The following is a 56291-nucleotide window of genomic DNA, read 5'->3' on the forward strand; positions in this document are numbered from 1 at the left end:
ATATACAACTTATTAAGATGATTTTAAGCTGCTTGAATTATTTATATATTTTTCTTTAAAATCGTTTGCCAAGAAGGGATCTCGTATGTAGTATACGCCCCACGTTGATGCGGGGTGGAGCAGCCTGGTAGCTCGTCGGGCTCATAACCCGAAGGTCGTCAGTTCAAATCTGGCCCCCGCTACCAACGTATAAAATCAGACTAGCCGTAAGGTTGGTCTTTTTTTTGCGCAAAATAAAGTGGTTAAAAAAGCAGAAAGACGTCGGGCTCAGCTGTTTATAAACGCTCGGGAAGGTCGTCAGTTCAAATCTGGCCCCCGCTACCAACGTAATAATCAGAGGTGTGTCGAAAGATGCGCCTTTTTTTGTGCCTGAGATAAAGCAAAGTCCCTTGGTGAAATAGAGCGAGAAAGCGTCGGGCTCGGCTCTTTATAAGGGCAGGAAGGTCGTCAGTTCAAATCTGGCCCCCGCTACCAACGTAATAATCAGAGGTGTGCCGAAAGATGCGCCTTTTTTTGCGCAAAATAAAGTGGTTTAAAAAGCAGAAAGACGTCGGGCTCGGCTGTTCATAAACGCTCGGGAAGGTCGTCAGTTCAAATCTGGCTCCCGCTACCAACGTAATAATTAAAGGTGTGTCGTAATGACATGTCTTTTGTTTTGCCTGTAGTTTGAGGTCTGTTTGAAGATCGGGTGCCGGGCTCAGCTGTTAATATGGGTGGGAAGGCTCGCTATTTTCAGGTGTAAGAAAAATCCAATAGATCAATCGGTTATGAGTTTTTCATCTTGGTGTGGATAATCGACAAGATTATTTGTTGTAATAACTATTGCAAATTAGTTAATATGTTAACAAAATGAAGATATAAAATTGATCGCTGTCAGTGGGCCGCTACACTTATTTTGGCTTGCCGGGTAGGGATTAATCTATACTGATTTGTCAGCCTGATATGCTTAGCAGCAGTCTGCATATAATAGAAATAAGAGGAAACTGAAATGGGTAAACTGGCACTGGTTGCGAAAATTACGCACGTTCCAAGCATGTATCTATCTGAGCTTGACGGTCCGCAAAAAGGTTCACGCCAGTCAGCTATCGATGGGCATATTGAAATTGGAAAGCGTTGCAGGGAGCTGGGTGTCGATACCATTGTTGTCTTTGATACGCACTGGTTGGTGAATGCTAACTACCACATTAATTGCGCGCCCCACTTCAAAGGCAACTACACCAGTGGAGAGTTGCCACACTTCATCTCTAATATGGAGTTTGAATATGATGGTAATCCTGAGCTGGGTAAAATTCTTGCTGATGAGTGCACCCAGCAAGGCGTAGAAACGCTTGCCCATGATAAGACTTCGCTGGGGCCGGAATACGGCACTATTGTTCCTATGCGCTATATGAATGAAGACCGCCACTTCAAGGTTATCTCTGTTTCTGCTTTGTGTACGGTTCATTATCTGAATGATTCCGCTCGTCTGGGTTGGGCAATGCGTGAAGCCATTGAAAAACATTACGATGGTACGGTAGCGTTTTTGGCCAGCGGTTCTTTGTCTCATCGTTTTGCCCAGAATGGTCAGGCACCTGAGTTTGCTAACAAAGTTTGGAGCCCGTTCCTGGAGACGCTGGATCATGAAGTGGTTGAGATGTGGAAGCGTGGAGACTGGAATACTTTCTGTGAGATGTTGCCTGAATATGCGGCTAAAGGTCACGGTGAAGGCTTTATGCATGATACAGCGATGATGCTGGGTGCTCTGGGGTGGTCAGATTATGAAGGTAAGTCTGAAGTCCTGACACCATATTTCGGTAGCTCTGGTACGGGTCAGATTAACTGTGTCTTCCCGGTTACTGAGCAGGATGGGTCTGCCGTTCCAGGGCCACAGGCATCGAAAACTTCGAGCTTTGAACCAGGTTCAAGTCGCTTATAAATAGTTTAATTAGAGGCCTGTTGGGTTTCTCGTGAATGTAAAAAGGCTCGCTGTTGCGAGCCTTTTTTGTGGTTTTTTATAGAGAGTATTTAAAAGGTTTTTTAACGGGGTTTGGAGAAGAATCTCTCTAGAAGGGAGTCTATTCTTAAGTTGATAATCTATTCTGAATCAGCGGTTCCTGGCTGAAAGTAGAATGAATCCGCTAGTTTGTTTCTACTTTTGCATGTCGGCATAACAGTTTTCTGACATGCAGGTGTATTGATTCTATAGTTCTTGCCATTTTGCCACTCTGATGGTGCTGAAACTTAATTTAGTTAATTTTCCATCATCGGTATAAACAATGCTCTTTGGTTGAAAGGCATTGTGTTTAGGGGGGGCTTAAGTGTTTTTTAGCATCATGTTTACTGCGGTATCGACCATCTCATCTAAGTGGCTTTGCTCAGTATAGATTCCATCATTGAACAGCCGGCAGAGCCCGTGAAGCGTAGCCCAGCATACCTGTGCTGTTCGTAGTGTTGAGTCGCCAACGTGAAGAACCTTCTCATCGCATAGATGCTCTATCCATTTGAGCCAGCTTTTGAAGTGTTGACGAGATCTGTTATGAAGCGATTCAGTCGGTGTGCCGTTGCGCCAGATTTCGCGGCCAAACATTAGGTCATATTGTTCTCGGTGCTTATAGGCGAGTTCAATATAAGTATGCACATACTGAGTGAAAATCATCGCCAGAGATTCTGATTCTTCCTTGATTCGTACCTCATGAAGTAGCTTTTCGACCCGTTCAAACCCCTGTTCTGCTATTGCACAGAGTAGCGCATTTTTATCTTTGAAGTGGTGGTAGGGAGCGGTCCGGGATACGCCTACACGGTCAGCAAGTTTGCGCATTGAAAGGCTTTCGGTGCCTCCTTCTGCAATCATCTCTGTGGCCGTAAACAGCAGTGATTGGTAGAGATCGCCGTGATGGTAATTGCGGGATACTGATGCGGAGTCTGTCTGTTTCATTCGGGCAATTTAACAATCAATCTTGACAGTGTCAAAATATCGTTTTATCTTGACGCTGTCTAGTTTGCTTTTTTGTCAGTTTGATAAGAGAGTAAGCAGCTAAAATAACAGCATAAAAAGAGTGAGGAATCTGAAATGAGCGGTCCTTCAACCGGTTATCCCCATCTGCTTGCCCCCCTTGATCTGGGTTTTACTACGCTAAAAAATAGGGTGTTGATGGGTTCTATGCATCTAGGCCTGGAAGAAGCACCGAACGGTTTTGAACGCATGGCCGCTTTCTATGCTGAGCGGGTCAGAGGTGGGGTTGGCCTGATTGTGACCGGTGGTATTGCGCCGAATCAAGAAGGTGGGGTGTTTATTGGTGCCGCTCAGATGGCTACTGAGAAGGATGTCGAAAATCATCGGATAGTTACTGACAGGGTACATGCAGATGGCGGTAAGATCTGCATGCAGATTCTCCATACCGGGCGCTACGCCTATAATCCAAAACTCATTGCTCCCTCTGCGGTACAGGCGCCGATCAATCCCTTTCCACCCCATGAAGTAACAGTTGAAGAGATTGAACAGCAGATAGAGGATTTTGTGCAGTGCGCCGGTCTTGCCCAGCAGGCTGGTTATGATGGCGTTGAGGTGATGGGGTCAGAGGGCTACTTTATTAATCAGTTTATAGCCCTTCGTACTAATCAACGAGATGATGACTGGGGTGGCGACTATGATAATCGTATCCGTTTTGCTGTTGAGGTGGTGAAGCGAGTACGGCAGAGGGTCGGAACAGATTTCATTATCATTTTCAGACTGTCGATGCTTGATCTGATAGAAGATGGTAGTAGTTACGAAGAGGTAGTCACCTTAGGAAAAGCGATTGAGCAGGCAGGGGTTACCATCATCAATACCGGTATCGGTTGGCATGAAGCACGTATCCCGACCATCGCGACTAAAGTGCCCCGGGCAGCATTCACCTGGGCCACCGCTAAGGTACGTCAGGCGCTCACTGTTCCAGTGATTACGTCTAATCGGATCAATATGCCGGAGGTAGCTGAGGAGGTGCTGGCACGTGGGGATGCGGACATGGTGTCGATGGCCCGGCCGTTTTTAGCAGACCCCGAGTTTGTCCTCAAGTCAGCAGAGGGACGTAGCGACGAGATCAATACTTGTATCGGATGTAATCAGGCCTGTCTGGATCACATCTTTGCCGGTAAGCAGGCCAGCTGCCTGGTTAATCCCCGCGCCTGTCATGAAACTGAGTTGCAGATTATCACAACAGATAATCCAAAAAAACTGGCGGTTATCGGAGCAGGCCCTGCGGGTCTTGCCTTTGCTACCAGTGCGGCTCAGCGAGGTCATGAGGTGACTCTGTTCGATTCAGCTGCTGAGATTGGTGGGCAGTTTAATATAGCTAAGCAGATTCCGGGTAAGGAGGAATTTAGCGAAACCCTGCGCTATTTCAGTCGTCGAATAGAGCTGGATGGTGTGACGCTCAAGCTGGGGCAACGGGTAACAATGGATGAGTTACAGCAGAGTGATTTCGATGAGATCGTCATCGCCACCGGTATTACTCCACGAGTTCCCAATATTGAAGGTAGCAACCATCCTAAAGTTTTAAATTACCTGGATGTGATTAGGGGGGCTGCTGTAGGGGATTCGGTCGCTGTAATTGGTGCCGGAGGAATTGGTTTCGATATCAGCGAATATCTGACCCATCAGGGCGTATCAACCAGTCAGGATATTCCTGCGTTTATGCGCGAATGGGGTGTGGATATGAGTCTGCAAGCCCGGGGAGGCGTAAAGGGTGTTCAGCCCGCTCCAGAGCCTGCAGCTCGACAGGTTTATCTGTTGCAGCGTAAAGCCTCTAAGGTGGGTAATGGGTTGGGGAAAACCACTGGCTGGGCGCACCGGCTGGGTTTGAAAAAACGTCAGGTCGAGATGTTATCCGGTTGCGAATATCACCGAATTGATGAAGCAGGCTTACACCTGACAGTGAATGGTGAGGCTAGGCTGCTGGAGGTGGATAACGTTATTCTCTGTGCTGGACAGGAATCGTTGCGGGAGTTGACAGTGGGACTGGAAAAGCCGTTTCACCTGATTGGTGGAGCAGACCTGGCCACTGAGTTGGATGCCAAGCGAGCAATAGATCAGGGCACCCGACTGGCTGCAGAAATCTGAGTTATCTATTGTTGCTGGCCTGGATAACGGGGATCTTTTAGTAGATCAGGAGCAGCTTGGTCCTATCTTGCCGATCATTAAGTTCAGCGATGTTGAGCAGGGGATTGCGCTTGCAAATGATAACCCAAATGGTTTGGGTGGTTCGATCTGGTCAGCCAAGATCAAGACGGCGGCAGAACTGGCAAAGCGTTTCGAGTGCGGTACCTCCTGGGTGAACTCCCACGGTGATATACAGCCAGATGCGCCTTTTGGTGGCATAAAGCAATCGGGTATCGGTGTTGAATTTGGCCGTTATGGCTTGGAAGAATGTACTTCACTTCATACCCTGAAAATTACCAGGTAAGAGTATAGCCTGAAGGAAAGAAGCGACTATGTTGCTTCTTTCCACCGAGTATTAGACTAAGATTTTTCAGATTGAACAGCCACCGGGGCCATTTTTGGCGTGGTATTGCTGATGGTACTCTTCTGCGCGCCAGAACTGGGGGGCAGGGGTAATCTCGGTAATGATGGGGTTACCAAAAATACCACTTTTATCCAGTACAACTAAGCTTTGTTCCGCCATGATACGTTGGTGATCGTCGTGGTAGTAAATAGCGGATCTGTATTGATCACCAATATCGGGCCCTTGACGGTTCAGAGTGGTGGGGTCATGCATCTGCCAGAAGATATCTAACAAAGTATCGTAACTAACTTGTTGATCGTCAAACTCCAGCTGTACCACTTCTGCATGTCCAGTCGTTCTATTGCAGACATCCTGGTAAGTAGGGTCTGTTTTATGTCCGCCCATATAGCCGACAGCGGTTGATGTAACTCCGGCTGTGCTGGCAAAGCGAGACTCAACTCCCCAAAAGCATCCTGCGGCAAATGTTGCGGTTGGCATGCGACTGCTCCTGTTCATGTCTTAACATATCCCTATTAAGACAAAAGTTCCTAATAAATAGTTCTGTTAGCTTAATCTAAATTTTAGACGGAATATTACCTTTTTGGATACTTATAGTGTAAAAAAAACCGGTCTGGCTTCTTATAGCCAGACCGGTTTTGTTTTCTTAGTTGGGTCTTTAGTTAGCTAACGCATCCAGTTTCTGCTTTAGCAGCCCCTGTACCTGTCCCGGGTTTGCTTTACCCTGGGAGGCCTGCATTACCTTACCCATGAAGAAGCCGATCATCTTGCCGCGTTTTTCTGGTTCAGCGTTGACGTATTGATCTACCTGAGTTTGGTTTGCGGCGATAACATCATCTACCAGCGACTCGATAGCACCAGTATCCGTTACCTGCTTCAGGCCTTTGGCTTCAATAACTTCATCAGCGTTACCATCACCAGCCCACATCGCTTCAAATACTTGTTTGGCAATTTTACCAGTGATGGTGTTGTCTTTGATGCGCAGTAGCAATCCACCCAGCATCTCAGCGGTGACGGGAGATACGGTGATATCAGTATCGTTCTGATTCAGATGCTTTGACAGTTCTCCCATTACCCAGTTGGCTGCCAGTTTTGCATCGCCTGCGGTATTAGCCACGGTTTCAAAATAACCGCCCAGCTCTCGGTAGGCAGATAGTACCATTGCGTCGTAGTCGCTCAGTTTGAACTGCTCAAGGAAGCGAGCTTTACGGGCATCCGGTAGCTCCGGCAAGCAGCTGCGAATTTGCTCTACATATTCATCATCGATGACGATCGGCAGTAGGTCAGGGCAGGGGAAGTACCGGTAATCGTTGGCTTCTTCCTTGCTTCGCATAGAACGGGTTTCATCTTTGTTGGCGTCGTACAGGCGGGTTTCCTGAGTGATGGTGTGGCCATCTTCAATCAGATCGATCTGACGGACAATCTCGCCTTTAATCGCTTTTTCAATAAAGCGGAAGGAGTTGATGTTTTTAGACTCGGTACGGTTACCCAGCTTTTCTTCACCTTTGGGTCGTACGGAGACGTTACAGTCACAACGGAAGGAGCCTTCAGCCATGTTGCCGTCACAGATGCCTAGATTCGTTACGATAGCGTGAATCTTTTTAACGTAAGCGACGGCTTCCTCAGCGCTGCGCATATCCGGCTCGGATACGATTTCCAGCAGAGGTGTTCCGGCCCGGTTAAGGTCGATACCGGTCATGCTCGGGAATTCTTCATGGAGGGATTTGCCTGCATCCTCCTCAAGATGTGCCCGGGTAACGCCGATCCGCTTAGTGGTGCCATCCTCCAGCTCGATATCGATATGGCCAATGCCGACGATAGGATGGAATAACTGGCTGGTTTGATAGCCTTTTGGCAGATCCGGATAGAAGTAATTCTTACGGTCAAATACCGAGATGTGGCCAATTTCAGCGTCAATAGCGACACCGAACATGACTGCCATTCGCAGAGCCTCAGCATTAAATACCGGCAGGGTACCTGGCAGAGCCAGATCAACGGCGCATGCCTGTGTATTTGGTTCGGCACCAAAGGCGGTGCTGGCTCCGGAGAATATTTTGGACTTAGTCGCCAGTTGGGCGTGAATCTCAAGCCCGATGACTGCTTCCCATTCCATCTTGTAAACCTCTTCTTGCAGCCATTTGTACGTACTCGAACAAATGATACTGCGTTAAATTCTGTTACAACCCGCTCTACATATGAGAGCTGTGTCTGAGCGTTTAGCTTGCAGGTGTCTGCTTATGCCAGTCGGTTGCCTGTTGGAACTGGTGCGCTGCGTTTAGCAGACGCTCTTCAGCAAAGTAGTTTCCGATCAACTGCAGACCTACGGGAAGCCCGTTAGTAAAGCCACATGGGATCGACATCCCCGGCATACCAGCAAGGTTCAGGGAGATGGTGAAAATATCTTCCATATACATTGCAATCGGATCGGAGGATTTTTCTCCCAGTTTAAAGGCCGGGTGCGGCGTGGTTGGCCCCATAATGATATCAACTTCAGCAAGAGCGTTAACGTAATCCTGCTGAATCAGGCGACGAATCTGCAGTGCTTTCTTGTAGTAAGCATCGTAAAAACCTTCAGAAAGTGCGTAGGTACCCACCATAATGCGGCGTTTAACTTCTTCTCCAAAGCCTTCGCCACGGCTGCGTTTGTACATATCTTCCAGGTTAGCTGGATCTTCACAACGGTGACCATAGCGAACGCCGTCAAATCGGGAGAGGTTTGAGGAGGCTTCAGCCGGTGCAATGATGTAGTAAGCAGGAATCGCCAGATGAGTATTTGGCAGGCTGATCTCTTTGACTGTCGCCCCAAGTGCTTCGAACTCGCGAATGGCGCTCTGAACCTGTGCAGTGATCTGAGGATCAATCTCTCCGGAGAAAAACTCTTTAGGTAGGCCTATTTTTAGCCCTTTAAGGGAGTTGTTTAGCGTCAGAGTATAATCCGGCACCGCTTTATCGATACTGGTTGAGTCTTTGGGGTCGAAGCCCGCCATGACATTAAGCATCATTGCGTTATCTTCAGCGGTGCGGGCCATAGGGCCGCCCTGATCCAGTGATGAGGCGTAAGCGATCATGCCATAGCGAGAAACCCGGCCGTAGGTCGGTTTCAGTCCGGTGATACCGCAAAGTGCTGCTGGCTGTCGGATCGAACCACCGGTGTCAGTACCTGTAGCGGCAGGGGCGAGACGCCCGGCTACGGCCGCTGCTGACCCACCGGATGATCCACCGGGTACACAGTCGTTATTCCATGGGTTACGGGCAGGGCCATAGAAACTGGACTCGTTAGAAGAGCCCATAGCGAACTCATCCATATTGGTCTTGCCGAGGCTTACAGCGCCGGCAGTATTAAAGTTGTCTATGACAGTGGCGTTGTAGGGAGAGATAAAGTTATCCAGCATCCGGGAACCGCAGCTGGTGCGTACTCCCTGGGTGCAGAAGATATCTTTATGGGCGATAGGCAGGCCAGTAAAGGCGTGTGCATCTCCTGCGGCGCGGCGCTGATCGGCTGCTTCAGCCTGTGCCAGTGCCTGTGTCTCGGTAACAGTGATGAAACTGTTTAGTGCGCCATCTTCGGCCTTGATACGGTCAAGGTAGCTGCGGGTCAGCTCAACACTGCTGAATTCACCGCTTGCTAACCCCTGCGCCAGCTCGGCGAGTGTTTTCTCAAACATAATGTTAATCGTTCCTTAAAACAGGTGTTTGGTTCGGGGTTATTCGATTACTTTAGGAACCTGAAAGAGCCCGGCTTCAACGGCGGGAGCTACAGTCTGCAGCTGGTCGCGCTGATTGCCCTCCGTTACTTCGTCGATGCGTAAACGCTGAATAGCATCCATAGGATGGGCCATCGGTTTGATATCCGTTGTATCTACGGCTTGCATCTGGTCGACAAGATCAAGAATGTCGGTCAGGTTTTCAGCGTATTCCTGAATATCCTGTTCGGCGATGTCTAATCGCGCCAGATGAGCGATCTTTTCGACGTCAGTGCGGTCTAAAGACATGATTGAATTCTCATTGCTGTGGTATTTGGTCAGATAACTAAATAAAGGGGTACGTTAACACATTTGCAGCTTGCCCAAAATCCCCGCCGTTGCTACAGTGGGCCTGTTTTTTAGATCAAGTGAATGTGCGGGTGCACAATCTAAGGCGGACAACCAATGTTTAAGAAAATTCGTGGGCTTTTTTCCAGTGACCTCTCTATCGATTTAGGCACTGCAAATACCCTGATTTATGTTCGCGATAAGGACATTGTTCTGAACGAGCCCTCCGTAGTTGCCATCCGGCTAAGTCAAAATGGCGCACAGAAAACCGTTGCTGCTGTTGGCACTGATGCAAAACGGATGCTGGGTCGTACTCCAGGAAATATTACGGCTATTCGGCCGATGAAAGATGGCGTTATCGCAGATTTCCATGTGACTGAAAAGATGCTTCAGCACTTTATTAGTAAAGTACATGATAATAGTTGGCTAACACCAAGCCCGCGGGTTCTGGTATGCGTTCCCTGTCAGTCGACACAGGTTGAACGTCGCGCGATTAAAGAGTCAGCAATGGGCGCAGGAGCCCGTGAGGTTTATCTGATTGAAGAGCCGATGGCGGCAGCGATCGGCGCAGGACTGCCAGTTGATGAAGCAAACGGTTCGATGGTTGTGGATATTGGCGGTGGAACTACTGAAATCGCAATTATTTCACTTAACGGTATTGTTTACGCTGAATCAGTTCGCGTAGGTGGTGATCGTTTTGATGAAGGTATTGTTACCTATATCCGTCGTAACTACGGTAGCTTGATCGGTGATGCGACGGCTGAGCGGATTAAACAGGAAATAGGCACCGCATATCCTACCTCTGAAACTTTTGAGATTGATGTGCGTGGACGTAACCTTGCAGAAGGTATTCCCCGTAGTTTTACTCTCAATAGTAATGAGATCATGGAAGCACTACAGGAACCTCTGTCTGCGATTGTACAGTCGGTAAAAAGTGCGCTGGAACAGTGTCCACCTGAGCTGGCTTCTGATATTGCTGAGCGCGGTATTGTACTGACCGGTGGTGGTGCATTGCTGCGTAACCTGGATAAGCTGATTAGTGAAGAGACCGGCTTACCGGTAATCGTTGCTGAAGATCCGCTGACCTGTGTTGCCCGTGGCGGCGGTCGAGCTCTCGAATTGCTTGATAAGCACGCATTTGAGTTACTGACCTTTGAATAAGTCTGAATAAATTGAATGGTTGATCTTTCAAGAGTAAAGGAACAGCTTCGACTGGAGGTGTTCCATCGCTAGCATCTTCATTAGCGGGTCCCTACGGACCCGCTTTATCGTTTTGTTGGTTCTATCTATCATACTGATCGTGCTGGATCTTAATTGGTCCAAAATGAATCAGACTCGCTCCTACCTATCTTTGTTGATTACTCCTGTGCAATGGATTGTAGATGCTCCAGCGCAAGTAGCAGATGAGCTCAGTGATGTTTTGGTGACCCGTAGTCAGTTAACGGATGAAAATCGTCGTTTGCGACAGGAAGCATTGTTGCTGAAACAGCGCGTGCAGCAAATGGCCTCTCTCACTGCAGCGAATGTCCGTTTGCGAGAGTTGCTTGATGGTCGACAACGGCTTGATCAGGATGTCTTTTTAACGGAGTTGATCGGGGTAAACCCTGATCCGTTTCAGCATCAGATTGTTCTAAACCGAGGATCGGAAGACCATGCTTATGTAGGGCAGGCTGTTCTCGATTCCGGTGGCATTATGGGGCAGATTGTTGAAGTGAGCCATTATACCAGTCGAGCGATGCTGATTACCGATTCCCGTCATGCTATTCCTGTTGAAGTAAATCGAAACGGTTTTCGTTCAATCGCATTAGGTAATGGCTCTATAAATCAATTAGAGTTAGTACATGTGCCTGATACCGCCGATATTCGTGAAGGTGATCTGCTGGTTTCTTCTGGATTAGGGGGGCGCTTTCCCCAGGGGTATCCGGTAGCTCGAGTTTCCAGTGTTCAGCGAGATCCAGGACAGCCTTTTTCTATTGTTAAAGCTCAACCAGCAGCGATGTTGAATAAGAGCCGTCACATTTTGTTGGTAGATATCCCCCAGGTAACTGAATTACCGGCAGATCTTGAACAGGCAATCCCTGAGAAAGTCACGCCAGAACAGGTGGGCATCGAAACATCGGAGAGTAACGGTGAGCAGTAAGCGTGGAGGAGGGTCTATTATTCTGGCGACTTTCTTACTGGGGTATATGCTCAGCCAGATACCTCTGCCTCAATTTGCGGAATGGTTTAGGCCGGAATGGGTGGCTATGATTCTGATCTACTGGGTAATGGCATTGCCGGAGCGAGTTGGGCTGGGGACTGCGGCGTTGGTTGGGCTTGGGCTAGATCTGATTAAAGGCAGTCCGATGGGCTTAAACGTAATTTCTCTGCTGATTATTGCCTATCTGACCCTGTTGCTATACAAGCGCTTGCGGATGTTTCCATTGGTACAGCAGGCGATTATGGTGATGATGCTTGTAGGCATCAATCAATTGATTTTCAACTGGGTACACAACCTGATGGGCACCCGCAGTGATACCTTAATTTTCCTGCTACCCGCGTTGATAAGTGCAATCCTATGGCCCTGGTTGTTTGTCATCCTTAGAGGGTTGCGCAGAACATTCAGGGTTGCCTAATTTTGAGTGGGTGGTCTGCCAATGATCGATTCTAATAATTCCAGTTTTGAACTACCTGAAGTTGAACAAAAGCAGCCTGTATTAATTCTCGCTTCTGCGTCTCCCCGTCGTCTGGAGCTTCTGCAGCAGATTGGTGTGCCTTGCATCGTAAATCCGGTGGATATTCCTGAAGTCCCTGGGTCTAATGAAGTTCCCAGTCAGTTTGTTGAGCGGTTAGCGCGGGAGAAAGCTCAAGCTGGGTTTCAGAAAGCGGGCGCTGACTCAGTGGTAATGGGGGCTGATACTGTAGTGGTTTCTAATGGCCGGATCATGGGTAAGCCTACCGGTAAAGACGATGCAATAGGTATGTTAACGCAGCTATCCGGTAATAAGCATCAGGTGATGACGGCTGTTGCAGTAGTGGATAGGGAACGAATCCTCAGTCAGGTAGTCACTACAGAAGTTAGTTTTCGTAACTTGAGTCGGTTGCAGTGCGAACAGTACTGGGATAGCGGAGAGCCAAAAGATAAGGCCGGTGCTTATGGAATTCAGGGACTTGGAGCAGTGTTTGTTGTTAATATAAAAGGTAGTTACTCTGCGGTTGTCGGTTTGCCGTTGGCAGAAACTGCAGTGCTTCTTGAATCTTTTGGCATCGGTGTATGGCGGGATTTGAGTTTATAATTCGCGTGACTGTAGTTTTTTAAGTTTTGTACAGATTTGGCTTTTGACCCGGTCAGCTATTCCAGCAGACTGCGGCGTATACAGATTACTGACGGGGCCCACAATCAGGTCACCTGGGAATGGAATATGAGTGAAGAGATTCTTATTAACTTTACCCCGATTGAGACACGGGTAGCGGTTATTGAAAATGGTATGCCGCAGGAAATCTATGTCGAGCGGGCTGAGCGGCGAGGGATTGTTGGTAATATTTATAAAGGAAAGGTGGTCAGGGTTCTTCCGGGGATGCAAGCTGCATTCGTTGATATAGGGCTTGAGCGAGCTGCATTTATTCATGTCGATGAACTGCAGCATCCTGAAGGAGATGAAAGTTCCGGTAATGGAAAGAGTAGCCTGACAATCAACCGTTTGTTGCGTGAAGGCCAGTCTTTGGTTGTTCAGGTCACTAAAGATCCGCTGGGGACTAAGGGCGCGCGTCTTACGACTAATATTTCTATTCCATCCCGTTATCTGGTGTATATGCCAGGTAATGAGCATATTGGTATATCTCAGAGAATCGAAGATAACGATGAACGTGATCGCCTGCGGGCTATGGTTGAGGAAGTAGTTGCCAGCCTGGAAGATCTGAATACCAAAGTGGGTGGCTTTATACTCCGAACTGTCTCTGAAGGGGTGTGTGAAGCTGAGCTGAAGCAGGATATTTTGTTTCTTTGTCGGTTGTGGGATTCAATCAATCGAAAAATTGGTGAGTTCGGTGCTCCCTCCTGTATCTATGAAGACTTGCCTCTGAACATGCGAGCGTTGAGGGATATGGCCCACGCAGGGGTTGAACGTATCCGGGTCGATTCTAAAGAGACCTATCAGCGCTCACAACAGTTTGCTGAAGCGTTAGTGCCAGAGATTAGTAATATTCTGGAATATTATCCTGGTGAACGACCGATATTTGACCTCTATAACATTGAGGAAGAGATTCAAAAAGCGCTGGGTCGTAAAGTTGAATTGAAGTCTGGTGGTTATTTAATATTCGATCAGACCGAAGCGATGACCACGGTGGATATCAATACAGGTGGTTATGTTGGTCACCGAAATCTTGAAGAAACTATCTTTAAAACCAACCTCGAAGCGGCAACGGCGATCGGTCGGCAACTGAGGCTGCGCAACCTGGGCGGTATTATTATTATTGATTTCATCGATATGCTCGATGAAGATCATCAGCGGCAGGTGTTGCGTACACTTGAACGAGTGTTAGAAAAGGACCATGTGAAATGCAAGGTGACGGGTGTTTCTGAGTTAGGTTTAGTTGAAATGACTCGTAAGCGTACCCGTGAAAGCCTGGAACATATTCTATGTGAACCTTGCAGTCACTGTCAGGGACGCGGTTCAGTTAAAACTCCTGAAACCGTATGCTACGAGATCTTTCGGGAAATTCTGCGGCAACACCGGGCTTATGATACGGATTCCTATTTGGTACTTGCTTCTGATCAGGTTGTGGCGATGTTACTTGATGAAGTCTCTGATCATGTTGCAGAGTTGGAAGCCTTTATCGCTAAGACGGTTCGTTTCCAAGTGGAGCCGATGTATGGCCCTGAGCAATATGACGTGGTGCTGAAGTAATTGTGTCCTCCATTGGAACGCTTTTAAGAGTACTGAACCGCTGGATTGGCTGGTTTCTGGTCTTTGCTATTCTATTGGTAGCGTTGCTAACGGTGGTTGTGCGACAGTTTTTGCCTGCTGTCTGGGATTACCGTGAAGATATTGAGCAGTACCTCAGTGGTCGCTTGCGAACTGAAGTTAGTATTGGTGATATTAACGCTAGCTGGGAAGGGCGTTTTCCAACGCTGTTGATTCAGGATGTGGTTATAGCTGACCACCGGTCGCAGAATATCGGTCGGGTTGAAGTGGGTCAGTTGGTACTGGGGCTGAATCCTGTATCGAGTCTTTTGAAGTGGCAGCCAATACTGAGTAAAGTTGAGCTCTGGTCTCTCCATACTGAAGCGAAGCTAGTCAGCTGGCCTAAGCCGCAAGGGCAAGATTCAACAGCAGCTTCTGAAAAAAAGCCACAGACATCAACAGCTGATCCGCTGGGTGCTTTGTGGTTACAGCCACATATCTTTTTCTACGATACGCAGATTGATCTGACACTGCCTTCTGGAAAGCAGCTGCTGTTACAGAGCGACAGTATCAATCTTGAGAACAGTCAGCGGCAGCATCATTTTTCTGGTGAGCTGTTGATCACTCATGAGCAGCGCAAAGTTGCTGCGATAATGAAAATTGAGTCTGACAGTTATCAGTTCGATCCTAAAACAACTAACTTTGATTTTTACCTTAAGCTGGCTGGCGTTGATACATCGTTGCTTGATGCCGCGCGGGAGCTATTCCCTGTGCCGACAGGGCTTGAACAGCTAGAGCTGGGTGCTGAGGTTTGGGGGAATTGGTCAAAGGGGCGTTTGACGCGCATGTTTGGCAGCCTGGATACGGATAATCTGAAACTGGTCACCGGAAATGATCTTTTGCCTTCCCTTGAGGTACAGGACCTGTCTACTGAATTTATCCTGTTGCAGCCGGCGCGAAGAGAGTTTCAGTTACAGGTCAATGAGTTTTCTGCGCTAATAAACCAACAGCCGTTATCGGTACCGCAGTTAGTGGTAAATCGAAACCAAGGGCAGATTGCTTCTATCGCATTGACTGAGTTTGATCTTAAATCGATAACCGAATTTATAGGGCCTCAAGGTTGGGTGCCCGAAGCGTTAAAAAATGTGATAAATCAGGTGGCCCCAGTAGGGAAAGTGCGGAATTTTGCGCTGGAATGGCCGGATGTTTCGGGTGATGCAATAGCAGAGAAGCTAGCGAAAGAGCCGCAAGACTGGACTAACCTCAATTTTAAGGCTGATCTTCAGCAAGTAGGTTTTGCTGCTGTTTATGGTGCTCCTGCAATGGCGGGTATCGATGGTTTGCTACAGCTAGAGTACGGGGCGTCGGGCCTGCAGGGGCGTATTGATCTTCAGAGCGATAACCTGGGTCTGCACTTCCCCGAAGTGTTTGATAACGGTTGGGAGTTTACTTCCGCAAGAGGGGTCACTCACTTCAGTTTGGCAGAGAATATTCTGCATCTTAGCAGTGAGCATGCTGAAGTAAAAAAACAGGGCATAAACGCCAATGGGCGTTGGAGTCTCTATCTGCCACTGGAACCCGAGATTCAGAGTGAGCTGACTTTGTTGATTGGCGTAAAAGGATCTGATGGAAGTCTGGCACCGGAGCTTATTCCTGATCATCAGATCGATCCGGGTATTAAATCCTGGGTAGCGCAAGCGATTAAGCATGGGCACATTAATCAGGGCGGCTTTATGCTTCATACCGGTACTCGGGGGATTCCTTCTCTTGAGCCGCCTACAGTGCAACTGTTCATGGATGTAGCGGATGCTACTGTTGACTATCAGTCTGGCTGGCCTGCAGTGAGCGGTGTTGATGCCTCGTTGTTGTTGCGTGATCAGGGATTTTCGATAAATGTGAGCGACGGACGAATCTATAATAGTGAGATCGGGCATGGCTGGGTCTATCTGCCACCGGGTTCGCACAACCTAAGTTTACTTGCTGATTTATCAGGAGACAGTGCAGATATCGGTAGGACTTTGGTAGAGAGTCCGCTGATAGGCAACAGCAAAGAGTTGGCAGGCTGGCAGCTCACCGGGCTGTCTGACACTAAGCTGAAATTACTGATTCCATTGAATGGCGGGGAGCCTGGTATTGATGTCAGTAGCCGCTTTTCAGATCTGAAACTAAAGTCAGAAAAGCGTAAGCTGAGTTTTGATAAACTGTCGGGCCTGATTGGTTATCGTAATGACAGGGGCTTATATTCTGAGCCACTTACCGGAATGTTTTTTGGTCATCCCTTGAGTGCTGAAATTAAAACCAACGGCAGCGGCAAGGCTGAAATTATTCGTACCCGGCTTAAATCTGGAATTAAAATCAAACAATTGCGCGAGTGGAGTGGCTTAGATCTGTTAGCGCTGGCGGAAGGGGACCAGACTTTTGACGCTGAACTGGATATTTGTATCCGTTCTGATTGTTCCGGGTTAACGGTTCGCTCCGATCTTAAGAAAACCTATCTGAATCTGATTGCTCCCTTTAGCAAAGCGGCAGGTGAAGTGGTGCCTCTGTTGTTGCGTACTGACTTTGAATCACCGCAGACATTTAATCTTAAGCTTGGAAAGCAGCTAAGCGCTTGGTTGCAACTGGAGAACAATCAACTCAGTAAAGGGCATCTCGTCTTAGGCGGTGCAGATGCCAGACCGACTAATTTTTCCGGGCTGGTGGTGGATGGAAAGTTGCAGCAGCTGGATTACGATCAACTGCGGAATATGTTGCAGGGGATGCAAATTATCGGGGGAGAGGCTGATAGAGCCAATACTCCAGAGATTGTTCCAGTACAGCTGAATGTTGATATAGCGAAGCTGAGTTATTCAGAGCTTCAGATGAGCCAGGTCAAGGTCCGACTTGAACGAGAAGGTAGTGGTTGGGCTGTAGGGCTAACTGGTGAGGAAATTAAAGTACTGGTTAGTATTCCTGACGACGATGCCATCGCGTCTAATCTATTGTTTGATCATTTGAATCTCGATGCTATGTTGCCATCCGATAGCATTGTAAAATCGCTTCCGTTGCCGTTAGAGACGGGCGCTCCGCCGATGATTGATGAAGCGACCGAAGGGGTTGTGGAAGTGGCTCGGCGTGTTGATTCTCCGCAACCGGGTTCAATTCCTGATCTGGATATTGATGTTAGAGATCTCACCATTAAAGGGAAAAACTGGGGTCAGTGGAATTTCAATGTTCGTACCCGTGAGGGGCAGACCCATATCGAGAATGTTGTCGGTCAACTACCTGAGTTTAATGCCAAAGGAAATATTATTTGGCGCCCCGGCGTGCCAAGTCTTAGTGAACTGAATTTGGTTATTGCAGCGAAAAATTTAGGTAAGAGCCTGGAAAGTGCTGGCTATGAAAAGGTATTGGAAACGAAAAAGTTCGGGGCTAATTTGCAACTTAACTGGCCTGGAGCGCCCTGGGAATATGAGTTGGCTAATGTCGATGGAGCTGCGAAGTTTAATGCCCGCGAGGGTCGGCTGATAGAATCCGGAGGGGCTGCTGGTTTTTTACGGGTGTTCGGTATTTTGAATATGAATGCATTGGGGCGACGGCTTAAGCTGGATTTTGCAGATCTGTTTGCTAAAGGTGTCAGCTTTGATCGGATGGAGGGCGATTATCTCATTAAAAAGGGTGTCGCTACCTCTACGGCTAAGTCGCCCTTTGTTATGCGTGGACCGTCGCTGGATATGGCGATGAGCGGTGATATTGATCTGGTTAAAGAGACGGTGGATCAGCAGATGGCAGTTACCCTGCCCGTGACGGATAACCTTCCCTTTGCGGCGGTATTGCTTGGCTCGCCGCAGATTGCTGGCTTAGCCTTTCTTCTGGATAAGCTGGTGGGTGACAAAGTTAAGAAGAAGTTTGCGACTGTGACTTATACTATGCAAGGTGACTGGAGCGACCCTAAGGTTGAGTTGCTCCAGCAGAACACGAAAGTAAATCCTGAAACGAAATCTAATTAAGTTACAGTAAGCCCGACTACTTAATGGATTGTGTTTTCTACAACCGGTCTTCCGCGCGGGCGCGAAGGTACTTGAACAGCTTTCTTGATGCGGCCGGCGGCTTATCAAGACTGGCTTCTTTTTTTGCGTTTCTAAGTAGCTGACGCAGGTGTTGGATATCGGCACCCGGATCGTCATCCAGATAAGCCTGAAGATCGCTATTGTCACCCAGAATCAGACGGTCTCGCCAGCGCTCCAGTTTATGGAATATCTGCATGTGGGCTTGTTTGCCAGCCTCAAAACGTTCTATTGCTGCTTGAATAGCATCAGCATCTTCCGCTTGCATTAACCGGCCAATGTACTGCATCTGTCGTCTGGTTGCTTCAGAGCGAGGCTTAAGGCGTTGAGCTTCTTCTACAGCCTGGCGGAGCATGTCGCCCAAAGGTACTTTAGCCAGCTGTTCTTTGTTCAGCTCTGGCAGTCTGGCACCCAGGGCTTGTAGCTTGTCCATATCCCGCTTACGCTGGCTTTTTGACACAAAGTCTTCATCGAATTCGTTGTCGTCGGGTTGGAAATTGTCATTCTGACTCATATAGATCTCTTTTGTAGTCTGGAAACGCTAGCTATAGAAAAAGGTAGCCAGACCAAGGAACGCAAAAAAACCAACTACATCAGTAATTGTAGTCAATAAAACACTGCCAGCCAGCGCGGGGTCTATGCCCCAGGATTTAAGGATGATTGGCAGTAAAGTACCCGCAAGCGCAGCGGCAAACAGGTTGATAATAATAGCACAGGCGATGATGATGCCGAGGGTTATATCCTGAAACCAGAGTGTCGAAATTACCGCGATCACCAGAGCCCAGAGTATTCCGTTGAGTGACCCGACTATTATCTCACGGTTAAGCAGCCAGCCAGCATTGGAACGCTCAACATGGCCCAGTGCCTGACCGCGAATCATCAATGTTAACACTTGGCTGCCAGCAATGCCGCCCATACTGGCAACAATTGGCATCAGTACTGCTAAAGCGACTACTTTACCAATGGTTTCTTCAAAAATGCCGATGACAGCGGAAGCGAGGAAGGCTGTAATCAGGTTGATGCCCAGCCAAACAGCTCTACGACGGGTGGTTTTCATTATCGGAGCGAAGGTGTCTTCATCCTCATCCAGACCTGCCATGCTCATCAGTGAGTGATCGGCATCTTCCCGAATTACATCTACTACGTCATCAATGGTAATACGTCCGAGTAGTTGGTTTTTTTCATCGACTACGGGGGCTGATACCAGATCTTCCTGCTCGAACAATAGGGCAACTTTGGTATCTTCCATCGTTGCAGCGATTGGCGGTTTGTCTGTTACCATCATCTCCCGGACAGTGCTGCTAGGATCGCTTACGAGCATACGGGTCAAGGGGAGGCTGCCGATATAGCTACCCTTTCGGCTGACAACAAAAAGGCTGTCGGTCATTTCAGGCAGTTCATCGTGCCGACGAAGGTATCGCAGCGCTGCTTCAACGGTGATATCCGGACGAATGGTGATAGTGTCCGTATTCATCAGACCACCGGCAGTGTCTTCTGGATAGGAGAGTACTTTCTCAACCCGTTCCCGGTTTTGGTGATCCATTGAGCGCAGCAGTTCGTGCATCACCGTTTCTGGTAACTGCTGCATCATATCTGCAAGGTCGTCTGTTTCGAGCGCTTCGGAGATCGCCAGCACCTCTGCGGTCTCCATTTGGCTGAGTATCTCAGCCTGTACATCATCACCCAGATCTTGAAGTACTTCCGCCTCAATATCTTTATGAATCATGCTCCAGAGCAGCTTTCGCTCCTTAGGCGGTGACTTTTCAATCAGGTGAGCGACTTCTGAGGGGCGAAGCGTTTTATTCAGGGTATAACGGATCTGTCTGAAAGCGCCCTCTTCGAGAGCTGTATTCAGCTTATCTAGTTCGCTCTCGGTTGTGTTGGCGTTCATGGCCGGACCCCGGTCAGACAGATGACAGACATGTGTAGTATACCGGTTTGTTAAATTTCACCGGTAATTACTTTCTGTGGGGCATTATAGCGGATTGTTTTTAAAGGAATAAGACGTGCTGGCTATTCTTCTTCATCAAAGCGGTTATTTATCAGTAGTTCGATAGCATTAAGTGCTTGTTGCTCATCGTCGCCAGTGGCAGAAATAGTAAGTTCTGTGCCTTTACTTGCTGCAAGCATCATCACCGACATAATACTTTTGCCATCCACTTGTCGGCCATCTTTGGTGAGCTGAATGTCGGATGAAAAGGAACTAGTCACATTAATTAGCTTGGCTGCAGCTCGGGCGTGCAGGCCTAACTTGTTAATAATAGTGATCTGTTTTTCAAACATATGTTAATACCCCTAATCAGTTCAGTTCACGGTGACGTATCTGGACATTATCCATAGTTGTCTGAAAATGGCTAGCCAGGCGTTCGCTGATGAATACGGAGCGGTGCTGGCCACCGGTACAGCCGATGCCTACGGTGATATAGCTGCGATTATTTTGTTCGAAACGAGGTAGCCACTTTTCCAGATAGCAGGTGATGTCCTCTAGCATTTCTCTGACATCGGGCTGCTGTTCCAGGAAGTTAATGACGCCTTCCTCCTGCCCGGTTAACCCCCGGAGTTCGGGTAACCAGTATGGGTTTGGTAAACAGCGGACGTCAAAAGTGAAGTCGACATCCAAAGGTACTCCATGTTTGTAGCCGAAGGACTCAAATTGCAGAGAGAGCTCTTGCTCTTGGCGCTTTGCGACTCTTAGTTTGATGCTGTCCCGCAATTCATAGAGTGATAGGCGGGTAGTATCAATACGTATGGTCGCGAGATCGGCAACCGGTGTCAGGAGTACTTTTTCGTAGTTAATTGCTTCCTGAAGTCCCTGATTGTCATCCGATAGCGGGTGCTTTCTGCGGGTGGCGCTGTAGCGCTGAAGCAGGATAGTTTCTGAGCTGTCGAGATAGAGCACTTCACAATCGAGTCGGTCGGTTTCTCGCAGCTGAGTATATATCTCAGGAAATAGTTTGAGGTTGCTGTGCTGGTTGCGTGCATCAATGCTGACAGCTAACTGATCGGGGTGATCAGGGTCGCTAAGGATCTGTTTAACAAGTCCCGGCAGCAGAGGTGCTGGCAGGTTATCAATACAGTAAAATCCAACATCCTCAAGGGCCTGCAAGGCGGTGGATTTTCCGGAGCCAGAACGGCCACTGATGATAATTAGCTTCATTGGCGTTAGCCCTGCTTGAACTCAGTCACAGCGGTATAAAGGCTTTCGCATGAACTGGCACTGCGAAGTCTGTTTCTGAATTCGGGCTGACTGAAGAGTTCAGCAAGATTGCCTAACGTCTGCAAGTGCTGATCGCAGGCTTCAGATGGAACCAGTAAGACAAATAGTAAATCAACCGGCTTGCTATCAACTGAGTCGAAGTCAATTGGCTCCTTTAGTTGAATAAGCAGCGCGGTGGCTTGTTCGCATTCATCGAGTCGGCTATGGGGGATAGCAATGCCATCACCAATGCCGGTGCTGCCCAGTCTTTCACGGTTTATAAGACCGGTAAAGATGGTTTCAGCGTCAAGCTCTGGGTGTAGCTCAGCAATATGCTCGCTGGCAATTTCAAGGATACGTTTTTTACTACCCCCCTCCAAAGCACAGAGTACTCCGGAGGGCGCCAATAGTTCTGAGATTAGCATAGCGTTTTACTTACTTGTGAGTTCGTGTCTTTTCTTTATGTTTGATGATCTGGCGGTCTAGTTTGTCGATCAGACCGTCGATAGCAGCATACATATCTTCTTGTACATCAGAGGCAAAGAGCTGGCCGCCGGCAACGTGTACATCTCCTTCAGCTTTCTGGCGGGTTTTCTCTACGCTTAAAGTTACCTGTGCATTGGTGATGTTGTCGAAGTGACGCTCCAGTTTCTCAAACTTGCTCTGAACATATTCATTCAGGGAATCAGTCAGTTCAACGTGGTGACCGGTGATATTGATCTGCATGGTAATCTCCTAGTGTTTTTGTGCCGGGATAATGCCCGGATCCTATGGATATTAAGTTATTAAACCAGACGCTTACGTTCATTAGAAGGCGGAATGTTAAGCGACTCTCGGTATTTTGCAATAGTTCTGCGAGCAACATTGATGCCTTGCTCTTCCAGTAGCTGGGCAATCTTGTTATCGCTTAAAGGTTTGACCGGACTTTCAGCGGCAACCAATTTTTTGATCAGAGCACGGATCGCGGTAGAAGAGCAGGTGCCTCCGTTGACGGTGGTGACATGACTGGAGAAAAAATACTTCAGTTCAAAAATGCCTCTCGGAGTATGCATGAACTTCTGGGTGGTGACCCGTGATATGGTTGATTCATGCATCTCTACCGCTTCAGCAATATCATGAAGAACCATCGGCCTCATCGCTTCGTCGCCATGATCCAGAAAGCCTTCCTGGCGGCTGACGATCTCGCGGGTGACTTTCATTAGTGTATCGTTGCGGCTTAATAGGCTTTTAATAAACCAGCGGGCTTCCTGAAGGTGGTTTTTCAGATAAGTATTATCTGGACTGCTGTCAGCGCGTCGAATAAGACCTGCATAGCTGTCATTGACCCGTAATTTTGGCGCAACTTCCGGGTTTAGCTGAACCTGCCAGACGTCCTTCTCTTTATAAACCAGAACGTCTGGGATGACATACTCTGATTGGGAGCTGGTAATCGAAGAGCCAGGTTTAGGGTTAAGGGTTTGAATCAGGTTAATTGCTTGTAGCAACTGCGGTTCACGGATCCGGGCTTTACGCATCAGCTGCTTATAATCGTGATTACCCAGTAAGTGAATATACTGGGAGACAATCTTTAGAGCCTCTGTCCGATATTCAGTGTCTTCAGGTAGTTGTTGAAGCTGAATTGCCAGGCATTCACTCAGGTTGCGGCCGGCTACGCCAGGGGGGTCGAACTGCTGTACGCGGCGAAGCACGGCTTCGATTTCATCCAGTTCGATGCTGTTGAGCTGTTCTTCTTTCTGAACCTGGAAGTGTTCGAGAATGGACGCCAGTTCAATAGTCAGATAGCCATCAACATTGATGCCGTCAATAATATTGGTAGCGATCAGCTGATCGACGTCACTCATCGGGGTGAGATTGAGTTGCCAGTATAGATGGTCCTGCAACGTTTCATCGGCAGTGTCATTTGATTCCATCTCCATGTCTGAAAAATCATGGGAGGATGATGACGAAGAAGACACGGTCTGGTAGGTGTCTTCCCAGCTGCTGTCGGTAGAAAGTTCCTCGGGGATATTCTCGCTCCAGTCACTATCAGCCGCCTGAATCTCTTCTGATTCGGCTGTATTGCTGGCTGCTGTTTCCGCAACGGGCTGTTCGCTTTGAGAAGACTCCTGTGTAGGTGCTGTTTCAGAGCTGAGCTCATCCTCATTCACCTCTAGCATTGGGTTAGACTCCAGAGCCTCCTGGATCTCCTGCTGCAGGTCAAGCGTGGATAACTGCAGTAAGCGTATCGCTTGCTGCAGTTGGGGTGTCATGGTCAGATGCTGACCAATTTTAAGTTGTAACGCTTGTTTCATAAGTGTCGCTTAATACCGGTTACAAACGGAATTGTTCGCCTAAATAGGCTTCTTTTACCTGTTGGTTGGCAAGTATATCTTCTGGCGATCCTTCGGCAAGAATATAGCCTTCACTGACAATGTAAGCCTGTTCGCAGATGTCCAGTGTTTCGCGAACATTGTGATCGGTTATTAGTACTCCAATCCCTTTGTTTTGCAAATGTTTCACTGTTTGTTTTATGTCGCTGACAGAGATTGGATCTACTCCAGCGAAAGGCTCATCTAACAGGATGAAGGTTGGCTCTGTTGCCAGGGCTCTGGCTATCTCGACTCGTCGTCTTTCGCCCCCAGATAAACTCATTCCCAGACTATTGCTCAGATGAGTAATATGAAACTCTTCTAATAGCTCATCCAGTTTCAACTTTCTTTCACTGCGGTTGAGTTCTTTGCGGGTTTCTAATATCGCCATCAGGTTGTCATGAACGCTGAGCTTTCGAAAAATAGACGCTTCCTGAGGTAGGTAGCCTATTCCTTTGCGAGCCCTTCCATGCATAGGTTCCTGGGTTAGATCCTGGTGATCAATTCTTATACGTCCCTGATCAGCATCGACCAGTCCGACAATCATATAGAAACAGGTGGTTTTGCCTGCTCCATTTGGCCCTAGTAGGCCAACAATTTGTCCGCTTTCTATTGAGATGGAAACGTCTTTTACAACAGCGCGACCTTTGTAGCTCTTTGCCAGATTCTGTGCTTCAAGTCGACTCATTGGCTGTTTGATTCTCCGGCGGATGGTTTGGTAGCTGCTTCAGCTTCTGGCGAAGGTGTTACTTTGGGTTGAATAATCATCTGTACCCGTTCACCTTTAGAGCTGTTGTCGCCAAATGCGTTAACCGTACTTTTCTTCATGTCGTAGACAATCCGGTTGCCACTGAAACTATCGGTGCCTTGCGAAACTTTTGCTTGTCCCGTTATTTCCAGTTCTTTCGTGCGGATATTGTAATCAAGAATCTTTCCGTATGCATGGGTTATCTCCTTGTCGGCAGCAGGACGTTGTTGAAACTGTGCCAGGCTGCCTTTTGCGATGATAGAAGTTACCGCTTTTTTGGTTTGTCGGAGCTCAAGAGACTTTCCTGTTATTTTCATACTACCCTGAGTCAATATAACATCGCCACTGTAAATGGTGATGCCTGTCTTGTCATTCCGGGTAGCGCTGTCGGCGGTTATATGTATTGCCTGATGGGCGTCTTCCGGAAGAGCCTGAACCAGCGAAGGCAGACATAGTAGAAAAGCACAGAGGCTTTTCCTTACAGGGTTAATTAGCATTATGCACTCCGGTTACATCAGATAGCAGTTTAAGAATGCCACTGTCGGTGTCTATTGTCATGCCAACACTGGTGGTTGTGCTGGTACTGTTCGTAATGGTGATTTTGTTATCTGTTTTTACCAGGCTCTGCTGTGGATAAAACATCAATGATTCAGTGCGTAAAATGTTGGCCTGGGTTAGATCGGGATTGTCTTGCAATAGGACCTCACCGGTTAAGGTGACGAAATCATTGTTATCACGGATTATGCCGTTAAGACTGCTTGCTTTATGGCTTGGAAGATTATCAGCATAGAGCTGGAGCTCAGGGTTTGTTACAAGGATTTGTTGTTGTGCTGGCTGATGTTCCAGTTGACTGGAGCTGAGTTGCTGCTTCAGTTGGCCAGTATTGTCATAGTCTCTGATCCGGCCGTTGATAATATAGTAATCGGACAGCTGGTAAGCGGGGTTAGGCTCCTGCTTAATTCGGTTCGGACGACGCTCTTCATCCATGCCAAGATAGATAACGGCGGGAATTAGAATCGCTGCGGCAGCAGCAAGTCGGGCTCGGCCGGTCAGCATTTACAGATACTCTCCGTACAGTGCTTCCAGTTTTCCTTGTGCAGCAAGAATAGTTTCACAAAACTCACGGCCCGCACCATTGCCCGCCGTGCGGCCGGTGCACCAGTCTGCATGTTGGGCAACAAATTGATGACCCCCGCTTACGGTCGCGCCAAATGCCACTGCGCGAATAGCAGCAAGGTCAGGCAGGTCATCGCCGATATAAGCTGTTTGAGCAGCATTGAAGTGGGTGTCTTGCCACAGTTCTTTGAGGGCGGTGAGCTTATCTTCACGCCCTTGGTACAGGTAATCTATACCCAGAGCTTTTGCTCTGCGTTCTACCTGGGGGGAGCTACGGCCAGTAATTATGGCAGTTTTTATTCCGCTTTGAGCCAATAATTTGATACCTAGTCCGTCCAGGGTGTTGAAGTTTTTTACTTCAGAGCCATCAGCCAGGAAGTTCAGTTTGCCGTCGGTAAGAACGCCGTCTACATCGAAGACAGCAAGCTTTACCTGCTGTAGTTTATCGATCAGTTGTTCGCTGAGTGTTGAGTGCATTAGATAACCCCTGCCTTAAGCATGTCATGCATGTTCAGTGCACCAACGGGTCGTTGCAGATCATCTAGAACAATTAATGCATTGATCTGTTTTTCCTGCATAATTTGCAGTGCTTCAGCGGCAAGAATTTCACTGCTAACCGTAGTGCAGCTAGTGGTCATAACTTCGGTAATCAGAGTGTTCTTCATATCGATTTCATGATCTAGAGTCCGGCGCAGGTCGCCGTCAGTGAATATCCCTTGCAGAATACCTGCGTCGTTGACGACGGTTGTCATACCCAGTCGCTTCAGGGTCACTTCCATTAATGCTTCATTGAGTTTGGTGGAATCGCTGACCTTGGGAATGTCATTTCCGCTGTGCATAATGTCAGATACTTTGAGTAACAGTCGCCGCCCCAGGCTACCGCCGGGATGAGAGAACGCAAAGTCTTCAGCGCTGAAGCCGCGAGCTTCCAGTAGTGCAATCGCCAGCGCATCACCTATCACCAGGGTTGCAGTGGTGCTGGACGTAGGAGCTAAGCCTAAGGGACAAGCTTCTTCGCTGATGGTGACGTTCAGATTGGCGTCCGCGCTACGGGATAGAGTGGAGTCTGGATTTCCCGTGATGCTGATGAGTGGCGCTTTCATGCGCTTGATCAGTGGCAGTATTGATAGTACTTCGCTGGTCTCGCCAGAGTTGGATAACGCGATGACAATATCATTTGGTGTGAACATTCCCAGGTCGCCATGACTGGCTTCGCCTGGGTGTACAAAAAAAGAGGGGGTGCCGGTGGAAGCGAGAGTTGCAGCAATTTTGTTGCCGATATGACCGCTTTTACCCATGCCAGTGACTATTACCCGGCCTTTGCATTCCAGAGCCAGCATGCAGGCTTTTTCAAAATTAGAATCCAGGTGGGTAAGAAGATCATTAACCGCATCCCGCTCCATCAAAATTGTACGTTTAGCTGATGCTAAAAAATCCAGTTCTTTGTTCATAGCTCTATATTCACAGCTCGTTATTCAGGGAGAGAGTTGCCGTCTGTTAAATCAAACACTCATATTGTATAGCAGTGCCAGATAGCCTGCATAGACCGCCAGTAGTATTCCACCTTCCATGCGTGAGATATTTGGCGGCTTTTGGAAGAGTGCAAGCAGCGCTAATAACAAGGTTAGCCCGAGTGTCATCCCGTAGTCACGTAATAGTACGATCGACTCCAGCTCTATTGGCATCAAAAGACCGGGCACCGCCATGACTGCCGCTATGTTAAAAATATTGGAGCCTACGATGTTGCCTAAGGCGATATCGGTATGACCTTTCAGCGCACTGGCAACTGATGCCGCGAGTTCTGGCAGACTAGTGCCTATAGCTACGATGGTCAGACCGATAATAAGTTCACTCACGCCAAGAGTTGTTGCTATCTCTGTTGCGCCCCAGACCAGTAGCCGGGAACTACCCGCTAGCAGTAAAAGGCCGGTAATAAGCCAGAAAAAGGCCCACGAAGTGGGTAACTCAGGAAGTTCTTCCTCTTCATCTGCGATGTCTTCATCACTGGCATTACGCTGGAATCGGGTAAATAGGAACAGACAGGCTATCAGTGAAAGGATGAGAATGATGGAGTCAATTCGTCCAAGATAAAGGTCATAGAGGACGCCACCGGCAAGCAATGTTATCGCTAGCAGCAAGGGTATCTCTTGTTTCAATACTTTTGAACGTACAGGCAGCGGGGCGACCAGTGCAGTTATTCCCAGCACCAGCCCTATGTTCGCTATATTTGATCCCAGGGCGTTACCTACCGCGAGACTTCCTGCACCGGCGGTAGAGGCCATAATTGCAACCAGAATTTCCGGTGCAGAGGTGCCAAAAGACACCACGGTTAGTCCGATAAGCATGGGGGACATGCCAAAGTTTTTGGCGGTGCTCGCCGCACCGATTACGAAACGGTCTGCACTCCAGACCAAAATAATGAAACCAACTAAAAGGGCAATAATAGGGTATAGCATCAGGTTATTTATTCAGCTGTGGTTAAAACGGAGGCCTATTTAATGAATTATACGGAATTTGTGCAAGAGGTTGCTGCAGTTGATACTGAAATTATTCAAGTTTAGCGGCAAGAGTGTTATAGTCGTCCCGCGTTTTCTGATGGAATTACGGCGGTTTTGGGTCGATTAAAGTTCACCTCTCCGGCATCAATTTATATTTGTAAGCAGTATCAACGATACTGCTTCGTAGCCCTTATGTGGTCTAGCTTGAGTCATCGTTATTATGGATTTTTTTGACGATATTATTATTGATATCAAACAGCTGAATTTTAGCCGGGGAGGGCGCTACATCTATAAAGATGTAGATATACGTATTCCCCGGGGTAAAGTAACAGCGATTATGGGGCCCAGTGGTACAGGTAAAACTACACTGCTCAGATTGATTGGCGGCCAATTGAAGCCAGATTCTGGTTCTATTTTACTGGATGGTGATGATATTCCCCGCCTCGGACGCTCCGAACTATTTGATGTCCGTGAAAAAATGGGCATGTTGTTTCAGAGCGGTGCTCTATTTACCGATATGACCGTTTTTGAAAATGTAGCTTTTCCCATTAGGGTGCATACCCAGCTGCCTGAGGATATGGTTAGAGATGTTGTGCTGATGAAGCTCCAGGCGGTAGGTTTACGCGGAGCCGCGCAGCTTATGCCAAGCGAGCTATCAGGTGGTATGTCTCGAAGAGTTGCTTTGGCCCGGGCAATAGCGCTTGCCCCTGCTTTGGTTATGTATGATGAACCGTTTACCGGCCAGGACCCTATCGCGATGGGCGTGCTGGTTAATTTGATTCAGAAGCTTAACCAGGCTCTGGGGCATACCAGTATTATTGTCTCCCACGATATTAAGGAAACCCTGAGTATCGCTGATTATGTCTACATAATTGCTGATTCAGGAGTGATTGCGCAGGGGACTCCTGACCAGTTGCAACAGGTGGATTCGGAACAGGTCCGGCAGTTTATGCTGGGATTACCAGATGGGCCCGTTCCATTCCATTTCCCTGCTGCTGATATTGCTACAGAACTGATGGAGGGGTGTTGATGCAGCCAGTATTAGACAGCATTGCTCTATTGGGGCGCTCTGGATTGGATAAAGTCGCAGCTATTGGTCGATCCGGTATGATTTTAGCTCATGCTATTGTTGCTCGGCCCGATCCGGTTCAATCGTTTCCGCTATTGATTCGTCAGCTCTATTCCGTCGGCGTACAGTCGATGGTTATTATTATTGTTTCCGGGCTTTTTATAGGGATGGTTCTGGCGCTTCAGGGTTATACCCTTCTGGTGGATTACGGAACGGAGCAAGCGGTTGGGCAGATGGTGGCTCTGAGTCTGGTCCGAGAATTGGCTCCGGTCGTTGCTGCATTGCTATTTGCAGGTAGAGCTGGTTCGGCTTTAACGGCTGAAATCGGCCTAATGAAGACAACTGAGCAGCTGTCCAGTATGGAGATGATCGGTGTAGATCCTCTACGTAGAATTATTGCTCCGCGTTTCTGGGCAGGTTTTATTAGTTTGCCTATTCTTACTATGATATTCAGTGCTGTTGGTATCTGGGGAGGAATGTTAGTCGGGGTTGAATGGCTGGGGATTTATGAAGGATCCTTCTGGGCTAATATGCAAAACTCAGTTGATTTCTTTGATGATGTGGTAAATGGCCTGATTAAAGCACAGGTCTTTGGTTTGGTTGTGACATGGGTAGCAGTGTTTCAGGGATATGATTCAATACCCACCTCTGAGGGGATTAGTCAGGCAACAACTAAAACAGTTGTCTATTCATCTCTGGCTATACTGGGACTCGATTTTATTATGACAGCACTGATGTTTGGAGATTTTTGAATCATGCGTATTCGTGGAGTTGAGCTGGGTGTTGGTGTCTTTATGTTGGTGGGCGCTATATCGCTGGCGGTATTGGCTTTCAATGTCAGCGGGCTGGGGCTATCAAAGCAGGAAGGCTCATATAAAGTCTATGCTTTGTTTGAGAATGTAGGCGGGCTGACTGCGCGCTCAAAAGTATCTATGTCTGGAGTGACCATTGGGCAGGTGAGTGATATTCATATTGATCCTGAAAGGTTAATGGCTGTCGTTGAAATTGAGATGAATGGCGATGTGGATTACCTGACAGTGGATAGTTCAGCATCTATCCTGACAGCAGGGCTGTTGGGGGAAAAGTATATTGGTATCACCACAGGTGCGGATGATGAGGTGCTCAAAGAGGGGGGGTATATTGAAGATACTCAATCCTCCCTGGTGCTGGAAGAGTTGATCGGCAAGTTTCTCTTCAATAAAGCTTCAGAATGATTATTTGTAGAACTGGTTTGTTAGGAAATGGAATTGATTAAAATGAGTTATTTGAACCGCTGTTTGGCTGCGTTGGCCATGTTTTTTGTTGCCTTTACTGCAAACGCTTCCTGGGATGAGGCGCAAGGGGTTGTAGAGCAAGCTTCAGCTAGCATGATGACTGTGCTGGAAAATGAAGCCTTGAAGCAGCCGGAGCAGGAAGAGCCGCTAATTAATGAGATCGAAGCTATTCTTAATCCTGTAGTGGATTTTGATTATGTCTCTAAGCGAGTTATGGGCAAGTATTTCCGCCGTGTAAACGAACAGCAGCAGCAGGTTTTTTCTGGCGTATTTAAAGATACCATGGTGCGTACTTTTGCTAAGTCCCTGGTTGGTTTTGATATCGTGCGTTATGAAATGGCTCCGCAAGGTAGGCCGAGCCCTAATGCAGATAAGCAGATAGTTAGTGTTTACATTTATTCTTCTCTGGGACAGCAATATACGCTTGTGTATTACATGCTGAAACAGACGGACGGCTGGAAATTGGTAAATGTTCTGGTGGATGGAATTAATCTACGGTTGAATTTTAAAAATCAGTTTTCAGATATGGTTTCCCGTAGCAATGGAGACGTCAAACAGGTTATTTCAGACTGGAAGATTGCCATAGCTAATAACAGTAGTAAGGATAGCTGATGGCCGCTAAGGTTGAAATTGATGGTAGCTCTGCTTTGCTGTCCGGCGATCTGGTATTCAGTACGGTTTTATCGGTCAGGGAACAGCTTGAGTCTGCTGTGGATAGGGCAGAGCAGCAGTTTGTTGTCGACTTTGGTTCAGTTTCTCGGGTGGATAGTTCAGCGGTGTCGCTCTGGTTATGTTTGCAGCGCCGCTCCCATGGCCGGAAGCTGGAGTTGAAGGCTCAGAATGTTCCTGCTGAACTTGGCTCTATTGCCCGATTAGCCGGGCTGGAGTCTTTATTGAGCTAGCCGGGCTGAGTGCTACTCAGGCTAGCTGTTTCTCTACAGATATCGCCTTTTGTCATATTTTCGGCTATTATTGCCGACCTAATATTCCCCCCAAATTTTCATCGGAATCATGCATGCAAATCGAAGACGTAAAACGAATTCTGGAAGAGAAACTGGAAGGTTGTGAAGTATTCCCTGAGGGTGAAGGATGTAACTTTCAGGTGACAGTAGTCGGCGATCTTTTTGAAGGTCAGCGTCCGGTAAAGAAGCAGCAGATGGTTTATGCCTGCCTGGCTGATCAGATTGCTGATGGCAGTATTCATGCTCTGACTATCAAAACCTTTACTCGTGCCCAATGGGCAGAACAGAACTGAAGCGCATAGAGACCTTATTCCATGGATAAACTGATTATTACAGGTGGAACTCGCCTGGACGGTGATGTACGCATTTCCGGTGCGAAGAACTCTGCGCTGCCGATTCTGGCGGCAACTCTGCTTGCCGATGAGCCGGTAACTATCAGTAATCTGCCGCATCTGCAGGATATCACGACCATGCTCGAACTGCTGCGGCAGATGGGTGTTGATCTCACCGTAGATGAAAAGCTGAATGTGGAGATTGATGCCCGTACTCTGACATCGACGGTCGCGCCATACGACCTAGTTAAGACTATGCGCGCCTCTATTTTGGTATTGGGACCTTTGTTAGCGCATTTTGGTCATGCAGAAGTATCACTGCCCGGTGGTTGTGCTATTGGTAGTCGCCCGGTTGATCTTCATCTTAAAGGCCTGGAGGCACTGGGTGCCGAGATCACAGTTGAGGAAGGCTTTATTCGTGCCACCTCTGATGGTCGCCTTAAAGGTGGTCGGGTGTTCTTCGATATTGTCACGGTTACCGGTACTGAAAACATCCTCATGGCAGCAGCCTTGGCTGAAGGTCAGTCCATTATCGAGAATGCGGCAAGAGAACCGGAGATTGTCGATCTTGCCGAGTTCCTGATTGCGATGGGAGCAGATATTAGCGGGCATGGTACTGATACCATTACGGTTAATGGTGTTGCTTCGCTGAAGAGTTGCTCATTCCCTGTTATTGCCGATCGAATAGAGACAGGTACCTATCTGGTAGCTGCTGCAGCGACACGGGGTAAGGTTAAGGTTAAAAATACTCGCCCAGATATCCTTGATGCAGTACTTCAGAAGCTGGAAGAAGCCGGTGCTGAAATTGACAGCGGCGATGACTGGATCAGTTTGGATATGAAAGGCAAGCGGCCTAAGGCTGTGAGTATCACTACGGCCCCTTATCCGGCATTTCCTACCGATATGCAGGCCCAATTTGCGGCCTTGAATATTGTTGCTGAAGGTATGGGTGTGATTAAAGAGACGGTTTTTGAAAACCGCTTCATGCATATGCAGGAAATGCAGCGCATGGGGGCTAAAATCACCATAGATGGCAATACAGCGATCACTGAGGGGCGCGAAGAGCTTCACGGTGCTCCGGTTATGGCCACCGATCTACGTGCTTCTGCTAGCTTGGTTATTGCGGCTATGGTAGCAACCGGAGATACGGTTATTGACCGTATCTACCATATTGACCGCGGCTACGAGTGTATTGAAGAAAAGCTCCAGTTACTTGGCGCTAAAATACGGCGTGTTCCGGGGTAACCGGAGTCAGCTGGATACAGCTTTTTGGTATATATAGGCATAGACTAAGCGTCTGACCAGATTCATTAAATTGGCAACGAAACAGCAAATATGAAACAGAACCTGACTATAGCGCTTTCTAAAGGGCGTATTCTGAAAGATACGCTGCCTCTATTGGAGGCAGCTAACATTATTCCTGCAGAAGATATTTTCAGCAGTCGTAAGCTGATTTTCGATACCAATCACGACAATATTAAGCTAGTTGTTATCCGTGCTACCGATGTGCCGACTTACGTTGAGAATGGCGGTGCTGATATGGGTGTTGCCGGTAAGGATGTATTGCTTGAGTACGGTGCTAAAGGCCTGTACGAACCGTTGGATCTGGATATCGCTAAGTGCCGATTGATGGTGGCGGGCATGAAAGGTGCCGCTGATGTTCAGGGGCGGATGAAGGTAGCTACTAAATTTGTCAATGTGACCAAGGCGTACTTTGCCCGTCAGGGGCGCCAAGTAGACATTATAAAGCTCTATGGAGCGATGGAGTTGGCGCCTATTATGGGGTTGGCTGATCGTATTGTAGATATTGTTGATACTGGAAATACATTACTGGCTAATGGCTTAGAGCCCTTAGAAGATATCTGCTATGTCAGTTCTCGTATGGTTGTAGGTAAAGCTGCAATGAAGATGAAGCACCGACAGATACAGCCTATTCTTGAATTATTGACGGCGGCCGTTGAAGCCCGAAAAGAAGAAGCGTTAATGGAGAAGGCTGAATAAAAATGGCCAAACCAGAGATTTTAAGATTAGACAGTCAGCAGTCTGATTTCAGTGAGCAGCTGGATAAGCTACTGGCGTGGGAATCGGTTTCCAACAAAGAGGTCAATCTAGTTGTTGGTGAGATCCTTGAGCGGGTTAAGGCTGAAGGTGATCAGGCGGTGGTTGAGTATACCAACCGTTTTGATCGTCTCAGTGTCGGCTCGATGAAGGAGCTTGAGTTTTCCCAGGAGGATATGCAACAGGCTCTTGAAAACCTTCCTGCGGATCAGCATAAGGCGTTAACTGTCGCCGCTCAACGTGTACGTGATTACCATGAGCGGCAGAAAGGTGAGTCCTGGCAATATCAGGAAGCTGATGGCACTTTATTAGGTCAGAAAGTAACCCCGATGGAAAAAGCGGGGCTCTATGTGCCCGGTGGAAAGGCTTCTTATCCCTCTTCCGTACTGATGAATGCTATTCCTGCCCACGTGGCGGGGGTAGAAGAGTTGATTATGGTTGTACCGACGCCGGATGGTGAGGTAAATCAGTTAGTTCTGGCGGCAGCGGCACTGGCTGGTGTTAGTCGTGCTTTTGCCATTGGTGGTGCTCAAGCCGTTGCTGCTTTGGCGTATGGTACGGAGACTATTCCTAAGGTCGATAAAATTGTTGGTCCGGGTAATATCTTCGTTGCCACCGCGAAACGTGCTGTATACGGTACGGTTGGCATAGACATGATTGCCGGCCCTTCTGAAATTTTGGTGATATGCGACGGTCATACCGATCCCGACTGGATCGCTATGGATCTGTTTTCTCAGGCAGAACATGATGAAGATGCTCAGTCTATTCTGATCAGTACCGATGCTGAGTTTCTGAATAAGGTTAGCGCTAGCATCGATAAGCTGCTCCCCACTATGGAGCGGGAAGCTATTATCACCCGCTCGTTGGCGGATCGTGCTGCTTTGATTAAAGTGACCGACCTTGAAGAAGCCGCATTGGTGAATAACCGGATTGCTCCAGAGCATCTTGAACTATCTGTAGAGGATCCCCAGGCTCTGCTGCCTCTGATTAAGCACGCGGGGGCTATTTTCATGGGGCGCTATACCGCTGAAGCGCTTGGTGATTACTGTGCCGGGCCGAACCATGTGTTGCCAACTTCTGGTACTGCAAGATTCTCTTCACCATTAGGCGTATATGATTTCCAGAAGCGATCTTCACTGATTATGTTTTCTGAGGATGGGGCTTCTGAGATGGGTAAAGTGGCTTCTGTTCTGGCGAGAGGTGAAAGCTTGACGGCTCACGCACGTTCTGCAGAATATCGTATTAAGGACTGAATAGTCGGATGAAAAAAAGCCTCGCGAACGCGAGGCTTTTTTGTTTTAGTGAGCCTGCTGCTTGCGAATATCAGCCTTCACTTCCGGTAGCATCACTTTCTGTTGGTTTGTCGGTAGGGCTTTCAGCGGAGCCTTCAGAGTTAGTGATGCCGCTAGCAGGGCGTTCAGCAACAGTTAGCGTGAGTTCCAGAATCTCGCCGTTACGCCATACTTTCAAAGGGAGTGATGTGCCCGGTAGCATTCGGGCTACGCTGTACATTGAGTTGTGACTGTTGATGATTTTCTTGCCGTCGATTTTTAACAGGATGTCACCGGGTAGCAGTCCCCCCTTATGAGCAGGGCCGTCCCGGAATACTCCGGCAATAATTAGCCCCTTGGTGTCTTCCAGACCGAAAGATTCCGCCAGTTCAGGTGTTATTTCCTGGGCTTCAACTCCGACCCATCCCCGAATGACGCGCCCGTGTTCAATCAGGTCCTGCATCACTTGTTTTGCCTGATTCGATGGGATGGCGAAGCCGATTCCCTGTGAACCACCAGAGCGTGAAAAGATTGCCGTATTTATACCGATCAGATTGCCAGCAGCGTTGATCAGTGCGCCACCTGAATTGCCGGGATTGATGGCTGCATCCGTTTGGATAAAGTCTTCATAGGTATTCAAACCGAGCTTGTTACGGCCGGTTGCGCTGATGATGCCCATAGTTACAGTCTGGCCGACGCCGAATGGATTGCCGATCGCCAGTGCAACATCGCCCACCCGGAGATTAGCAGATGAGCTAATGGTAATGCCTGGGAGGTTGGGAAGGGTTATTTTTAATACGGCAAGATCGGTGTCAGGGTCACTACCGACTACTGATGCGGTAGCTTCTCGGCCATCTTTGAGGGCTACAACGATACTGTCGGCACCGGATATAACATGGTTATTTGTGGCGATATAGCCTTCCGGACTAAGAATTACACCGGAACCAAGACTAGATTGAACTCGCTCTTTATTACGATTCTTATCGTAATGATTTTGAATATTGGGGTCGTTGTAGAGCGGTTTGTTACTGTTAGGTACAACTGTGCGGGTATAGATGTTCACCACGCTCGGGGCGGCATGTTCTACAGCGTCAGCATAGGAGAAAGGCCCTTGACCACGTCCCTGAGAGTATTCAGCCTGGTTTATCTGTAGTGAGCTTGTCTGGGGTGCAAACATATCCGGCAGATAGATTAGTAGCGCTATCGCCGCCAAAATCCCTGAAAGAATAGGCCAGACCAGAAAAGCAAAGCGTTGAATCACGTAATAAGCCTTTATAAACAGTGGTAAAGTTATACAGCTGTCATAGAATTATACGGATTATCCGGTGACTTTGGGAATTTAAAGAAAAGATTATGGCCGTATTACTAAAACAACTGATCAATTACTGTAACACTCTGTTAGCGCCTGATAAATTTCGGGATTATTGTCCCAATGGATTACAGGTAGAGGGTTGCCCTGAAGTCAGCCGGATTATCTCAGGAGTTACTGCCAGTCAGGCATTGCTGGACAGAGCGGTAGAGTTGGAAGCTGATTTGGTTCTGGTTCATCACGGATATTTTTGGAAAGGTGAAGCCGAGGCTATTACTGGAATGAAAAAGCGTCGACTGCAAATCCTTCTGAATCATGATATAAGCCTGGTCGCTTATCATCTACCCTTAGATGGTCACCCTCTGTTGGGAAATAATGCACAACTTGCTGAAAAGTTAGGGCTACAGGTTTGTGGAGGGCTTGAACCAGAAAATCCTTTAAGTATCGGGTTAGCTGGTCGTCTGAATAGCCCGTTAAGTGCGGATGAGTTCAGTCAACAGATTGCGGCCACGCTGGGGCGCGAGGTGATGCATATCGAGGGGGGGCCAGAGCGAATAGAGACTGTCGGCTGGTGTACCGGTGCTGCACAGGGGTATATAGAAAAAGCGGCGGCTTTAGGGCTTGATGCGTTTATATCCGGTGAAATTTCTGAACCTACGGTTCATTGCGCGCGCGAATTGGGGATTCACTATTTTGCAGCAGGGCATCACGCTACAGAGAGGTATGGTGTTCAAGCGGTGGGAGAGCATCTGGCGGAAAAATTTGAGCTGGAGCATCAATTCGTCGATATTGATAACCCGGTTTAATGAGAAAGGCTAACTTAATATTTAAGTAATAAAAAAACCGGCTAATGGCCGGTTTTTTTACTGGATGATCTAAGTCTGTCAGGCAGACTGCTTCTCGTCGCCATCACGAAGGCTGTTGCCAGGAACGTGATCTTTTAGCAGGGTTGGAATCTCTTCTTCCTCGTTATCTTCCTGCTCCTTTTTTAAGCCGAATTTTTCAGACAAGGTTCCTTCCTGATCAGGGCTCTTTGGCGCATAGTCACGTGGTGGCTCAATGATTTCTGGCTCTTCTGGCTCTTCAGGTTTAGCTGTAACCTCATCGGTAATCGTTGGTATCTGTTCTTCCTGCTCGCTGTCTGTCAGTTCAGCTATCTTAGGTTGGGTGTCATTGGCCAGCTGAGCCGGAGAGTGTTCACCTTTGCATAAACTTTCTGAACCTTGGGCCAGATGCTGGTGTACCTCTCTATAACTTTCTGTCAGGTTGTTTACTAGTGCTGCGGTTTTTTCGAAGTGGCCGTTAACCTCCTCTTTATATACGCTGAGCTCCTGTTGGGCTTCATTCAACTGGTCGACAAGCTTTTGCTGGCCAGAGCTGTCGCCGGAGCGTCCCATCAGATAACCGATCAAAGCTCCGGCTGCCAGGGCAACGATACCAATAATCCAGACGCTATTCTCTTCCACAGTAACTCCTTAAATCATTCTTATATACTGCAGAAGAATACCGTAATTGCACGCCGAAGCCTACGTTAATTTAGGTGAAATGTTATTCATGATTAAGCAGGTTTTTCTGCTTTCCACTGTTGTGCCTGATCTGTTTTCTCAGCCAGGTAATGGACCTGCTCTGCAAAAATTGAACAGGCGAGTTCCGGGTTATGTTGTTGCAGTGCTGTGAGCAACCGTTGGTGTTGATCAATGATGACAGAGCGTTCCCGAAAGCGAAACGTCACCATGTTACTGACAGGTTGCAGCGCTTCAATGACACTGCGCATTATAAAACTGAGTAGGGGGTTGCCCGATGCTTCAGCGATTAGGCGGTGGAAGCGAACATCTGAAGCACAAAATTGTTCTGGTGAAAGATTATCATCTTGCTGCTGAGTCAGCTCTTGCTCTAGCTGGTCAAGTTGTTTACTGCTGATGTTTTTTGCGGCCAGCTGCAGACAGTCTGTTCCCAGAAGTAAGCGGGTTTGATTGATGTCTTCCATTGAAAAGGCATCCATACCGACCAATAAGGTAGTGGTGCTGGTGAGTGCGTCACTCAGGTCTGAAGCGGAGGGGCGGTTGATAAACGTGCCCCCGGTAGGGCCGCGACGGGAGCGAATCAGATTTTGAGCGGCTAGTCTTTTGAGTGCCTCACGGATAGTCGGGCGAGAAACCTGATAGCGCTGCGCTAGTTCTTCTTCTGTTGGCAGGCGGTCATCCGCTTTCAGAGAGCCATCCATAATTGCCTGACGAATCTGGTGGGCGATCTGGCTCGAAAGGCTGCGTTGAGCAACGGGTTCTATTTCTAAACTCACGGAAATTCTCCTACAGTGGTAATTGGATTATTTCATATAAACGACTAATTGTTAATTTGTAATACAAATTAACTTGGTGTAAATTGCATAAATGTTAATTTGTAAGACAAATAGTTTTTCAAGCTATTTACAGATGAAGAGGGTCAATGATAATCGTCTGGTTTATAGCTTGTGACATGTTGCTGAAGAAAAACGTAAAGTGAGGTGATATATGTTTAATGCCCTGGTACTGGAGCAAGAAGAAGGCAAAACCCTAGCTGCAATAAAACAGTTAGATCTGAGTGATCTACCTGATGAAGATGTATTGGTTGAAGTTTCCTATTCCTCCCTTAACTATAAAGACGGACTAGCGGTTACCGGCACAGGAAAGATTGTCCACAGTTTCCCTATGGTGCCAGGCATCGATCTGGCAGGCGTAGTCAAAGAGTCTCGTGATCCTGCTTTTCAGCCGGGTGATCAGGTTATCATGACCGGTTGGAGTGTTGGTGAGCGCTATTGGGGTGGGTATAGTCAGTATGCACGGCTGAAGCCGGAATGGCTGGTTAAAATGCCGCAGGGTATGGATGCTGCTAAAGCGATGACTATCGGTACTGCAGGTCTGACAGCAATGCTTTGTGTGATGGCGTTGGAAGACGGAGGTATTACGCCGGATAGTGGCACGGTTGTAGTCACCGGTGCTGCTGGAGGCGTGGGTAGTGTTGCCGTAGCGATACTAAGTAAACTGGGATATACCGTGGCGGGGGTTACCGGACGTGAGTCAACTCATGACTATCTGCGTGGTCTGGGTGCTACTGAGTTGCTGTCTCGGGAAGAGATGGCGGAGAAAGCGCGGCCTTTGGAAAAACAGCGTTGGGCGGGTGCTATTGATACCGTAGGTGATGCTATATTGGCCCGGGTATTGGCTGAAATGGATTATCGAGGCACTGTGGCGGCCTGTGGTTTGGCGGGTGGTTATAAACTACCCACTACTGTCATGCCGTTTATTCTGCGTAATGTTCGTTTGCAAGGGGTGGATTCGGTGATGTGTCCGATCGATATCCGCACAGAGGCCTGGAATCGCCTGCTGTCCGATCTGCCTGCTAAAGCGCTTGGTGAAATTTCTAATGTTGTCGGGTTATCTGAACTGCCACAAGCCGCAGCTGATATCGTGGACGGAAAAATTCAGGGCCGCACCCTGGTTGATCCCAACAAGTGAGAACGCCGCCTCGTGGTTTGCTAAACGTCACTGTGTGACTTGCGAGTAGCGAGATGAAAAGTTGTTTGATAAAGCAAAAAGGAGACTTTAATGGTCTCCTTTTTTTGTTTTAGTAACTAGGTATTATGGTGGAGTTATATTGATCCCTTCAGCCTGAAACAGTTCTTCCAGTTCCCGGTAGCCTTCAAGTTCTGTTAGCAGTCGGCCTTTTTCATGTTTAGCTATTTTAAGCCAGTTTTTACCTTCGATAGCGCCTACTATGGCGTAGAGAAAATTAAGGCTGGGTGGAGTGCTGCACTCGTTTTTGAGCCGGATATAAGCTCTGATTGCTCCAATCTCCCGTAACTCGTCGGGAGTATGAATACCTACCTCTATCAGCCAGCTTTCAGATTTTGGCCCTAACCCCTGCATCTCTCGTAATTTTGTCATTTAGAAATACTGGTCATCTGCAAATTAGAAAGATCATTGTCGAGCAACGAGCAACGAGCAACGAGCAACGAGCAACGAGCAACGAGCAACGAGCAACGAGCAACGAGCAACGAGCAACGAGCAACGAGATAAACTATCCAAACTGCCCATCAGCCCGGGGCTTCAAGAGAATCGGAGTGTAGGGAATCAGAAACAGTCCCCAGGCCAGAATCCAGAGCCCACCTGAAAGATGAATCGCCATCGTATATAGCTCAGGAATCATCGGCAGAAAGGTTCGGATTACTCCCGCAGCAACCATTAAGGCGAAAGCTACTATGGTTATTTTTGCCAGTTTTAGTGGTCGGGCAGTATGCCCTAGCGATACTCGAGCCATCATGCCGATAGTCATAGAGCCAATGGCGCCAGCGGCAAACGCATGGGTGGCAAGGTAGGGGGATACCATGGCAAACCCACTCAGGGCGTCGAGCATGAAGCCTAAGGGTATAAAGAGGTAGGCAAGATGAAGTATCCAGATAAGAGGGTTGCGGAACATACGGGCTTTAAACCAGCCTGCCAGGCGAATGAAGTGAACCATAGCGTTTACACCCGCAAGTACACTGCTGAGTAGGTGTAATTGGAACAGGTCGCATATTAGCCAGCCTGCTGCCAATGGGATTATTGATTTTTCTATCCAACTGAATCGCTTCGCTTCAAATGCCATGGCACGTTCGGTAAAGAATGGGATCACCCGCCCCCCCATGACGCACATCATGACTACAATTAGTCCCAGTTCAAGCTGCATCCCTTTTGCAAGGGTAGATTCGGTGAAGCCTAACAGTTGCAAATGGGTTAGTAGGTTGGCGATTGTCATGGCAATCAGAATGACAGTAAAGATAAGGTTACGATGATTGCCTGAACGGATAATTGGCAGGCTGATGGCAAGGGCCACCAACGGTAAAAATGCCAGATCGACAGCGGCTATAACCGATGAAGGAATTGGGGTAATGAATTCAGCGATAACGGGCAGTAGGCGGGCGCTTAACCAGATTAAAAACAGTCCGGCCAGAGTCTTACCATAAGGTGTTTGGATAGAGGTCCAGTTACGTACGGCAGTCATCAGAAAGCCGACGATGACCGCAACGGCATAGCCAAATAACATTTCGTGACCATGCCACAACTGACTCAGTTGATAGTAGTTGTAAGTTAGCTGGCCCTTACCCAATAGCGCCAACCAGTGGACCATTAGCAGCAGACCAGTTACAGCGGCAAAGAGAAAGAAAGGGCGAAAGGCCAGATTAAATAGAGCAAAACCACTGCTCTGATTGGGTTCTTGAATCTGCATTAAATTTTACACCTTAGATATTCAATCATATATACAGCAATGGAGGCGTTTTCCCCTTCTGAATAGAGTAAAATTACCGCTTTATATACTCTATTACTCAGGTTCTGCTGTTCATTATGCGGTTGAAGTTACGCTTTTTTAAGTTGTTTGTATGCCATTTGCTGGTAATTTTTTCGCCGGTTGAAGCGGGTATTAGTGTGTCAGATAATCTCGACCGGGTGATTGATATTGCTCAACCGGCGCGTCGGATCGTTGCTCTGGCTCCGCATATTACCGAAAATTTATTTGTGATTGGTGCGGGTTCTTTTGTAGTAGGGGTTGCCAGTCATAGTGATTACCCTCCTGAGGCAGCAAGTCTGCCGGTTGTAGGTGACTCTCAAGGTTTTAATTTAGAAGCTATTATTGAGTTACAGCCGGATCTGGTAGTTGCTTGGCCGGGAGGTAATCCTCAACTTCCGTTGCAGCGACTGGAACAGATGGGGATACCGGTGTATTACTCCGATCCGCATGACTTCAGCGATATTCCTTTTAACTTGCGTGCGCTGGGAAAACTGATTCGACTCCCCCTTGCTGAGCAGCAAGCGTCTCTATTTGAGGCGCGTTTGCAAGGGGTGCAGCAACGTTTCAATCAAAGTGCAAAAGTGAGGGTGTTTTATCAGCTATGGAATCAGCCACTGATGACCATCAATAACACGCAGATGGTTGATCGGGTGATCAGTCTTTGTGGTGGTGTTAATCTGTTTGCTGAGCATAAAGAGGTGATTCCCCGGCTGGGCGTTGAGTCGGTTCTGCTGACCAATCCACAGATTATTCTAACCGGCGAGAATGTGCCTGAAGGCTGGGAGCAACAGTGGTTGAATTGGCCAACGCTGGCGGCTAGCCGCGATGGTCAGTTATATCGTCTTAACGAAGATTTGCTATATCGTCCGACGATGCGAATTCTGGACGGTGCAGAGCAGATGTGTAAACTGATACAGCAAGCCAGAGAAGTGATTGCAAAATAAGCCTATGGCGTCGGTTTTAGTGTCGGAGAGTGTAAGCGTCTACTCAGTCAGACCTTTAAAGAACGATTTTGTTTTATTGGCGGCGTCTTTCGTTGCATCCCATGCGGTTTCTGCGCCAGACTGAGTACTGCAGGCAGCGCGGGCGGCAACGCACTTTGATTTACAGCCAGTTGCTGCTGCATCATCTGTTACATGCTTCACTTCACATTTGGTTTCACACCAGGTTTGTTCATCGGCGCAATCAGCCTGTGCTAGCGGTGATAACAGGGTTGCTGTCAGTGCTAGGGTCAGTGGGGCAATTAAACGCAACATATCTACATCTCTCTTTATTTATTAAAGGCCAGCTTATCCAAATATGAGCTTTTGTATAGACTGGCTTAGGTTGTTTATGAGTCGTCAGGCGGGTTTTCGTGGCTGCCATAAAACTTCCTCTCCACCATCCTGACAGGCAAGAATCCGGGCTGCGACAAACAGCAGATCGGACAGGCGGTTAAGATAACGAGCGGCTTCCTGATTGACCTTTTCCTGCCGTGCAAGTTCAACAATTCGGCGTTCAGCCCGTCGACATACACTGCGGGCCTGGTGACAAAGCGCCGCGGTACGGTTTCCACCTGGAAGAATAAATTCTTTTAATGGCGGTAAGCGGCTATTCAGGTCATCGATCTGCTGTTCCATATCAGCGATCAGCGCAGCGCTAATGACTTGATAATCGGGATCAGCTACTGCCAGCTCCCCCCCCAGATCAAACAGGTCATTTTGACACTGTACCAACAGTTTCCTTAATGGTTCCTGAGCAGACAGTTCAGCAATCAGTACGCCGAGTAAGCAATTCAGCTCGTCCGTATCTCCCAGGGTTTCTATCCGAGGGTGATCTTTATTGACTTTACTGCCGTTGGCCAGGGACGTGGTGCCTTTATCGCCGGTGCGGGTGTAGATTTTTGTCAGGCGATTGGTCATGTCGGATTCCTCAAAAAAGGTAAGTTGCGAAACGTTAGCATACTCAATGGGTCATTTTAAAAGTATAAAAAAGGGGAGCGACTGGGCTCCCCTCTATCGGTTTGGCGTTTTCGATTGGATGTTTTTAGAAACGGTAGCCTAAGGTTAATTTAATATTACGTTCCGGAGCTGGGTAATGGTTGGCGCCAGAGAAAGCCGAATAGATCGCGTAACCGTCATACTTTTCGTTACTTAGGTTGTTTACTTTAAAGCTGGCAAACCAATCGTCACGTTTGTAGTTAACCGCAGTATTCAGAATAAACTGCTCTGGTACTTTTCGTTGCCCGTTAGCGTTGTCGTCATCCTGATAGCGAGAACCTGTCAATTGGCCATCGACAAATAGGCTCCAGTTACCACTGATCTGGTAATCGGTAAACAGATTCAGCGTGTGTTCTGCAACGAAAGGCACTGCGTTCCCTTTGAAGCTTCCTGCAGTCAGTTCCGCATCGGTGTAGGTGTATGTAGCACCTGCAATTAAGGATGGTGTCAGGGTCTGATTAAATTCTATGATTATCCCCTGACGTCGGGAGTCATCAAGGTTAATATTAGCCCCTTTACCCCCGAAACCGAATGGATTAGCTATTTCCGCATCGTAAAGAATCTCATTCTTTAATGTCAGGTGGTAAAGGCTGGTTGTTAAGGTAGAGTCATCAAGCTGACGTTGCCACCCCATCTCCCATGAAGTGCCTTCCTGTGGTTTGAGGAACTCGACAGATGGTAAAGTAAAGCCATGCTCGTCCAAGTTGGCAAAACGGAAGTTTTCATCACGTCTTAAAAATAGCCGCTGTTGCTGACTCAACTGCCAAGATAACCCGATCTCTTTGACGGTTGCGCTTTCCTTATTATTTCGGCTTTTTGATGTAAAGCTACTTAAGTTTTTATCTTCAACCCGGCTGTGCCGTGCGCCTAAGGTTAGATTCAGATTGCTGTTTAGCGGGATAATGGTTTGTAAATAGAAAGCTCGAAGGTCTTGTTGATATTTACTATTCCATGAATTCTCATAATGACTCTGAATCTGGTCAAAGCCGCTTGTCACATATAGCGTGCCTTGATTCAGGCCCCACTCACCACTGAGTCGCGGTGTGAAACTTTCTACCTTAAAGTCATTGTGAAAATTACCGCTAAGGTAACCGTAGTTATGGGATTCCCGTTTGCTATATTCAGCTAGCAGGCTGAGATTGCCTGTCAGAACTTGATCAATACCAAGTCTGATAATATCAGTTGTACCGTTACTGAAATCATCCTTAGAACTCTGGCGTCGATCTTCTGCCAATTCTGTGTCATTCAGAGCACCTGGCAGGCGCAGATCATCATTGATTTTCTGCTTTTCGATAAACAGTTCACCGCTGTCGTATTGATAGCTAAGTTCGCCGGTATAGGTATCAAATTCAGAGTCGTTATTATCCCGATAACCGTCGCTGACAGCGTGTTTGCCGCTGAGGCGGATACCGATGCCGTTGTTATAGCTGTGACTCAAATTAGCTTGCACGTTACTAGTGTCATAGTTGCCGCCGCTGATTTGAACGCTGCCATGGGTTTCGAAGGATGTTTTGGTGATGACATTTATTACACCGCCTACCGCTTGGTCACCATATAGAGAACCAGCACTACCATGGGTAATCTCGATCCGTTCGATATCTTCAATCGCAACGGTATTCAAAGCAGGAGATTGAAGAGTAGAGTTGTTTAGCCTTCGGCCATCCACTAAAACTAAAACGTTGTTATTGGTATTCTGGCCAAAGCCGCGCATTGATACAGAGACCCGGCTGCCATCGCCAAGCGTATCTCGTATCTGGACCATGCCGCTACTGCGTAGCAGGTCTGCTAAATTATTCGCGTTGCTGCGGGAGATCTGCTTTGAATCGATAACAGAGATCATTGTGGGTGCCAAATTAGTGCTTTGTTCAGAGCGGGTCGCAGATACGATGACAGTATCAAGGGTATGCGTGTCTGAGTTGTTTGTTATTTGAGTGTTTGCTTGTGCCACGGAAGCAGCAGAGATCAGAGAAGTGCCCAAAAGCACAGCCTGATAAAGACTGGTTTGTTTCATTATATTTCCTGTTTAGCGCACCCACCGTGCACATAAATAGTGAACTGACTACTGGCCGGTCTCCGGGCTCGTAACCTGATCAGTGATTGGCCGATCGTATACATCAACTGACGCCTTCCCATTACAGTGGCGTATGTCAGTTTTGTGGTTACTTACCGTTGCGGGGGCAGCGCTGGGTTTGCTCATAAAGGAGCGCACCAGTCTTCCCGATTAACCCTGGCTGTAGAATCAGCTTTGGGCACCAGTAGAATAAGGCGCTACTCTATGTTGCAGTAGCGCCGTGGTCAAATGAAATTGTGTCAGTTTTTAATGAATTCGGATCATCTGGAGCGGATGAGCGATTAGGTGGCTATCTCAGTCAATTGAAGGAATATGCTTAGTGCCAAACTGTGGCAGTCGATCCAGTGCATCGGCTACTATTGAACTGTCGGGCGTAAGGCCTGCTTTCTCATCTTTGTCTTCATAGGGTAGGGCGTTGAGGACTATTTTCATTACTTCCAGGCGGGCCCGCTTTTTGTCATCGGACATAATAGTGGTCCAGGGAGCGATTTCGGTATGGGTGTAGTGGTACATCGCTTCTTTGGCTTTGGTGTATTCCTTCCATTTTTCTACAGAAGCCAGATCCATTGGGCTTAGTTTCCAATGTTTTAACGGATCTTTACCGCGCTCCTTAAAGCGCCGGAACTGCTCTCGCTGATTAACGGAGAACCAGAATTTGAACAGCTTGATACCACTCTCCACCAGGATTTGTTCCAGCATCGGGGTGTGTTTCAGGAACAGTTTATATTCCTCTTCGGTACAGAACTCCATGACTTGCTCAACGCCACCCCGGTTGTACCAGGAACGATCAAAAAGAACCATCTCGCCGGCATTGGGTAGTTGTTCCATGTAGCGTTGGAAATACCATTGCCCTTGCTCAACGTTGGAAGGTTTGTCCAGTGCGACAATGCGAGCGCCCCGGGGGCTCAGGTGCTCGGTAAAACGCTGAATTGCACCGCCTTTACCTGCGGCATCCCGCCCTTCAAAAACAATAATGACTTTTTGGCCTGTATCTTTGATCCAGTTTTGCATTTTCAGCAGTTCGATCTGCAGCCGCTTCTTCTCTTTTTCGTAGGCTTTTCGGGATAGTTTTTTATCGTAGGGGTAATCTTCCCCCAATCCCAATGATTTGCGCCTTTCTGATGGGGTCATCTCTGATTTCTTTTTAGTCATGGTGTTATCCTTTTCTTAACTTGCGAAACCTCGATCTGCTTCAATCAGGGCTTAATAATCATCAGGTTCATTAATATTGCGTATGGCTTCTAATACGAGTTGATTGGCGGGTACTGGGATGCCGGCCTGTTCGGCAGCTTTACAGAAGAAGCCGGTGATGGTTTCAATCTCAGTGGTTCGGTTGTGGCTAACGTCTTGTTGCATCGATGAGTGGTTGCTACCGGTTAGTTCAGCGACATCCCAGGCCTGCTCCATCAGTTTTCGGTCAAACAGCGTAACCCCGAGGGCATTGGCGACGCTGTCGACCTCTTTGCATATCTGTGCCATTGCTGCGCGCCGATCGGTGTGTTGAAGCAGTTCACCATTGCGGCAGTCATACAAGGCTGTCAGGGGATTGATAGCACAGTTGATTGCCAGCTTGCGCCAGAGAACAGTGTTGATATCAGTGGTCATTGTTAGCTTTTCATCTACGCTAGCTATCTCATCGAAGAGTTGTTCGTCTCCATATTCAGATAGTCTGCCGATCTGGGTATCACCGATGCCCGCCCGGACCAGATTCCAGGGGCTTTCAAAATAAGCGCCATCTGTTGTACTGCCAGCCCAGATTTCTAGTTGAGGGTTTTCGTCGACGAGCTGTTGTTGAGGTCCCATACCGTTATGTAAAAGGAGTATGCGAGTGTTACCCACTAGCCGATGGCGAATAGAATTAAAGGCATCAACTGCAGCAAAGGATTTAGTGGTGATAAGAAGGTGGTGGATCGGCACTGTATGCTCGGCAAGCTCTGCGTCTGTATTGAAGCGATCAGCCAGCCCTTCAGATGTGACTGAAAAGTGTTTGATTTCATTGTATTGATTTAGTTTTTGAGGGCCACTCAGAATCAGGGTGACGCGATGGCCTGCCCGCTGTAATTTAGCAGCCCAAAGCAGGCCGATGGCGCCTGCGCCCAGAATATGCCACTGCATTATAGTTTCCAGGATCCTTTGCTAATGGGGGTAGGTGTTACTCCATCATAACGGTATGATAGGCAGGATAAAACCCAATACGCCGCTGATGAGCGGCAGCAGTGTTAAGGAGCACCCCGATGCCATCATTTGATATCGTATCTGAACTGGATATGCATGAAGTCAGCAATGCTGTAGATCAGGCCAACCGTGAGTTGGTGAACCGCTATGACTTTAATAAAGTAGATGCGACTTTTGAATTGGCCGCTGAAGTCATTACACTTCAAGCTGAAGTTGATTTTCAGTTACAGCAGATGCTGGAAATTCTACGAAGTAAGCTGGTGGGCCGTAAAATCGATATTAAGAGTATGGATGTTGGCGATGCCCACACTGCCCATATGCGGGCACGTCAGTTAGTGACTCTGAAACAGGGGCTGGATCAGCCTTTCAGTAAGAAAATCATCAAATTGATTAAAGATAAAAAGCTAAAAGTCCAGACTCAGGTTCAGGGAGAGCAGGTGCGGGTTACCGGTAAAAAGCGAGATGATCTACAATCTGTCATGGCTATGCTGCGTGAAGAAGATCTGGAATTGCCGCTACAATACAATAATTTCCGGGATTAATTTCCAAAGATAACGGCAGCGTTCAGCTGTCGTTATGGTATACCGGCTATTCTGAGCCAAACATCATTATCTAAGGATCTTAAGTGGACGCGGTTAACACCCCTGAGCAAAAGCCAGACTGGAAAGAATCGGTTTTTAACCGCCGAACAATGATCTGTATCTTCACCGGATTTGCCTCCGGAATGCCACTCTATGTGCTATTTCAATTACTACCTGCTTATCTGCGTGCAGAAGGGGTCGGGCTGAAAGAGATAGGTTTGTTCGCACTGGTAACCTTCCCTTACACCTGGAAGTTTATGTGGGCCCCGCTGATGGATCGCTATATCCCGCCATTCCTGGGGCGGCGGCGGGGCTGGATGCTGATCACCCAGGTGGCGCTGCTGGGCTCAATTGCCGGCTTGGGGATGTTTGATCCAACGCTATCGATTATGACTATCGCCTACCTCGCCACCGCAGTGGCGTTGTTCAGTGCCAGTCAAGATATCGTACTGGATGCCTATCGACGTGAACTGCTACCCGATCAGGAGCTGGGTTGGGGTAATTCGGTACATGTACAAGCTTATCGCATCTCCGGTTTGGTGCCTGGCGCTTTAGGTCTGATCCTGGCGGATATCCTGCCCTGGAGCAGTGTCTTTGTGATCATTGCCGGGTTCATGGTAGTGGGCGTAGTGATGACCTTTGCTGTCAACGAACCGATCACTGAACCCCGTGCTCCGAAAACGCTGAAACAGGCGATCATCGAACCTTTTCATGAGTTTGTCACCCGGTTGGGCTGGCGTGGAGCCTTGCTGATTCTCTGTTTTATGTTTCTCTATAAGCTCGGCGATAACATGGCAACCGCTCTGTCGACACCCTTTTATATCGATCTCGGCTTTACGCTGACCGAGATCGGGGTGATCGCCAAAGCTTCCGCTCTCTGGGCCTCGGTGGTTGGCGGTATTCTCGGTGGTTTGTGGATGATTAAGCTGGGAATCAATCGGGCGCTGTGGATTTTCGGCGTTGTGCAGGTAGTAACCATTCTTGGCTTTGCGGTACTGGCCGAAGCGGGGCCGGATAAGGTCATCCTCGCGGTGGTTATCAGTCTTGAATACCTTGGCGTGGGGTTAGGTACCGCTGCTTTCACCGCCTTTATCGCCCGCTCAACCAGTGTTGCTTTTGCCGCAACCCAGTTTGCGTTGTTTACTGCGCTGGCAGCATTGCCGCGTACCTTCGTTAATGCACTTACAGGTTACATAGTCGATGCGATCGGCTGGAACCTGTTTTTCTATCTCTGCGCGCTGCTCGCACTTCCAGGTATGCTATTACTGGTTAAAGTGGCGCCCTGGAACGACAGCAAGGCTGAGTAATAGTCTTCGGTTGCAAAGGATTGGTTCAATACTGCCAACTGCTACACTAAATGGATATTGAGGAGCAGGAGGCCGCGATGGATTACTTTTTAAATACTTTGCCGAAGGCGGAGTTGCATCTGCATCTGGAAGGGTCACTTGAGCCGGAGTTGATGTTCCGGTTAGCAGAGCGTAATAGCATTGAGCTGCCCTACGATTCTGTAGAACAGCTAACAGCCGCCTACGACTTCAATAATCTGCAGGAATTTCTTGATCTCTATTACCAGGGAGCAGCGGTGCTTCTAACAGAGCAGGATTTCTATGACCTGACCTGGGCTTATATCGAACGTTGTCGTACCCAGCATGTTATCCACATCGAACCTTTTTTCGATCCACAGACCCATACTGATCGAGGTATCCCTTTTATTACTGTGATTAGCGGTATCAGTCGTGCCCTGAAAAATGCAGAAACCGAATATGGCATTAGCTCTGGTCTGATTATGTGCTTCCTGCGTCACCTTAGTGAAGAGGCTGCGTTCGAAGCTCTGCAACAGGCAGAGCCCTATCTTGATAACATTATCGGTATCGGGTTGGACAGCTCTGAGTTGGGGCATCCGCCAGCTAAGTTTGCACGAGTGTTTGCCAAGGCTCGAGGGATGGGTTTGTTAGCGGTTGCCCATGCCGGTGAAGAGGGGCCGGCACAGAATATAATCGATAGCCTGGAGCTACTGCATGTTGATCGTATCGATCATGGTGTGCGTGCGATAGATGATCCCGAACTGATCAAACGGCTGGTAACTGAAAAAATAGCCCTGACCGTTTGTCCGCTGTCTAACACCCGCTTGAAAGTGTTTGCCGACATGAGTCAGCATAATATTCTTGAGATGCTGGAGCAGGGTGTAAAAGTAACCGTAAATTCTGATGATCCCGCCTATTTTGGTGGCTATTTGACTGAAAATTTTATCGCTCTGGAAAAGGGGCTGGGAATGTCCAAAGAGCAAGCGGTGCTACTGGCACGGAATAGCTTCGAATACAGCTTTGCCAAGTCTGAACGAAAAGCAGAGATGCTCTTAGAACTAAACTGTTACTAGGGCCTTTAAGAGTAAGGGACGTTAATTTCTATGAGTGGCAGTTCATTTATAGACAGGGGGGCTTGAGTAACTATTGCGACCCGATAGTCTTCTATTTCAGTTTCAAGTAATCGCCAACCCGTTATGTTTTCTTCCAAGTCTGTGTAAGAGAGTGAGGCGAGGGTTACTTTCTTTTGATCGGATGTAGGCAAGGCTTTGTAAAGTGCTTCTTTGGCACACCAGAGGCGATAGAAGTATTGGTGCAAAGTATCGCCATTGTCGGGCAAGTGACTTAATTCTTCTGTATTCATGAACAACTCTGCCGCGGCATGGCAGTCTCTATCTGTCTTTATGGCTTCGACGTCAATGCCGATTCTGTCGGTGCTCAGGGCAAAGCATATGAGATCATTAGAATGAGTTAGGCTGATAAAATAGTTTTTTTGAAGATTGCGAATAATCGGGGCAGAATTATCGAGTTCTTCTATTTGCCAGTGGTTTAAGGGTTTATTGAATAACTGACTCAGGGCAGAGCAGATGAGTAGTCTGCTGAACAGGTAACTTTTACGTCTGCTGTTATGTTTAATGGTTTGGTAATAGTTTTGTTGTGCAAGTGGCAGTAACAATAACCATTGTTGAAAGGTTTGGGCATCAATTGATCCGGCACAGGTGTACCAGAACCAGGCCGATGGTTGCTCTGACTTAGCGGGCAAGTTTAACTACGTCGCCGTTCAGTGCTACACCCGCAATAATAGCGCCGGCATGGCATTCGAATTCACGGTTACTACTGTTTTTCTCTTTCTTGTAATAACTAACGATGTTAATGACGGCGCTGCCTCCCTCAGTTTTAGCTCTCTCTTGTAAAGTGAGTAAAGCGGACAGAAATGCCCAGCGGCACGCTTCGCCGTCGCTTTTGCCGAATGCGTTTGTTTTCTTGTTAGTGGTGAAATTGCCGAAAGACTGTAATGTTTTAGAATGATTTTGAGTGCCAAAATACAAACGGATGTTTGGATCTAAACGTTCTTGGAAATCTGCTGATTGCATCGCATCCTGAATTGAAAACATCAATTTAGAATCGCGACTGAAAGCCTCTGGGGCAACGAGCAGCAGAGTGGTTGTTAGAACGGTGATTAATAATTTCACGGTATTCTCCTTGTGGGTGGTGTCCATTTAATGAGTGGATTATAGGGAGATAAGGGTGGTGCTTCAATCATCTTTAGGTTTGCATCAGAGAGTCTAACGAGTAGAATTCCACTCTGAAAATTAGGGATAATATATTAACGCGTATGATTGTATGTTCTGCATATGATCGTTGTCGGAGTTGAGCGCTTGGTTCGTTTTAAATTGCAATCATGGAATGCATTTGCCCCAGGGCTGGAAAGCCATCATGCATGGCGTGAATGGCTTTTACATCCGTCTGATCTATCCTCGGAACTGGGGAAAACGTCTTTGAAGCAGATACCGCCTATGCTTAGACGACGCTTTACTGAGTTGGGGCGTTGTGCGGCGGGTGCTGCGCTGCCTCTGCTTGAGGGTATCGACACTATCCCCGGTGTTTTTGCCTCTCGCCATGGCGATACGCCCCTGACTCTTTCTTTGCTGGAAGGTATAGCCGAGGGCGAACCGATGTCTCCTACCGGTTTCAGTCTTGCTGTGCATAATGCCCTGAGTGGATTGCTCTCTATCGCTCGAAAGGATGTCAGTGAAGTGACTGCTATTGCGGCGACGGAAAACCTTATTCCTAGTGCACTTATCGAAGCGGCGACTCAACTACAGGATCACCCCCGGGTTCTCTGTGTGATCTATGATTTACCCCTGCCTGAACTCTATAAACCCTATAGTGATTCACCACCATTTCCATGCGCGGTGGCGATGATTCTCAGTCGGGAAGAGGGCGACGGCTTTATATTGCAGAGCGATAATGGACAGAGCAGTGATCGGGATCAGAGCGATGATTTTATGATCTTGCTCCGTCTGCTGAATTGTCTGGAGTCCAGCGTAGCCTTCGGCAGCTCCCTGACCCGCAGTCGGTGGCGGATTTCCCCAGAATGAACGGCTTACTTGCCCATATAAACCATGGCTGGCGTTGGATTGCGACTGCATTTAGCTTTTGTGTTTTTGGTCTTGGCGGTATCCTTCTGCCTCTGTTTGCTGTTCCTGTACTTTATGTTATGCCGGGTACTGAGCGACAGCGGGAGCGTCGTGCACAGGGGGTTATTCATCATTCGTTTCGTTTTTATATCGGCATGATGAAATTTCTTGGGGTTTTAAGTTATGAGTTAGTAGGCGTAGATAAGTTACGCAAGGCTCAATTGATTCTGGCCAACCATCCATCGCTGATCGATGTCATCTTTCTGATTTCATTAGTGCCCAATGCCAACTGCGTTGTAAAAGGGGGGCTGGTGCGAAATCCTTTTACCCGAGGGCCGATTAAGACGGCCGGTTATATTATTAATGAAAGTAGCGAATCTGTGATCTCAGCAGCTTCAGAGGCTTTTGCTAAGGCTGACGCGCTAATTATCTTCCCGGAAGGAACACGTACTACTCCACAGCAACCGGTTAGCCTTAAACGTGGCGCAGCGAATGTTGCGATCAGAGCGGCTGCAGATATAACACCGGTAGTGATTGAGTGTGTTCCGACGACGTTGAGCAAAGAAAATCGGTGGTATCATGTGCCGTCGAAAAAAGTCCATTTTCGGATCAAAGTATGTAAAGAGATCCCGGTGGCACCCTATTTGGCTGAGAAAGCCCCTTCCGTAGGAGCCAGGAAACTGACTGCGGATTTGACTGAGTATTTTAATAAGGAGTTGGTACAGTATGAGTAATCTGCAGCTGGAAATTAAGCAGATGATTATTGAAACCCTGGATCTGGAAGATATCTCGCCAGACGAGATAATTGATGATGAACCGTTGTTTGTCGATGGCCTGGGGCTAGATTCGATCGATGCTCTGGAGATCGGTTTGGCACTGCAAAAACGTTACGGAATTAAGTTAAAAGCTGACTCAGAAGACACACGTGAGCATTTCTCCAGTATTAATGCCCTAGCTACGTTAATTGAATCCCAACGGGCAAGTTAAGAGGTTTGTATGACTGATCAAGACCAAATTTATCAGAAAATCTCAGCGGTACTTGTAGAGTTGTTTGAGATTGATCCCTCCGCGATTCATCCTGAAGCTCATCTGTATCAGGATCTGGATATCGATAGCATTGATGCGGTTGATCTAGTGGTTGAGCTGAAAAAGATGACCGGTAAGAAAATTAAACCGGAAGACTTTAAATCGGTCCGCACTGTTCAGGATGTGGTGATCGAAGTAGAAAAGCTGTTTGGCTGATGCCGATGGCTTTTAAAATCGGTGCACTAGCGTTGACACTGGGATATCCCTTTATAGTGTACTGGGGATTGCAGAGTTTCAATGCTGCACTGCTGCTGCCATTGCTTGCTATCGTCCTGGCGCTGCGCTGGGTAGCGGGTGAGCAGAGCACCGACCGCAAAGTGATTTTAGTCAGTGCGGTAGGTGTCGCACTGATCGCAATTATTTGGGGTATACAGCAAGGCTTGAAGTTTTATCCTGTGTTGGTCAATTTTAGTATGCTGGTGATCTTTGGTAGTAGTCTCTATGCCCGGCAGACTGTTGTTGAAAAGCTTGCCCGGATTAAAGAGCCTGATCTTCCACCAGAGGCTATTGCCTATACCCGTAATGTTACCCGTGTCTGGTGTGCCTTCTTTGTGCTGAATGGAGTCGTTTCTGCCGGGACTGCTATTTGGGGGTCTGAGGAGATATGGATGTTGTATAACGGTTTTGTCGCTTATATTTTAATCGGTTTTCTGATGGCCGTTGAATGGATTGTCAGGCAAAGAGTTAGACGGAACTGATGATGAACTTATTACCGCTGACCGGTTGGTTAAATGCAGCTCCAAGGGGCGTCATTGCCTACGCTGCTGATAGCTCTGTCAGTAAGTCGGACTTGGAAAGCAGGGTCGCCTTTTGGATGAGGGCTTTACCCGCCGAGGAGGGGCAGCGCTGGGCGGTATATCATAAAGATTCGGTAGAGTTTCTCTCTATTATATTCGCACTCTGGCAACTGGGCTGCACCGCTTGTGTTCCTGGTGATAATCGGCCTGCGACCTGTGAAAGGTTGCGTCAGCGAGTTCAAGGTTTTGTCGGTGATTTTCCGGTTAATTTAGTGAGCAATGATGATCTGTCTGAGTTGGGTATTGATGCAGGCTTTGATGCCGTTCCCGAATGGAGAGTTCTTAATGCTGACTTTCCTGCGCTTGAGATCTATACCTCGGGTTCGACTGGAGAGCCTAAAGCGATAGGTAAAACCTTTGCTCAGTTAGATAGCGAACTGGCTGCGCTAGAAGTCCTTTGGCCTGGCGAACATGATGCTGTTGTTATATCAACGGCAACCCATCAGCATTTTTATGGTCTTATGTTTCGCTTGTTATGGCCTCTGGTCCGGGGTCAGCACTTTGAGACGGAGCAATGGCAGTACACTGAAGATGTGTATAGCAGGGCGCTGCGTTATTCAGCTTTCACACTGGTTTCCACCCCTTCTCATCTTGGACGCATTAATACCTCAGTTGCCTGGGCCGAAGTGGCTGATCGTTGTATTTCCGTGCTCTCATCTGCTGCACCGTTACAGCGGAAGGACAGTTTATCAGTAGCGCGGTTACTGAAAGCACCGGTTCGTGAAATTTATGGCAGTTCAGAAACCGGGGCGATCGCTTGGAGGGTTCAGTCTGATTGTAGTGACGGAGGATGGCAGGCGATACCCGGCGTAATGCTGTCACAGACAGATGATTCACTATTGATCGTGGCTGCAAAGCAACTGGCGGAGCCCTTTTTTGAAATGTCGGATCGCATCAATTTTATCGCTGATGGACGGTTTCACTTACTGGAGCGTGTCGATCGGGTTGTTAAAGTTGAAGGTAAGCGTGTTTCGCTTACTGAAGTGGAACAGGTGGTGCAGCAGTCTCCGTTGATTGAGATCGCAAAGGCGCTGGTGATTACTCGCAAGCGTACGGAGATTGCGTTAGTTGCTGAACTTACCGAGGCGGGGCGTCAGGAATTAGCTCAGTTAGGTAAACGAAAACTGCTGCTGCAACTCAGGCAGCCTCTGCAAGACTTCTTCGAGCTGGTGCTGTTACCTCGGCGCTGGCGATTTGTTGATCAGATGCCTTATAACCCCCAGGGGAAATTACCGA

60 protein-coding genes, 1 tRNA gene and 1 riboswitch (1 of these 62 running past the window's edge) are annotated in these 56291 nt (G+C 47.9%); of the genes, 31 read left to right on the plus strand and 30 right to left on the minus strand.

Annotated elements, in window-relative coordinates; translation table 11 throughout:
• The first annotated feature begins 108 nt into the window (after positions 1–108).
• Both QZZ54_RS10650 and hpaD read left to right on the plus strand, forming a co-directional pair.
• Positions 109–185: transfer RNA gene (locus QZZ54_RS10650), tRNA-Met, on the plus strand.
• Positions 186–988: 803 nt separating this feature from the next.
• A complete protein-coding gene (gene hpaD / locus QZZ54_RS10655) occupies positions 989–1915 on the plus strand; it encodes a 3,4-dihydroxyphenylacetate 2,3-dioxygenase (RefSeq protein WP_290702561.1) in 927 nt (308 codons plus the stop codon).
• Between the two features lie 378 nt (positions 1916–2293).
• Here hpaD and QZZ54_RS10660 read toward each other — a convergent pair whose 3' ends face one another.
• Complete coding sequence (locus tag QZZ54_RS10660) at positions 2294–2914, minus strand: TetR/AcrR family transcriptional regulator (protein ID WP_290702563.1); 621 nt, start codon at positions 2912–2914, stop codon at positions 2294–2296.
• 135 nt (positions 2915–3049) lie between these two features.
• On the opposite strand from QZZ54_RS10660, the gene QZZ54_RS10665 reads away from it, so the two are divergent.
• Positions 3050–5077 (plus strand): NADPH-dependent 2,4-dienoyl-CoA reductase, encoded by a 2028-nt coding sequence (locus QZZ54_RS10665; protein ID WP_290702565.1) that lies wholly within the window; start codon positions 3050–3052, stop codon positions 5075–5077.
• A 19-nt stretch (positions 5078–5096) separates the two neighbouring features.
• Positions 5097–5420: an aldehyde dehydrogenase family protein gene (locus QZZ54_RS10670; RefSeq protein ID WP_290702776.1), complete on the plus strand. Its 324-nt coding sequence runs from the start codon at positions 5097–5099 to the stop codon at positions 5418–5420.
• 66 nt (positions 5421–5486) lie between these two features.
• Here QZZ54_RS10670 and msrA read toward each other — a convergent pair whose 3' ends face one another.
• The 4 genes from msrA to gatC form a co-directional block, all read right to left on the minus strand.
• Positions 5487–5957 carry a peptide-methionine (S)-S-oxide reductase MsrA gene (gene msrA / locus QZZ54_RS10675; RefSeq protein ID WP_290702567.1) on the minus strand — a complete coding sequence of 157 codons (471 nt, stop codon included), beginning with the start codon at positions 5955–5957 and terminating at the stop codon, positions 5487–5489.
• A gap of 178 nt (positions 5958–6135) precedes the next feature.
• The gene (gatB, locus tag QZZ54_RS10680) at positions 6136–7590 is read right to left on the minus strand and encodes an Asp-tRNA(Asn)/Glu-tRNA(Gln) amidotransferase subunit GatB (RefSeq protein ID WP_290702569.1); all 1455 of its coding nucleotides are present in this window, start codon (positions 7588–7590) and stop codon (positions 6136–6138) included.
• A 103-nt stretch (positions 7591–7693) separates the two neighbouring features.
• Positions 7694–9142, minus strand: coding sequence for an Asp-tRNA(Asn)/Glu-tRNA(Gln) amidotransferase subunit GatA (gene gatA, locus QZZ54_RS10685; RefSeq protein WP_290702571.1), 1449 nt, complete (start codon positions 9140–9142; stop codon positions 7694–7696).
• Between the two features lie 39 nt (positions 9143–9181).
• Positions 9182–9469, minus strand: a complete 288-nt coding sequence (gene gatC / locus QZZ54_RS10690) for an Asp-tRNA(Asn)/Glu-tRNA(Gln) amidotransferase subunit GatC (RefSeq protein ID WP_290702573.1) — start codon at positions 9467–9469, stop codon at positions 9182–9184.
• 156 nt (positions 9470–9625) lie between these two features.
• Between gatC and QZZ54_RS10695 the strand changes: the two genes are divergently transcribed.
• The 6 genes from QZZ54_RS10695 to QZZ54_RS10720 all read left to right on the plus strand — a co-directional run bounded on the left by QZZ54_RS10695 (position 9626) and on the right by QZZ54_RS10720 (position 18380).
• Entirely contained in the window at positions 9626–10669 is a 1044-nt protein-coding gene (locus tag QZZ54_RS10695) for a rod shape-determining protein (protein WP_290702575.1), read from the plus strand.
• Between the two features lie 79 nt (positions 10670–10748).
• Complete coding sequence (gene mreC, locus QZZ54_RS10700; protein WP_290702777.1) at positions 10749–11648, plus strand: rod shape-determining protein MreC; 900 nt, start codon at positions 10749–10751, stop codon at positions 11646–11648.
• Positions 11638–12123, plus strand: coding sequence for a rod shape-determining protein MreD (gene mreD, locus QZZ54_RS10705; RefSeq protein WP_290702577.1), 486 nt, complete (start codon positions 11638–11640; stop codon positions 12121–12123). The genes mreC and mreD overlap by 11 nt, the downstream gene beginning before the upstream one ends.
• A gap of 21 nt (positions 12124–12144) precedes the next feature.
• Complete coding sequence (locus QZZ54_RS10710; RefSeq protein WP_290702579.1) at positions 12145–12783, plus strand: Maf family protein; 639 nt, start codon at positions 12145–12147, stop codon at positions 12781–12783.
• Between the two features lie 126 nt (positions 12784–12909).
• Entirely contained in the window at positions 12910–14394 is a 1485-nt protein-coding gene (gene rng / locus QZZ54_RS10715; RefSeq protein WP_290702581.1) for a ribonuclease G, read from the plus strand.
• A gap of 2 nt (positions 14395–14396) precedes the next feature.
• Positions 14397–18380 carry a YhdP family protein gene (locus QZZ54_RS10720; protein WP_290702583.1) on the plus strand — a complete coding sequence of 1328 codons (3984 nt, stop codon included), beginning with the start codon at positions 14397–14399 and terminating at the stop codon, positions 18378–18380.
• A gap of 37 nt (positions 18381–18417) precedes the next feature.
• On the opposite strand, the gene yjgA is transcribed toward QZZ54_RS10720, so the two are convergent.
• From yjgA to QZZ54_RS10785, 13 genes are all read right to left on the minus strand, one after another.
• Positions 18418–18951, minus strand: a complete 534-nt coding sequence (gene yjgA / locus QZZ54_RS10725; protein WP_290702585.1) for a ribosome biogenesis factor YjgA — start codon at positions 18949–18951, stop codon at positions 18418–18420.
• Positions 18952–18978: 27 nt separating this feature from the next.
• On the minus strand, positions 18979–20328 hold the full coding sequence (gene mgtE, locus QZZ54_RS10730; RefSeq protein ID WP_290702586.1) for a magnesium transporter: 1350 nt from the start codon (positions 20326–20328) through the stop codon (positions 18979–18981).
• Positions 20329–20450: 122 nt separating this feature from the next.
• The gene (locus tag QZZ54_RS10735; protein WP_290702589.1) at positions 20451–20720 is read right to left on the minus strand and encodes an HPr family phosphocarrier protein; all 270 of its coding nucleotides are present in this window, start codon (positions 20718–20720) and stop codon (positions 20451–20453) included.
• Positions 20721–20736: 16 nt separating this feature from the next.
• Complete coding sequence (rapZ, locus tag QZZ54_RS10740) at positions 20737–21594, minus strand: RNase adapter RapZ (RefSeq protein WP_290702590.1); 858 nt, start codon at positions 21592–21594, stop codon at positions 20737–20739.
• A gap of 5 nt (positions 21595–21599) precedes the next feature.
• Positions 21600–22058 (minus strand): PTS IIA-like nitrogen regulatory protein PtsN, encoded by a 459-nt coding sequence (ptsN, locus tag QZZ54_RS10745; protein ID WP_290702591.1) that lies wholly within the window; start codon positions 22056–22058, stop codon positions 21600–21602.
• A 10-nt stretch (positions 22059–22068) separates the two neighbouring features.
• Positions 22069–22359: a ribosome-associated translation inhibitor RaiA gene (raiA, locus tag QZZ54_RS10750; RefSeq protein WP_019619902.1), complete on the minus strand. Its 291-nt coding sequence runs from the start codon at positions 22357–22359 to the stop codon at positions 22069–22071.
• A 59-nt stretch (positions 22360–22418) separates the two neighbouring features.
• Entirely contained in the window at positions 22419–23924 is a 1506-nt protein-coding gene (locus QZZ54_RS10755; RefSeq protein ID WP_290702593.1) for an RNA polymerase factor sigma-54, read from the minus strand.
• Between the two features lie 19 nt (positions 23925–23943).
• Positions 23944–24669, minus strand: coding sequence for an LPS export ABC transporter ATP-binding protein (lptB, locus tag QZZ54_RS10760; RefSeq protein WP_290702595.1), 726 nt, complete (start codon positions 24667–24669; stop codon positions 23944–23946).
• Positions 24666–25226 carry a lipopolysaccharide transport periplasmic protein LptA gene (gene lptA, locus QZZ54_RS10765; RefSeq protein ID WP_290702597.1) on the minus strand — a complete coding sequence of 187 codons (561 nt, stop codon included), beginning with the start codon at positions 25224–25226 and terminating at the stop codon, positions 24666–24668. Before lptA ends, lptB begins: the two co-directional genes overlap by 4 nt.
• Positions 25216–25785 carry an LPS export ABC transporter periplasmic protein LptC gene (gene lptC, locus QZZ54_RS10770; RefSeq protein WP_290702600.1) on the minus strand — a complete coding sequence of 190 codons (570 nt, stop codon included), beginning with the start codon at positions 25783–25785 and terminating at the stop codon, positions 25216–25218. The genes lptA and lptC overlap by 11 nt, the downstream gene beginning before the upstream one ends.
• On the minus strand, positions 25786–26322 hold the full coding sequence (locus QZZ54_RS10775; protein WP_290702602.1) for an HAD family hydrolase: 537 nt from the start codon (positions 26320–26322) through the stop codon (positions 25786–25788).
• Positions 26322–27296, minus strand: coding sequence for a KpsF/GutQ family sugar-phosphate isomerase (locus QZZ54_RS10780; protein ID WP_290702604.1), 975 nt, complete (start codon positions 27294–27296; stop codon positions 26322–26324). Before QZZ54_RS10780 ends, QZZ54_RS10775 begins: the two co-directional genes overlap by 1 nt.
• A 51-nt stretch (positions 27297–27347) precedes the next feature.
• Entirely contained in the window at positions 27348–28301 is a 954-nt protein-coding gene (locus tag QZZ54_RS10785) for a calcium/sodium antiporter (RefSeq protein ID WP_290702623.1), read from the minus strand.
• A gap of 262 nt (positions 28302–28563) precedes the next feature.
• On the opposite strand from QZZ54_RS10785, the gene QZZ54_RS10790 reads away from it, so the two are divergent.
• From QZZ54_RS10790 to hisD, 9 genes are all read left to right on the plus strand, one after another.
• Entirely contained in the window at positions 28564–29373 is an 810-nt protein-coding gene (locus QZZ54_RS10790; protein ID WP_290702625.1) for an ATP-binding cassette domain-containing protein, read from the plus strand.
• The gene (gene mlaE / locus QZZ54_RS10795) at positions 29373–30164 is read left to right on the plus strand and encodes a lipid asymmetry maintenance ABC transporter permease subunit MlaE (RefSeq protein ID WP_290702627.1); all 792 of its coding nucleotides are present in this window, start codon (positions 29373–29375) and stop codon (positions 30162–30164) included. Before QZZ54_RS10790 ends, mlaE begins: the two co-directional genes overlap by 1 nt.
• A gap of 3 nt (positions 30165–30167) precedes the next feature.
• Positions 30168–30626, plus strand: coding sequence for an outer membrane lipid asymmetry maintenance protein MlaD (gene mlaD / locus QZZ54_RS10800; RefSeq protein WP_290702629.1), 459 nt, complete (start codon positions 30168–30170; stop codon positions 30624–30626).
• Positions 30627–30668: 42 nt separating this feature from the next.
• Positions 30669–31298 (plus strand): phospholipid-binding protein MlaC, encoded by a 630-nt coding sequence (locus tag QZZ54_RS10805; RefSeq protein WP_290702631.1) that lies wholly within the window; start codon positions 30669–30671, stop codon positions 31296–31298.
• Entirely contained in the window at positions 31298–31588 is a 291-nt protein-coding gene (locus tag QZZ54_RS10810) for an STAS domain-containing protein (protein WP_290702633.1), read from the plus strand. Before QZZ54_RS10805 ends, QZZ54_RS10810 begins: the two co-directional genes overlap by 1 nt.
• A gap of 113 nt (positions 31589–31701) precedes the next feature.
• Entirely contained in the window at positions 31702–31941 is a 240-nt protein-coding gene (locus tag QZZ54_RS10815) for a BolA family protein (RefSeq protein WP_290702635.1), read from the plus strand.
• A gap of 21 nt (positions 31942–31962) precedes the next feature.
• On the plus strand, positions 31963–33225 hold the full coding sequence (murA, locus tag QZZ54_RS10820; protein WP_290702637.1) for a UDP-N-acetylglucosamine 1-carboxyvinyltransferase: 1263 nt from the start codon (positions 31963–31965) through the stop codon (positions 33223–33225).
• Between the two features lie 90 nt (positions 33226–33315).
• Entirely contained in the window at positions 33316–33981 is a 666-nt protein-coding gene (gene hisG / locus QZZ54_RS10825; RefSeq protein ID WP_290702639.1) for an ATP phosphoribosyltransferase, read from the plus strand.
• A 2-nt stretch (positions 33982–33983) separates the two neighbouring features.
• Positions 33984–35291 (plus strand): histidinol dehydrogenase, encoded by a 1308-nt coding sequence (gene hisD, locus QZZ54_RS10830; protein WP_290702641.1) that lies wholly within the window; start codon positions 33984–33986, stop codon positions 35289–35291.
• A 70-nt stretch (positions 35292–35361) separates the two neighbouring features.
• On the opposite strand, the gene QZZ54_RS10835 is transcribed toward hisD, so the two are convergent.
• Entirely contained in the window at positions 35362–36567 is a 1206-nt protein-coding gene (locus tag QZZ54_RS10835) for a trypsin-like peptidase domain-containing protein (RefSeq protein ID WP_290702778.1), read from the minus strand.
• 95 nt (positions 36568–36662) lie between these two features.
• Here QZZ54_RS10835 and QZZ54_RS10840 point away from each other — a divergent pair, with 95 nt between their 5' ends.
• Positions 36663–37424, plus strand: coding sequence for a Nif3-like dinuclear metal center hexameric protein (locus QZZ54_RS10840; RefSeq protein WP_290702643.1), 762 nt, complete (start codon positions 36663–36665; stop codon positions 37422–37424).
• Between the two features lie 78 nt (positions 37425–37502).
• On the opposite strand, the gene QZZ54_RS10845 is transcribed toward QZZ54_RS10840, so the two are convergent.
• Together QZZ54_RS10845 and QZZ54_RS10850 are read right to left on the minus strand one after the other, a co-directional pair.
• Positions 37503–38084, minus strand: coding sequence for a DUF1043 family protein (locus QZZ54_RS10845; RefSeq protein WP_290702645.1), 582 nt, complete (start codon positions 38082–38084; stop codon positions 37503–37505).
• 92 nt (positions 38085–38176) lie between these two features.
• Entirely contained in the window at positions 38177–38917 is a 741-nt protein-coding gene (locus QZZ54_RS10850; RefSeq protein WP_290702647.1) for a FadR/GntR family transcriptional regulator, read from the minus strand.
• A 211-nt stretch (positions 38918–39128) separates the two neighbouring features.
• On the opposite strand from QZZ54_RS10850, the gene QZZ54_RS10855 reads away from it, so the two are divergent.
• Positions 39129–40112 carry an MDR family oxidoreductase gene (locus QZZ54_RS10855; RefSeq protein ID WP_290702649.1) on the plus strand — a complete coding sequence of 328 codons (984 nt, stop codon included), beginning with the start codon at positions 39129–39131 and terminating at the stop codon, positions 40110–40112.
• Between the two features lie 123 nt (positions 40113–40235).
• Here the strand turns inward: QZZ54_RS10855 and QZZ54_RS10860 are convergent, their stop codons facing one another.
• Both QZZ54_RS10860 and QZZ54_RS10865 read right to left on the minus strand, forming a co-directional pair.
• Positions 40236–40541 (minus strand): TfoX/Sxy family protein, encoded by a 306-nt coding sequence (locus QZZ54_RS10860; protein ID WP_290702652.1) that lies wholly within the window; start codon positions 40539–40541, stop codon positions 40236–40238.
• Positions 40542–40674: 133 nt separating this feature from the next.
• A complete protein-coding gene (locus tag QZZ54_RS10865) occupies positions 40675–41862 on the minus strand; it encodes an NnrS family protein (protein WP_290702654.1) in 1188 nt (395 codons plus the stop codon).
• 116 nt (positions 41863–41978) lie between these two features.
• Between QZZ54_RS10865 and QZZ54_RS10870 the strand changes: the two genes are divergently transcribed.
• On the plus strand, positions 41979–42866 hold the full coding sequence (locus tag QZZ54_RS10870; RefSeq protein ID WP_290702656.1) for a cobalamin-binding protein: 888 nt from the start codon (positions 41979–41981) through the stop codon (positions 42864–42866).
• Between the two features lie 39 nt (positions 42867–42905).
• On the opposite strand, the gene QZZ54_RS10875 is transcribed toward QZZ54_RS10870, so the two are convergent.
• The 5 genes from QZZ54_RS10875 to QZZ54_RS10895 form a co-directional block, all read right to left on the minus strand.
• A complete protein-coding gene (locus QZZ54_RS10875) occupies positions 42906–43178 on the minus strand; it encodes a hypothetical protein (RefSeq protein ID WP_290702657.1) in 273 nt (90 codons plus the stop codon).
• 84 nt (positions 43179–43262) lie between these two features.
• A complete protein-coding gene (locus QZZ54_RS10880) occupies positions 43263–43823 on the minus strand; it encodes a cob(I)yrinic acid a,c-diamide adenosyltransferase (protein ID WP_290702659.1) in 561 nt (186 codons plus the stop codon).
• A gap of 124 nt (positions 43824–43947) precedes the next feature.
• Complete coding sequence (locus QZZ54_RS10885; protein WP_290702661.1) at positions 43948–45912, minus strand: TonB-dependent receptor; 1965 nt, start codon at positions 45910–45912, stop codon at positions 43948–43950.
• Between the two features lie 35 nt (positions 45913–45947).
• Positions 45948–46173, minus strand: a riboswitch (cobalamin riboswitch).
• A gap of 93 nt (positions 46174–46266) precedes the next feature.
• On the minus strand, positions 46267–47124 hold the full coding sequence (ppk2, locus tag QZZ54_RS10890; protein ID WP_290702663.1) for a polyphosphate kinase 2: 858 nt from the start codon (positions 47122–47124) through the stop codon (positions 46267–46269).
• 51 nt (positions 47125–47175) lie between these two features.
• Complete coding sequence (locus QZZ54_RS10895) at positions 47176–48087, minus strand: 2-dehydropantoate 2-reductase (RefSeq protein ID WP_290702665.1); 912 nt, start codon at positions 48085–48087, stop codon at positions 47176–47178.
• 119 nt (positions 48088–48206) lie between these two features.
• On the opposite strand from QZZ54_RS10895, the gene QZZ54_RS10900 reads away from it, so the two are divergent.
• From QZZ54_RS10900 to QZZ54_RS10910, 3 genes are all read left to right on the plus strand, one after another.
• A complete protein-coding gene (locus QZZ54_RS10900; protein ID WP_290702667.1) occupies positions 48207–48689 on the plus strand; it encodes a YajQ family cyclic di-GMP-binding protein in 483 nt (160 codons plus the stop codon).
• 83 nt (positions 48690–48772) lie between these two features.
• Entirely contained in the window at positions 48773–50035 is a 1263-nt protein-coding gene (locus QZZ54_RS10905) for an AmpG family muropeptide MFS transporter (protein ID WP_290702669.1), read from the plus strand.
• A 77-nt stretch (positions 50036–50112) separates the two neighbouring features.
• On the plus strand, positions 50113–51105 hold the full coding sequence (locus tag QZZ54_RS10910) for an adenosine deaminase (protein WP_290702671.1): 993 nt from the start codon (positions 50113–50115) through the stop codon (positions 51103–51105).
• A gap of 5 nt (positions 51106–51110) precedes the next feature.
• On the opposite strand, the gene QZZ54_RS10915 is transcribed toward QZZ54_RS10910, so the two are convergent.
• Together QZZ54_RS10915 and QZZ54_RS10920 are read right to left on the minus strand one after the other, a co-directional pair.
• Positions 51111–51794, minus strand: a complete 684-nt coding sequence (locus tag QZZ54_RS10915) for a 4'-phosphopantetheinyl transferase superfamily protein (protein ID WP_290702673.1) — start codon at positions 51792–51794, stop codon at positions 51111–51113.
• On the minus strand, positions 51784–52224 hold the full coding sequence (locus QZZ54_RS10920) for an excinuclease ATPase subunit (protein WP_290702675.1): 441 nt from the start codon (positions 52222–52224) through the stop codon (positions 51784–51786). The genes QZZ54_RS10915 and QZZ54_RS10920 overlap by 11 nt, the downstream gene beginning before the upstream one ends.
• 186 nt (positions 52225–52410) lie before the next feature.
• Here QZZ54_RS10920 and QZZ54_RS10925 point away from each other — a divergent pair, with 186 nt between their 5' ends.
• The 6 genes in view from QZZ54_RS10925 to QZZ54_RS10950 are tightly spaced (at most 9 nt apart) and all read left to right on the plus strand, a layout consistent with a single transcriptional unit that may run on beyond the window.
• Positions 52411–53133, plus strand: a complete 723-nt coding sequence (locus QZZ54_RS10925; RefSeq protein ID WP_290702677.1) for a beta-ketoacyl synthase chain length factor — start codon at positions 52411–52413, stop codon at positions 53131–53133.
• Positions 53130–53906, plus strand: coding sequence for a lysophospholipid acyltransferase family protein (locus tag QZZ54_RS10930; RefSeq protein WP_290702679.1), 777 nt, complete (start codon positions 53130–53132; stop codon positions 53904–53906). The genes QZZ54_RS10925 and QZZ54_RS10930 overlap by 4 nt, the downstream gene beginning before the upstream one ends.
• Complete coding sequence (locus tag QZZ54_RS10935; protein WP_290702681.1) at positions 53899–54159, plus strand: phosphopantetheine-binding protein; 261 nt, start codon at positions 53899–53901, stop codon at positions 54157–54159. Before QZZ54_RS10930 ends, QZZ54_RS10935 begins: the two co-directional genes overlap by 8 nt.
• A 9-nt stretch (positions 54160–54168) precedes the next feature.
• A complete protein-coding gene (locus QZZ54_RS10940; protein WP_290702682.1) occupies positions 54169–54414 on the plus strand; it encodes an acyl carrier protein in 246 nt (81 codons plus the stop codon).
• Between the two features lie 5 nt (positions 54415–54419).
• The gene (locus QZZ54_RS10945; RefSeq protein ID WP_290702684.1) at positions 54420–54956 is read left to right on the plus strand and encodes a hypothetical protein; all 537 of its coding nucleotides are present in this window, start codon (positions 54420–54422) and stop codon (positions 54954–54956) included.
• Positions 54956–56291 carry the 5' portion of an AMP-binding protein gene (locus tag QZZ54_RS10950; RefSeq protein WP_290702686.1) on the plus strand. 374 nt of this gene lie beyond the right edge of the window, so 1336 of the gene's 1710 nt are visible here — the first part of the coding sequence; it begins with the start codon at positions 54956–54958; its stop codon lies off the right edge, out of view. Before QZZ54_RS10945 ends, QZZ54_RS10950 begins: the two co-directional genes overlap by 1 nt.

Origin of the sequence: Amphritea sp., from assembly GCF_016744155.1 — a bacterium.
GTDB lineage: Bacteria > Pseudomonadota > Gammaproteobacteria > Pseudomonadales > Balneatricaceae > Amphritea.

Bases quoted from the DNA above. Each gene is read 5' to 3' on its own strand.
- hpaD (WP_290702561.1), top strand. From the start codon at position 989: ATGGGTAAACTGGCACTGGTTGCGAAAATTACGCACGTTCCAAGCATG.
- QZZ54_RS10660 (WP_290702563.1), bottom strand. From the start codon at position 2,914: ATGAAACAGACAGACTCCGCATCAGTATCCCGCAATTACCATCACGGC.
- QZZ54_RS10665 (WP_290702565.1), top strand. From the start codon at position 3,050: ATGAGCGGTCCTTCAACCGGTTATCCCCATCTGCTTGCCCCCCTTGAT.
- msrA (WP_290702567.1), bottom strand. From the start codon at position 5,957: ATGCCAACCGCAACATTTGCCGCAGGATGCTTTTGGGGAGTTGAGTCT.
- gatB (WP_290702569.1), bottom strand. From the start codon at position 7,590: ATGGAATGGGAAGCAGTCATCGGGCTTGAGATTCACGCCCAACTGGCG.
- gatA (WP_290702571.1), bottom strand. From the start codon at position 9,142: ATGTTTGAGAAAACACTCGCCGAGCTGGCGCAGGGGTTAGCAAGCGGT.
- gatC (WP_290702573.1), bottom strand. From the start codon at position 9,469: ATGTCTTTAGACCGCACTGACGTCGAAAAGATCGCTCATCTGGCGCGA.
- QZZ54_RS10695 (WP_290702575.1), top strand. From the start codon at position 9,626: ATGTTTAAGAAAATTCGTGGGCTTTTTTCCAGTGACCTCTCTATCGAT.
- QZZ54_RS10710 (WP_290702579.1), top strand. From the start codon at position 12,145: ATGATCGATTCTAATAATTCCAGTTTTGAACTACCTGAAGTTGAACAA.
- rng (WP_290702581.1), top strand. From the start codon at position 12,910: ATGAGTGAAGAGATTCTTATTAACTTTACCCCGATTGAGACACGGGTA.
- yjgA (WP_290702585.1), bottom strand. From the start codon at position 18,951: ATGAGTCAGAATGACAATTTCCAACCCGACGACAACGAATTCGATGAA.
- mgtE (WP_290702586.1), bottom strand. From the start codon at position 20,328: ATGAACGCCAACACAACCGAGAGCGAACTAGATAAGCTGAATACAGCT.
- QZZ54_RS10735 (WP_290702589.1), bottom strand. From the start codon at position 20,720: ATGTTTGAAAAACAGATCACTATTATTAACAAGTTAGGCCTGCACGCC.
- rapZ (WP_290702590.1), bottom strand. From the start codon at position 21,594: ATGAAGCTAATTATCATCAGTGGCCGTTCTGGCTCCGGAAAATCCACC.
- ptsN (WP_290702591.1), bottom strand. From the start codon at position 22,058: ATGCTAATCTCAGAACTATTGGCGCCCTCCGGAGTACTCTGTGCTTTG.
- raiA (WP_019619902.1), bottom strand. From the start codon at position 22,359: ATGCAGATCAATATCACCGGTCACCACGTTGAACTGACTGATTCCCTG.
- QZZ54_RS10755 (WP_290702593.1), bottom strand. From the start codon at position 23,924: ATGAAACAAGCGTTACAACTTAAAATTGGTCAGCATCTGACCATGACA.
- lptB (WP_290702595.1), bottom strand. From the start codon at position 24,669: ATGAGTCGACTTGAAGCACAGAATCTGGCAAAGAGCTACAAAGGTCGC.
- lptA (WP_290702597.1), bottom strand. From the start codon at position 25,226: ATGCTAATTAACCCTGTAAGGAAAAGCCTCTGTGCTTTTCTACTATGT.
- lptC (WP_290702600.1), bottom strand. From the start codon at position 25,785: ATGCTGACCGGCCGAGCCCGACTTGCTGCTGCCGCAGCGATTCTAATT.
- QZZ54_RS10775 (WP_290702602.1), bottom strand. From the start codon at position 26,322: ATGCACTCAACACTCAGCGAACAACTGATCGATAAACTACAGCAGGTA.
- QZZ54_RS10780 (WP_290702604.1), bottom strand. From the start codon at position 27,296: ATGAACAAAGAACTGGATTTTTTAGCATCAGCTAAACGTACAATTTTG.
- QZZ54_RS10785 (WP_290702623.1), bottom strand. From the start codon at position 28,301: ATGCTATACCCTATTATTGCCCTTTTAGTTGGTTTCATTATTTTGGTC.
- QZZ54_RS10790 (WP_290702625.1), top strand. From the start codon at position 28,564: ATGGATTTTTTTGACGATATTATTATTGATATCAAACAGCTGAATTTT.
- mlaE (WP_290702627.1), top strand. From the start codon at position 29,373: ATGCAGCCAGTATTAGACAGCATTGCTCTATTGGGGCGCTCTGGATTG.
- mlaD (WP_290702629.1), top strand. From the start codon at position 30,168: ATGCGTATTCGTGGAGTTGAGCTGGGTGTTGGTGTCTTTATGTTGGTG.
- QZZ54_RS10805 (WP_290702631.1), top strand. From the start codon at position 30,669: ATGAGTTATTTGAACCGCTGTTTGGCTGCGTTGGCCATGTTTTTTGTT.
- QZZ54_RS10810 (WP_290702633.1), top strand. From the start codon at position 31,298: ATGGCCGCTAAGGTTGAAATTGATGGTAGCTCTGCTTTGCTGTCCGGC.
- QZZ54_RS10815 (WP_290702635.1), top strand. From the start codon at position 31,702: ATGCAAATCGAAGACGTAAAACGAATTCTGGAAGAGAAACTGGAAGGT.
- murA (WP_290702637.1), top strand. From the start codon at position 31,963: ATGGATAAACTGATTATTACAGGTGGAACTCGCCTGGACGGTGATGTA.
- hisG (WP_290702639.1), top strand. From the start codon at position 33,316: ATGAAACAGAACCTGACTATAGCGCTTTCTAAAGGGCGTATTCTGAAA.
- hisD (WP_290702641.1), top strand. From the start codon at position 33,984: ATGGCCAAACCAGAGATTTTAAGATTAGACAGTCAGCAGTCTGATTTC.
- QZZ54_RS10840 (WP_290702643.1), top strand. From the start codon at position 36,663: ATGGCCGTATTACTAAAACAACTGATCAATTACTGTAACACTCTGTTA.
- QZZ54_RS10855 (WP_290702649.1), top strand. From the start codon at position 39,129: ATGTTTAATGCCCTGGTACTGGAGCAAGAAGAAGGCAAAACCCTAGCT.
- QZZ54_RS10860 (WP_290702652.1), bottom strand. From the start codon at position 40,541: ATGACAAAATTACGAGAGATGCAGGGGTTAGGGCCAAAATCTGAAAGC.
- QZZ54_RS10865 (WP_290702654.1), bottom strand. From the start codon at position 41,862: ATGCAGATTCAAGAACCCAATCAGAGCAGTGGTTTTGCTCTATTTAAT.
- QZZ54_RS10870 (WP_290702656.1), top strand. From the start codon at position 41,979: ATGCGGTTGAAGTTACGCTTTTTTAAGTTGTTTGTATGCCATTTGCTG.
- QZZ54_RS10875 (WP_290702657.1), bottom strand. From the start codon at position 43,178: ATGTTGCGTTTAATTGCCCCACTGACCCTAGCACTGACAGCAACCCTG.
- QZZ54_RS10880 (WP_290702659.1), bottom strand. From the start codon at position 43,823: ATGACCAATCGCCTGACAAAAATCTACACCCGCACCGGCGATAAAGGC.
- QZZ54_RS10885 (WP_290702661.1), bottom strand. From the start codon at position 45,912: ATGAAACAAACCAGTCTTTATCAGGCTGTGCTTTTGGGCACTTCTCTG.
- ppk2 (WP_290702663.1), bottom strand. From the start codon at position 47,124: ATGACTAAAAAGAAATCAGAGATGACCCCATCAGAAAGGCGCAAATCA.
- QZZ54_RS10895 (WP_290702665.1), bottom strand. From the start codon at position 48,087: ATGCAGTGGCATATTCTGGGCGCAGGCGCCATCGGCCTGCTTTGGGCT.
- QZZ54_RS10900 (WP_290702667.1), top strand. From the start codon at position 48,207: ATGCCATCATTTGATATCGTATCTGAACTGGATATGCATGAAGTCAGC.
- QZZ54_RS10910 (WP_290702671.1), top strand. From the start codon at position 50,113: ATGGATTACTTTTTAAATACTTTGCCGAAGGCGGAGTTGCATCTGCAT.
- QZZ54_RS10930 (WP_290702679.1), top strand. From the start codon at position 53,130: ATGAACGGCTTACTTGCCCATATAAACCATGGCTGGCGTTGGATTGCG.
- QZZ54_RS10935 (WP_290702681.1), top strand. From the start codon at position 53,899: ATGAGTAATCTGCAGCTGGAAATTAAGCAGATGATTATTGAAACCCTG.
- QZZ54_RS10940 (WP_290702682.1), top strand. From the start codon at position 54,169: ATGACTGATCAAGACCAAATTTATCAGAAAATCTCAGCGGTACTTGTA.
- QZZ54_RS10945 (WP_290702684.1), top strand. From the start codon at position 54,420: ATGGCTTTTAAAATCGGTGCACTAGCGTTGACACTGGGATATCCCTTT.